Here is a 56,728-nt window from a genome sequence, read left to right as displayed (position 1 = left end):
GTGACAAAGTCGAAATGCGCAATATCACTGCTACGCAGGCGATTGGCGATAAATGGCTGGTGACGGACGGTCTGAAAGATGGCGATCGCGTGATTGTTACTGGTTTGCAAAAAGTTCGTCCTGGCGCGCAGGTTAAAGCACAGGAAGTGAAGTCTGACGATAAACAACAAGCTTCGGCCGCTGGCCAGTCAGAACAAACCAAGTCTTAACTTAAACAGGAGCCGTTAAGACATGCCTAATTTCTTTATCGATCGCCCCATATTCGCATGGGTGATCGCCATTATTATCATGCTGGCCGGGGGACTTGCGATCCTGAAGCTGCCTGTTGCGCAATATCCGACCATTGCGCCACCGGCGGTGACGATCTCCGCAACCTACCCGGGGGCGGATGCGAAAACGGTGCAGGATACCGTTACGCAGGTTATCGAACAGAACATGAACGGTATCGATAACCTGATGTACATGTCCTCAAACAGTGACTCCACCGGTACGGTTCAGATCACCCTGACCTTCGAGTCTGGTACTGATGCTGACATCGCGCAGGTTCAGGTGCAGAACAAACTGCAGCTGGCGATGCCGCTGCTGCCGCAGGAAGTACAACAGCAGGGTGTGAGCGTCGAGAAATCGTCCAGTAGCTTCCTGATGGTTGTTGGCGTTATCAACACCAACGGCACCATGACGCAGGAGGATATTTCCGACTACGTGGGCGCCAACATGAAGGACGCTATTAGCCGTACTTCAGGTGTGGGTGACGTTCAGCTGTTTGGTTCCCAGTACGCGATGCGTATCTGGATGGACCCGAACAAACTGAACAACTTCCAGCTGACGCCGGTTGACGTCATCAACGCCATTAAAGCACAGAACGCCCAGGTTGCAGCCGGTCAGTTAGGCGGTACGCCGCCGGTGAAAGGCCAGCAGCTTAACGCGTCCATCATCGCGCAAACCCGTCTGACCTCCGCCGATGAATTCAGCAAAATTCTGCTGAAAGTGAATCAGGACGGTTCGCAGGTTCGCCTGCGTGACGTGGCAAAAGTGGAGCTGGGTGGCGAAAACTACGACATCATTGCGAAGTTTAACGGTAAACCGGCTTCCGGTCTGGGTATCAAACTGGCGACCGGTGCTAACGCCCTGGACACCGCAACGGCTATCCGTGCAGAACTGAAGAAGATGGAACCGTTCTTCCCGTCAGGTCTGAAGATCGTTTATCCGTATGACACCACGCCATTCGTTAAAATTTCGATTCACGAAGTGGTTAAAACCTTGGTAGAAGCGATCATCCTGGTCTTCCTGGTGATGTATCTGTTCCTGCAGAACTTCCGCGCGACGCTGATTCCAACCATCGCCGTACCGGTCGTCTTGCTCGGAACCTTCGCCATACTGGCAATATTTGGCTACTCGATAAACACCCTGACGATGTTCGGGATGGTGCTCGCCATCGGCTTGCTGGTGGATGACGCCATCGTGGTGGTAGAAAACGTCGAGCGCGTCATGGCGGAAGAAGGTCTGCCGCCGAAGGAAGCAACCCGTAAATCCATGGGCCAGATCCAGGGCGCGCTGGTCGGTATCGCGATGGTGCTGTCCGCCGTATTTATTCCGATGGCCTTCTTCGGGGGCTCTACCGGTGCGATTTACCGTCAGTTCTCCATCACTATCGTTTCTGCGATGGCGCTGTCGGTGCTGGTGGCGTTGATCCTGACGCCTGCGCTGTGTGCAACCATGCTGAAACCGATTCAGAAAGGCGGTCACGGCGAGCACAAAGGGTTCTTCGGCTGGTTTAACCGCATGTTTGATAAGAGTACGCACCACTATACCGACAGCGTAGGGAACATTCTGCGCAGCACCGGTCGTTATCTGCTGCTCTATATCATCATCGTGGTGGGCATGGCCTATCTGTTCGTTCGTCTGCCAAGCTCGTTCCTGCCAGATGAAGACCAGGGCGTATTCCTGACGATGGCGCAGCTTCCGGCGGGTGCATCGCAAGAACGTACCCAGAAAGTGCTGGATGAAGTGACGGACTACTACCTCACCAAAGAAAAAGCGAACGTTGAATCCGTGTTTGCGGTTAACGGCTTTGGCTTTGCGGGTCGTGGCCAGAACACCGGTATCGCCTTCGTTTCACTGAAAGACTGGTCTGAACGTCCGGGCGAAGAGAACAAGGTTGAAGCGATCACCGGCCGTGCAATGGGCACCTTCTCGCAGATTAAAGATGCGATGGTCTTCGCCTTTAACCTGCCAGCGATCGTTGAACTGGGTACGGCGACCGGTTTCGACTTCCAGCTGATTGACCAGGGCGGTCTGGGCCACGAGAAACTGACTCAGGCGCGTAACCAGCTGTTTGGCGAAGTGGCTAAACACCCTGACCTGCTGGTCGGCGTGCGTCCTAACGGCCTGGAAGATACGCCGCAGTACAAGATCGACATCGACCAGGAGAAAGCGCAGGCGCTGGGTGTATCCATCAGCGACATCAATACCACACTGGGCGCAGCCTGGGGCGGTAGCTACGTTAACGACTTCATCGACCGCGGTCGTGTGAAGAAAGTGTACGTGATGTCTGAAGCGCAATACCGTATGTTGCCGAACGATATCAACAACTGGTACGTTCGCGGCAGCGATGGCCAGATGGTGCCGTTCTCAGCCTTCTCGACGTCGCGCTGGGAATACGGTTCACCGCGTCTGGAACGTTATAACGGGCTGCCATCCATGGAAATTCTGGGTCAGGCCGCGCCGGGTCGAAGCACCGGTGAAGCCATGAACCTGATGGAAGAGTTAGCCAGCAAGCTGCCTGCGGGTATTGGCTATGACTGGACCGGTATGTCCTATCAGGAACGTCTGTCCGGTAACCAGGCCCCTGCCCTGTACGCCATTTCACTGATTGTGGTGTTCCTGTGTCTGGCGGCACTGTATGAGAGCTGGTCAATTCCGTTCTCCGTTATGCTGGTGGTGCCATTGGGGGTTATCGGTGCGCTGCTGGCTGCAACGTTCCGTGGGCTGACCAACGACGTGTACTTCCAGGTAGGCCTGCTGACAACCATTGGCTTGTCGGCGAAGAACGCGATACTTATCGTCGAATTCGCCAAAGATCTGATGGAGAAAGAAGGTAAAGGCCTGATCGAAGCCACGCTTGAAGCTGTTCGTATGCGTCTGCGCCCTATTCTGATGACCTCACTGGCATTTATCCTCGGGGTACTGCCGCTGGTTATCAGCTCTGGTGCGGGTTCCGGCGCACAGAACGCGGTAGGTACCGGGGTAATGGGCGGTATGATCACCGCGACCGTACTGGCTATCTTCTTCGTACCGGTGTTCTTTGTGGTGGTTCGCCGCCGCTTCAGCCGGAAGAATGAAGATATTGAACACAGTCATTCGGTAGAACCTCACTGATACCGGTTTCACATGATAAAAAGGCCGCATTAGCGGCCTTTTTCATTTCTGAAAAAAATCATAAAATACGCTTATTGTCGTTTTATTTATTTTATGCCATGTTTAAAAGGCATATCATAATTAGCAGAAAACTTAATGGGCGAACTCAGGATTGTTTTAATTCCATTTCGCCGCTTAACTTATTAGGAATATTCCTAATAACAAGTCCATACAAAGAAAATTCTGAATCCGGACTTTTTCCGCGTGTTTACGCTAAATCAATGAAACGTAAGGAAGCGAAAAAAAACCAGCGTTAATTTGGATAAAAGTGTTCATCTTAGGATGGACTATTGCGTAAACGCTCGCAGACTCTGATTTTAATTGTAATTTTTCGTAATAGCGCGGTGAAATCCTGATCAGAGTGGCTTATAGTTAGAGTGAACAGGAGCACAGCACCCGTAGAGCTAAGTAGGTTGTATCCATCCCGACAATGATGTTCGGTGAGTAAGAAATCACTCAGAAGGGGATGCGCTATGGACGAGTACTCGCCAAAAAGGCATGATATCGCGCAGTTGAAATTTCTCTGCGAATCCTTGTACCATGACTGCCTTGCCAATCTTGATGAAAGTAATCATGGCTGGGTGAACGATCCAACATCAGCCATCAATTTGCAATTGAATGAGTTGATAGAGCATATCGCGACCTTCGCACTTAATTATAAAATTAAGTACAATGAAGATAATAAACTGATTGAGCAAATTGACGAATACCTGGATGACACCTTTATGTTGTTCAGCAGCTACGGCATTAACGCGCAGGATTTGCAGAAATGGCGTAAATCTGGAAACCGGCTATTCCGCTGTTTCGTCAACGTGAGCAGAGCTAACCCGGTTAGCCTTTCCTGTTAAAATTATTACAATGACTAAGGTGAATTTATGTCTGATAAACCACTCACAAAAACCGATTATTTGATGCGCTTACGACGTTGTCAGTCAATTGACACACTCGAACGCGTGATTGAAAAAAATAAATACGAGCTTTCTGATAATGAACTGACCGTATTTTATTCAGCCGCTGACCATCGCCTTGCCGAGCTGACCATGAATAAACTGTATGACAAAATCCCGCCTTCCGTGTGGAAATTTGTCCGTTAGTTGTTGAAGTGTGTCTGTAGAGGTTCTACGCCACTCTCTTAGTTGTTTATACCTTTCGAATTACGATCCCGGTGTTAAAGCCAGGTCTCCGTGTAAAACGTGATCATTAGCAACAATGTTGTGACTTTAGTCACACGCGCTTTTCGGGAACGTTCCCTTCCTGGCTTATCCCGATTACCCTGCGGTAATCGAACCCAGAGAGGCATCCTATGAGCGTAGAAAAACAGAAAATGATTGCGGGTGAACATTACCGTCCTGGTGATGAAACATTACGGGCCGACCGACTGCGCGCCCGCCATCTGGTTCACCGCTATAACCACTCCGCCCCCGATGAGAAAACAGAACGCCAGAAGATTCTGGCGGAACTGCTGGGGCAAAGTGAAGGGGCTTATATTGAGCCAGCTTTCCGTTGTGACTATGGCTATAACATTTTCCTGGGCAAAGAATTTTACGCTAACTTCGACTGCGTGATGCTCGATGTCTGCCCTATTCATATTGGTGATAACTGTATGCTCGCGCCTGGCGTGCATATTTATACGGCCACCCACCCGCTGGATGCCGAAGAACGCAACAGCGGAGTGGAATACGGTAAACCCGTGCGCATTGGCAATAATGTCTGGATCGGCGGACGAGCGGTGATTAACCCGGGCGTCACGGTGGGGGATAATGTGGTGATTGCCTCCGGCGCTGTGGTGACAAAAGATGTCCCGGCCAATGCCGTCGTCGGGGGTAATCCGGCGAAAATTATCAAAATGCTGTGAAGGTGTGGGGAGTCAACTGTTATGGTCTTTCAGCACATAACTGTTACTTTTTTCAGTCAAATGGCTCCCCTAAAATAGGCAGATCCCCTGTATTCAACAATCATGAAGGCAAAAAATGACCGAAATACAGCGCCTGCTTACCGCCACCATCGACGATCTCAACATCCGCGAAAAGCGCGATAATCGCCCGCGCTTTAGCATTAGCTTTATTCGCAAACATCCAGGCCTGTTTGTCGCAATGTATGCCGCCTGGCTGGCAACGCTGATTGTCATGCTGAAATCCGAAACGCTGGTGGACTCCGTCTGGCTGCTTGTGGTGCTGTTTGTGGTATTTAACGCGTTTTTCTTTTTTGACGTGCATCCGCGCTATCGTTATGAAGATATCGACGTGCTCGATTTCCGGGTCTGCTACAACGGCGAGTGGTACAACACCCGTTTTGTCCCGCCGGAACTGATCGACAGCATTCTGCACTCCCCTGCGGTAGAAACCGAACAAAAAGAGAAACTGCAAAAAATGGTCTCAACCAAAGGCCAGCTCTCTTTTTATGATGTCTTTACCCTTTCCCGCCCTGCTGTTGCGTGATCAGTATCTGTATGCGTCGGATAGCCGACGCATACAGTGAAGCGGATGTGTTCCCGTAGCCTAATACCAGACCGCTCTGCCCCTGTTTTGTATCAAGGTAATACCCGCTCAATGCCGCTGGAGCCAGCTGATACGCCCTGGCCTGTTCCACCAGTTGCCTGTCGTCGATTCCGTCAATCGCCACCGTCAGATGCATGCCCCCTTCCCCCGCCAGAATCCGGTGTGGTACATGAAGCTCCGCATTCAGAGCCTCACGCAGCTGCCGGTAGCGTTTACGATAGAGACGACGCATGGCTGCCAAATGGCGGGCATAGTGACCCTCTTCAATGAACAGCGCCAGGGTACGCTGCTCGGCGCGATGCCCGCCGCGCAATAACGAACCGATGGCCGGGCGTGCCGCTTTCGCCAGCGCCGGGGGGAAAACCATAAACCCCATTCTGAGCGACGGGAATAACGTTTTGCTGAATGTTCCCAGATAAACAACGGGCGCATGGTTAATCATTCCCAGCATCGCCGGTACCGGCTCACCGCTATAACGAAACTCACTGTCGTAATCATCCTCGATAATCCAGGCGTTATGTTGTCGCGCCACATCCAGTAACGCCAGACGCCGCCGCGCGCTGAGGACACTTCCGTAGGGAAACTGATGTGAAGGTGAAGTAAAAATAAGCGAAGGGGACGGCGCCTCTGTTCCTTCCCAGCACATGCCCTCTCCATCAACCGGTATTCCCGTTATGGCTAAACCCGCTTTCACAAAGGCGCTTTTTGCGCCGGCATAGCCGGGATCTTCCACCCAGGCAACATCGCCCGGCTCACTCAATAGCAGGGTGCAGAGGTTCACACCTTCCAGTGCGCCTTCGGTGATCACAATCTGGCTGGCGTCGCAGTCAATCCCGCGGGAAAGCGCAAGGTGGCGGGCAATGGCCGCCCGCAAAGCAGGTTCCCCGGCGGGATCGCCGTAGCCCAACAGGGCACTTCCCTCCTCCCGCAACACGCGATCGTACAGGCGCCGCCAGAGCGGCAAGGGAAAATAGTTGATGGCCGGTGTCCCCGGCGTAAAGGCCAGAACCGGCGTGCTACGCGGTACAGGGGCAGGCAGTGCGCTAACCCGCCCGGCAAGCGCAACCGCAGGTGCCGGTAAATCCTGCGCGAGCTGACGGGCCGCCAGCGGTGCCACCCGCGTTCCCTGGCGGCTACGCAACAGATACCCTTCGAGGGTGAGCTGTTCCAGTGCCCCATTAACGGTGTTTCGGGAAAGGGAGAGATGCCCGGCCAGCGTTCTGGAACCAGACAGGCGACTACCGGACTGTAACCTGCCGGACAATATGTACTCCCGCAATGAAAGATAAAGCGTGCGCTGCAGCGTCTCTTGTCCGCGGTTTTTCAGCGCCGTATTCAGCAAGGTATACAGTTCATCGCCTGGAATATTCATCGCCCCTCCTCGTGGTACCACCAAAACATAGCCTGTTGGTACTTTTTAAGGAACCACTACTTCACTAGTCTGGAACTCTTTACAACGTCACGGAGATGAAGATGAATACTTTCAATCAGTTTGGGCAGCCGGTGGGCGAACCGCTAATCGACTGGCAGCCCCGTCAGCACCCTTCCCGGGTGGTCCTTCAGGGCCGCGACTGCTGGCTTGAGCCGCTGCAGGTGGAGCATGCCGGTGCGCTGTTTGCCGCTTATTCGCTCGCCGGGGATACCCGAAGCTGGACATGGCTTCTGCGTGAACCCGATGCCACGGCAGGTGAATTTGCCGCATGGGTGGCAAGCGTGAGTGAATTATCAGACCCGATACACTTTACCGTCTTCGATAATCAGACCCGCTCCCCGGTGGGAACCCTGGCCCTGATGCGTATCGACCCCAAAAATGGCGTTGTGGAGGTGGGACACGTTCATTTTTCCCCGCTGTTGAGCCGCACGCCGATGTCTACCGAAGCGCAGTTTCTGCTGATGCAATACGTGTTCGATACCCTGGGCTACCGGCGTTATGAGTGGAAGTGCAACAGCCTGAATGAGCCTTCCCGCAAGGCTGCGCTGCGTCTGGGCTTTTTGTTTGAGGGGCGTTTTCGCCAGGCGCTGGTCACTAAAGGCCATAACCGGGATACGGACTGGTTTTCGATTATCGACAAAGAGTGGCCAGCGCTGGCGAGCGCCTTTGAAAGCTGGCTTGCCACCGACAATTTTACTGCCGATGGCAAACAGAAAAGATCCCTGGAAAGCTGGCGTGAAACGGGCGTCTAGCGTCTTTTTTTACGTCCCTGCACCGCTTTAAAGCGCGGGTTTGATTTGCAAATCACATACAGGCGTCCCTTACGTTTGACTATCTGGCAATCCGGGTGACGCTGTTTCGCACTCCGCAACGAGTTAAGTACCTGCATGATCACCCCCGCTTCGCATTAAGAAAGCCGCCAAAACGTTTACGGAAGCGCGCCGCGCTGCCATCCGTCGAGAAGGTTTTCTGTTTGCCGGTATAAAACGGATGCGATTTTGAAGAGACCTCGATGGTGATGTAAGGATAGGTTTCACCGTCGAGTTCAATTTCGCGGTCAGTCTTGATGGTTGAACCAACTTTAAAGTATTCATTGGCGCTGGTGTCGTGAAACACCACGGTGCGATAGGCTGGATGGATATTGGGTTTCATCGTGAATCACTCATGTTTTGTTATAACATAACAAAATAATATCCAGGCTCTGCGGTAAAAACAACCCCCGAGAGTGCATCACATTTCCGACGATATTTTTTGATTTCGCTGCTGCGGAACGAAAACCATGACGCTCACGTGCTATAACTATATCATTTCGCGGTAAAAACTTTCTCCTCAGGCAAGCGTCTCAGTGCCCTGGAGTGGGCATATGAGGAAGGACACGGCAGCATGAAAACCCGACATCTGGTCAGCCTGGTGACTGGCATACTGATCTTTTCTGTGCTGATACCGATTTGCCTCAGTATCTGGCTGGCGCATCGCCAGGCGGAAGAAAAATTTGTCGATGCGCTGGACAGCTATGCCTCACGCGTGCTGTTGCGTACGGACAGGGTTGTTGGGCAGGCCAAGGAAGCGCTCACGCAACTGCAGACCTTTAAAGGCCCTCCGTGTAGCCATTTGCATTTACGGGAAATGCGCCGGATCGCCTTCTCGTGGCTCTATGTTCAGGAAGTGATCTACACCGATAACCTTAAACCACTGTGCTCGTCGCTGGAGCAGGTCAGCAAAGCGACCGCGTTCCCGCCGCCCATGCGCATTACGGAAGATGGCTATAGCGCGTGGCTTACGAGGCCAAATGAACTCGGTTTCAACCGCAACATGGCCGTGCTGGGGCAAGGACATTATCTTGTACTGGTCGATCCCGCCTCGCTGGTGGATGTGATCCCCTTCGCCGATATTTCTATCGATGCCGCCCTGGTAGCGAACGCAACACATCTCGTGTTCTCCAGCAGCAGCAAACTGGATCCGCACATCCGCGACATGATTAAAGATCAGGAGATGGTCAGTGTTGAGTACAACGGTGCAATGTACGTCATGAAGCCCGTACCGGAGCTGGGAATAAACGTTGTTGCATGGGCTGCGCTGAAACCGCTGGCGGAAACCTGGCACCGGCAACTCCTTTTCTGGCTGCCGTTTGGCATGCTGATAAGCCTGCTTGCCGCCCTGTTTGTTCTGCGGATATTGCGTCGCATCCAGTCACCGCGTAACCGCCTGCTTGATGCCATCAATAACCGCGAATTCGAGGTTTACTACCAGCCTATTGTGGCGCTCTGTAGCGGGAAAATAGTGGGCGCAGAGGCGCTAACGCGCTGGCCTCAGCCTGACGGGAGTAGCCTGTCGCCTGACAGTTTCGTCCCGCTGGCGGAACAAACGGGGCTTATCTCGCGCCTCACGCATCTGGTGATCGAAAAAGTGTTCGAGGATATGGGCAACTGGCTGCATCTCCATGCCGATCAGCATATCTCCGTCAACCTCGCGCCTGCAGATTTAACCTCCGGCAAGCTGCCGCCGCTTCTGAGCCAGCTACTCAATAAATGGCAAGTCCGCCCGGAACAGATAGCGCTTGAATTAACCGAACGCGGCTTTGCCGATCCCAAAATCAGCGCACCGGCCATCGCCGCTTTTCGCCGTTCAGGCCACGCCATTTACATCGATGATTTTGGCACGGGCTATTCCAGCCTGAGCTATTTGCAGGATCTGGACGTCGACACGCTGAAAATTGATAAGTCGTTCGTGGATGCGCTGGAGTACAAAAACGTAACGCCACACATTATAGAAATGGCGAAATCACTGAAGCTGGCGATGGTTGCTGAGGGAGTGGAAACCGCAGGGCAGCTCGCCTGGCTGCACCGTCACGGCGTGCAATACGGGCAAGGCTGGTACTACAGTAAGGCGCTGCCAAAAGCGGAATTTATGGCATGGGCAGAAAATAACCTTAACGCCCCTTCTACTTCAGATAAGATTTGATCACCTGTAAAACCACGCCAAGATCGGCCTCACGCTGATCTTCCTCAGGCTCTTTGACGACGTGATCGGTTAAATGGCCTTCGATCACCTGCAGCATCATGCCATTCACCGCACCGCGGATCGCGGCCAGCTGCTGTAATACCTCAGCACACTCATGCTCGTCGTTACTGAGCATTTTTTCCAGCGCGGTGCTCTGCCCCTGAATTTTCTTCAGGCGAGTCAATAACATCTTCTTGTGACGAACCGTATGTGACATCTCTGCATCCTTCTTCTTCTGGCGGATAAAGCATAACACGCCCTACTCCCCCTGAGTATTTTTCTACTGGGGGGTAGTATTCAACTACTGGGGGGGAGTACTATCTGCGCACCTTTTCCAGAGCGGATTTTGTAATGAACGATTTTGCTTCTCTTCTGCAACAGGGCAACGCATGGCTATTCATTCCCAGCGCGATCCTGCTCGGTGCCCTGCATGGTCTTGAGCCGGGCCACTCTAAAACAATGATGGCAGCCTTTATTGTGGCGATCCGCGGCACGCTGAAACAGGCGGTATTATTGGGGCTGGCGGCCACGCTTTCCCATACCGCGGTAGTCTGGATCATTGCCATGGCGGGATTATGGTTTGGTCGCGGCTGGGATGCGCAAACCTCTGAACCCTGGTTCCAGCTTATCTCTGGGGTATTGATCGTTTTGATCGCGCTGTGGATGGCGTGGCGTACCTGGAAGGAGAATCAGCCGCACGATCATCATCACCACCATGACCATGACCATGACCATGACCATGACCACCATCATGATCATCACCACCATGAACATCAACTGGTTGCAGAGGAGTGGCAAGACGCCCACCAGCGCGCCCATGCGCAGGATATCAATCGTCGTTTTAACGGACAAAACGTCACCACCGGGCAAATTGCGATTTTTGGGCTGACCGGCGGGTTGATCCCCTGCCCGGCGTCAATCACCGTCCTGCTGATCTGCCTGCAGCTCAAGTACTTTGCCCTGGGCGCCACGCTGGTATTTAGCTTCAGTATTGGTCTGGCGTTAACGCTGGTGGCATCGGGCGCGATTGCCGCGTTAAGCCTTAAACATGCGACACAACGCTGGCCGGGGTTCAGCGAGTTTTCACGCAAAGCACCGTGGTTCTCTGCGGCACTGATTATCCTGGTGGGGGGTTACATGATCCTGCACGGGTTAGGCGGTATCCTGGCCTGAACCAGGCGGCCAACGCGTGGCCGCCACCGAAGGTCAGTTGAGGTTCTGACGCCAGCTAAAGCGATAGCGAAGCTGGCGATTTTGCAGGATAAATTCCGGCGAGACGCTGGGGCTCCAGGAGTCATCTCCACCCACGCCCATATGGAACGCATCAAGATTGAGCCAATACCCCGGCTCGTCACGCAGCAGATGGTGATGGGTTGTCTCACGCAGCTGTTGCTGGCTGTAGCGGCTCACAGAGAAATGGAACTGCCCGTTCAACTGATGCCTCCCCAGCACCAGTTCACGGGTATCGCACCGCAAGCCGTTTTCCGTCGGGAAGATGTACGGCGTATGCATTGCCTGCAGCGGCAACGTCCAGCGCCCCTGCTGTGCTGCCAGCTTTCTGTCCGGGTAGTTTTCATGCGGCCCCAGCCCCAGCCAGTGAACGGCTTCCGGCGGCCGGGCAAGATGCATGCTCAGGCCAATACGCGCAGGCTCCGGAATATCAGACGCAACCTCTACCTCAACCTCACCGTGCAGCACACCCTGATCGTCCACCCGCCAGACTTTACGGCTCAGGAACAGCGCTTTGCCGAGATGTTCCCAGGCATGCAACGTCGTGACTACCGCCTCGCGGGCATGCTGCTCTCCTTCACAACGCAGCAACCGCGGGGTGATGTCGTACATCCCCGCCGCCTTCCAGCGCTCCACCCATGCATTTGGATCGATACGCGTGGCCTCGCTGACCCCGATATCATTGTCCAGCGGCGCGCGGGTAAAGTTATCCGTCAGCGGCGAGAGCAGCGTTTCAACGCCATTGTTCAGCCACTGCGTCAGGTGTCCTGAGGTACGGTCAACTATCCATCGCTGCTGCTGGTGCGTCAGGGTCAGCATCTCATCGGTTTGCGTCAGTACCGGCGGCACACCCACCGGTGCGGGCGGGGCGATAAACAACGGTGCCGGGAGTGGCCATTGATCCCACGCGCAGCGATGGTTTTCCGGTGACCACGGCGTCGCCTTCAGCTGGTACACCTCTACATTCAGCCAGACCTCGCCCGGCTCCGCCGTCAGCGCGGGCAGCGAGATGTCCAGACGCTGAGTCTCCTGAGGCGCGATGGAGAGCGTAACCTCCCCCTTAGCCAGCACCGTTCCGTCACGGGTCACCGACCATCTGAGCAGCTCGTTATCCGTATGACGGAACAGGTAATCGCTTTGCACGTCCACCACCAGCGGAGAAGTGCTTACCCGCGTAAAGGTAAAGAACTGCTGCGCGCGCTGAGCCTCATACAGTGCCGGGTGCGGCGTGCGATCGGGGAACACCAGCCCGTTAAGGCAGAACTGTCGGTCATTGGGTGTATCACCAAAATCGCCGCCGTAGGCCCAGAACGGGGTGCCATTTTCATCTTTCTTCGTCAGCGCCTGGTCGACCCAGTCCCAGACAAATCCTCCCTGCAGACGTGGATGGCTACGAAACGCCTGCCAGTATCTGGCGAAGCCGCCAAAGCTGTTGCCCATTGCGTGGGCGTATTCGCAGAGGATCAGCGGTCGGGTTTCATCCGGCAACCCGATCCATTTTTTAATGGACCATTTCGGCACCGCCGGGAACGGCTGATCCTGATCAACACGGGCATACATCGGACAAATGATATCGGTCGCCGCCGTGTTCGCCCCACCGCCTTCATATTGAACCGGGCGCGTCGGATCGGTGGTTTTTAGCCAGCGATACAGCGCGTCGTGATTTGCACCGTGGCCAGACTCATTGCCCAGCGACCAGATGATAATGGACGGATGATTACGATCGCGTTGCACCATGCGGGTCACGCGCTCGCTCATGGCGGGCAGCCAGCGGGGATCGTCAGCGAGACGGCTCATAGGCACCATGCCGTGGGTTTCGATATTGGCCTCGTCAACCACATACAGGCCATAGCGATCGCAAAGCCGGTACCACAGAGGATGGTTTGGGTAGTGCGAGCAGCGCACGGCGTTGAAGTTGTGCTGCTTCATGATTTCGATATCGCGACGCATCGTCGCTTCGTCCATCACCTGGCCGTTTTCCGGGTGATGTTCATGCCGGTTGACCCCGCGGATCAGCAGTGGCTTGCCGTTGAGCTTCAGCAGGCCATTGCTGACTTCAACGCGGCGGAAACCCACATCACAGGCTTCAATCTCCAGCACCTCACCCTGCGGGTCCAGCAGCGCGATCGTCAGCCGATAAAGCGCTGGGGTCTCAGCACTCCATAAGGCGGGTGACGCAACCGGGATCGCCACCGTCAACCGCTCGGCCCAGTTGCCGCGTTCATCCACAATGGCCGAGCCTGGCCGCCGGGTGGCGCTGGCACAGCGTTCACCGTTGCGCCAGAGCGTTATTGCCACCTCGCACTCCGTAAAGTGAGCGCCCGCCAGGGCGACATCCACCTTCAGCACGGCGCGATCCAGTTCCGCATTGAGGTCGGTGACCACCTGATAATCCGCGATGTACGTCTCCGGCTTATGCAGCAGCGACACATCGCGGAAAATCCCGCTCATGCGCCACATGTCCTGATCTTCCAGATAGCTTCCGTCGCACCAGCGCAAAACCATCACGGCCAGGCGGTTCTGGCCAGCACGCAATACGCCCGAGAGATCGAATTCGGCCGGCAGACGGCTGTCCTGGGAATACCCCACCCACTGACCGTTGCACCAGAGATGAAACGCCGAGTTCACGCCATCAAAGATAATGCGGGTTTGCCCGCTCTCGAGCCACGCGTCCTCCACCTCAAATGTGAGCGAGTAACAACCGACCGGATTCTCTGCCGGAACAAAGGGCGGATTGACGGGAATGGGATAGGTAACGTTGGTGTAAACAGGTGTATCAAACCCCTGCATCTGCCAGTTTGACGGCACCGGCATCGCAACGGCATCCGGGCAATCTTCGCCTGTCCATGCCTGCGGAACCTGCTCAGGTGCAGAAAAGAAGCTAAATCGCCACTCCCCATTCAGGGAACGTCGGCTGATGGATGCCGCGTCCTCTCTGGCGGCGTGTTCATTACGCCAGCTGTGAAATGGCGCATGCGCCGCCAGCCGGTTCCACTGGGTGACGCCGGGATTTTCCCAGTCCCGACGGGCCAGAAGTGCGCTGAGAGTCAGCGAGACAGTATTGGACATGTTTCCCTCTTTGCGAAGCGCTCACAATTTTACTCAACATGCCCTGGCAAACTGCCGCGGTAAAGCGCGGGATCGCCGTGTAGCGAGTCAGATCACAAAAGTGTTACTGGCGGGCAAGTTGCTCTGCCAGCAGGGCCAGGCTTCTGAGCTGCTGCGCAAGATCCTCACGATCGGCCTGCTGCGGGGTGCGACGGGCACTGGAGTGTCGGCTAATCAATGTGACGGGCAACTGAACCTGCCAGCAGGCTTCATGGCGGGCGGGAGCCAGCAGCCACTCCACACTTTGTTCACCTGCCTCGCGAAATGCCTGACGGATGGTGGTAAGCGGAGGTGAAAACCAGGCGCTGTCGGCGGTATCGTCAAATCCCACAATCGATATCTGACCCGGGATCGTCACCCCTTTTTCCGCGCAAGCCCGCATCACCCCCAGCGCCATTTGATCGTTAGCCACCAGAATGGCATCCGGTAACGTTGCAGCAGACAACAGCGCATGCCCCTTCTCATAACCGCAGGCTGCGCTCCAGTCGCCGTAAGCCACCGCCGCCGCCTCAAGGCCAGCTTCCGCCAGCGCGGCTTTCCATGCCGCCAGACGGGCACGAGCGGAAACAGAGCTTTCCGGCCCGCTCAGCAATGCAATACGCTGATGCCCGAGCGACAGCAAATGTTCAACGCCCAGACGAGCGCCCTGTTCCGCATTAAAAACCAGACTGTTGACCGCTGCCGACGGAGAGACATCCAGAAACAGCACCGGCACGGGCGACGCCAGTGCCTTGAGTTGTTCGGCATGGGGATCGTCAAGCGGCACGTTCACCAGCAGGGCTTCCACGCGCTGCGCCAGCAGCTCCTGAAGCGCGGCCTGGCACTGTTGCGGATGTTCCACCATTGAGATCAGTACGCTCGCCCCCTTTTCTACCGCCCGGGATTTGACCGCAGAGACAATTTGCGAAGGCGCATGCAGCGCCAGATCGGTAGTGATCAGTCCCAGCGTACGGGTGCGCTTGCCCGCCAGCTGCTGCGCGCCACGGTTAGGAACATAGTGCAGCTCCGCCATGGCCTGCTGCACCTTTTCCCGTGTCCGGGCAGAAACATGCTCCGCGTCGTTAATCACACGGGAAACGGTTTGATAAGACACCCCCGCAAGGAGGGCAACATCATAGAGGGTAATGGCTTTCATGCGTTCCGGCCTGGTGTTAACAGAGCCGTCTATTGTGGCACAGCACGGCCATTAATACCTGTGAGCGCTTCGCATAATTAAACAACCCGCTCTGGCTGAGGAACGTTATCCGTACGCGGCTTCTGACGGAACCACGGCAAACAGAGCTGGATAAGCGGGCCGATGGTCAGGGCATACAGTACCGTCCCGACGCCAAACGTTCCGCCAAGGACGCAGCCAATCAGCAGAACACTCACTTCAATTGAGGTCCGAACGCTGCGGATTGACCACCCCAGCCGGGCGTGAATGCCGGTCATCAGTCCATCGCGTGGGCCCGCCCCGAACCCGGCACCGATATACATACCGGTTGCTATCGCGTTCAGCACAATGCCCCCAACCAGCAGAGCAATCCGAATGGGGAGAAGATCCAGCTCGGGGATAAGGGCCATCGAGGCATCCGCCGCCAGGCCAATACAGACTACGTTACTGAGCGTTCCCAGCCCAGGCATCTGACGCAGCGGGATCCACAGCAGCAGCACCGCGGCACCGGTCAAAATAATCACCGTACCGATGGTCATCCCCAGCTGTAATCCCACCCCAAGGTGAAACACATCCCACGGGTCAACCCCCAGATCCGAACGAATAAACATCGCGGTTGAAAGCCCGTACAGGCCTAAACCAACGTACAGTTGCAGCAGACGACGTACCATTTTAGCTTCTCCAGTGAACCAGGCTTTCATCTTGTTCGAAAATGGCACTATGATTAATGTCCAGTTTTCAAATAGTGGACTGCATATGTCATCACGCCGTTTCGGAAGTCAGTCGCTGGTTCGCCTTTTGGGCCACTGGCAACAAACCCCGTCCCGAACCCCGCTCTGGCGACAGCTGGCCGACGCGTTGCGCCTGCTGATCCTCGACGGCAGGCTGGCTTTGAGCACGCGCCTGCCCGGTGAACGTGAACTGGCCACGGCGTTAGATGTAAGCCGGACGACCATCAGCAGCGCGCTGGCCCATCTGCGAGAGGAAGGGTATCTGGAGAGCCGCCACGGCAGCGGTTCACGCGTGATCCTGCCCGATACCCGTGCCGTACCGACGCTTTCAGCGGCAAGCGCAGCGCTGGATCTCTCCACTGCCGCCCTGAATGCCGGGCCAGAGATCCACCAGGCTTACACCTGGGCGCTCACCGCGATCACCCAGCACCTTGCGCTGACCGGTTACGATCAGCTCGGCCTGGCAGCTCTTCGCGACGCCATTGCCGCTCGCTATACCGCACGCGGGCTGCCAACTCGCGCAGACGAAGTGATGGTGGTCAATGGTGCCGTCAGCGGTTTTGCGCTGGTACTGCGGATGATGGCCGGCCCGGGCGATCGCGTCGTGGTCGATCATCCCACCTATCCGCTGGCGATTGCAGCCATCCAGGGGGCATCGTGTCGGCCGGTGGGCGTGTCGCTGCCGGAAAGCGGCTGGGATACGGATGGCTTTGCCGCCACGCTGGCACAGACGGCACCGCGCCTGGCGTACCTGATGCCGGATTTTCACAATCCAACAGGGCGATGCATGGATATCGCCACCCGTCAGGCAATAACCGACATTGCCGCTCGCACCCGTACCACGCTGGTGGTCGATGAAACGATGGTCGATCTCTGGTTTGAAGCACCGCCCCCGCCGCCGCTGGCGTCGTTTAATTCGCAGGCTACGGTGATCACCCTGGGTTCGGCGGGAAAAAGTTTCTGGGGTGGGCTGCGCCTCGGCTGGATCCGCGCCTCGTCGCGCACCATTGCCACACTTGCCCAGACGCGGGATACGCTGGATTTAGGCTCGCCGCTGCTGGAACAGCTGGCCACGCTGTGGCTTATTAACAATAGCGAGACATTTCTGCCTGCGCGCCGGAAAATACTGAAGGAGCGACGCGACCGCTGCGGTGAACTGCTGCGCGAACATTTTCCCCAGTGGCGGTTTCAGGAGGCGGAAGGCGGGCTATCCTACTGGATCGAGCTGCCGGGCATGCTGGCGACACAGCTCGCCGCACGTGCAGAAATGCTGGGGATTAATCTGGGAACCGGCACACGCTTTGGTTTATCGGGTGCGTTTGACCGCTACTTACGCATGCCCTTCTCGCTTGAGTCGGCAGAGCTTGAGCAGGCGTTGCTACGAATCAAACCGGTTTGGCTCGCATTAAATAAAACCGCGCCGTCGGTAAAACGCAGTCTTGTTTAATATAAAAGCTTGAAGTGGATCATAAAATAAAAACTGCTGACTGTCATACGGCAGTCAGCAGTTTTCACCAGTCAGGAATCAGTGCTGAGGAGGAATAGGAAAACCCTTCAGTGAAATAACAAAACTTTCACCGTCTTTCTTTATTTTTGCGCCGGTATCACACCAGTCAGACGCAATACGAAAGAACTCATCACTTCCTACATTCCAGCCAAGACGGACATGCTTCACGTAGCCTGAACGCAACAGATCGCAGGCTTCTTTGTAGTCACTGGCGGTCGATAGTTGTTGTTTCATTTTCTCTTCTTCAGAAGTTTACGTAGAGCTTTGATTTCTTTAGGAGTAAAAGGCGTTACACTCTCTTCTTCCGTATGCTGATTATCAATATCCTCTTCCGATACTCCCACCTCGTCTGCGGCTTCAAATGCCAGCAGCAGCAACTTCTCTGTGGTCACGCTTAAGTTTTCGTTATTCACTTCCGCATAGTGGCGAAGTCTTTCTTTTAGCGCTTCGTCAATCTTAACGTTTAATACCGCAGTAGCCATGATTGTCACTTCCCTTCGGAATAAGTGCTTTATTTAATACACGATGTTAACAATGTAATCCAGATATATATTTTTAACTTATGACAGAAAAAAGACGCCCAGAAATAAAATGACAGTCTATTATTACAGGTTTATGACAGTAATATTTCAGCGCGATGAAATATATATTACACCACGAATTAAACCCTGTTAATTCTGTGGAATAGCCATGCTGGAAGGAGGTAAAAAACGGGAAGATGTTGCCAGAAGCACAAATGGGTGGGGGCCCTGCCAGCTACATCCCGGCACACACGTCGTCTGCCCTGGCTGCTTCCTTCCGGACCTGACCTGGTGAACAGAGTAGCGTTGCGGGAGAACCAACAGAGCCCCCATTGTGAGCGTTGTTACCCAACGCGCTGGCGCATTATCCCTGTGCTAACGGTCAATTGCAAGCTGCCAGCAACCGGATGGTGGTTTCTTGCGCAAACAGGCACAGCAATCGGCGCAATCTTCGTTTAACATGACACTTCACTCATCCCCACAGGTGTACTGATGGACGAACACGACTCCTTTCCACAGCGAGTGTGGCAAATTGTGGCCTCCATTCCCGAGGGCTACGTGACAACCTATGGTGACGTCGCACGTCTTGCTGGCTCCCCCCGCGCGGCGCGTCAGGTGGGTGGCGTGCTAAAACGGCTTCCTGAAGGCAGTACATTGCCCTGGCATCGGGTTGTGAATCGTCATGGTGCCATCTCGCTCACCGGGCCGGATTTGCAGCGCCAGAGGCAGGCATTACTTTCAGAAGGGATACAGGTGTCCGGGTCAGGGCAGATTGATTTGCAGAAGTATCGCTGGGTGTATTGACCCCCTCCCCCGAAGGAGAGGGGAACACATTACAGCTGAGTCGGTGGGGTAGGTACAGACGGTTGGTTCGTCTGTGGTGCAATCGGCACTTCGGTTTGCTGCACCGGCACCAGGTTCAGGTCGATTTTCGTCCCACCGTTGTTGATGGCTTCCTGAACCGTATCGGTAATAAACACCAGCTTACCGTTGATGGTTACCGCAGCGCTCAGAAGGATACGGGCGTTCGGCTGTACGTCTGCCGGGTTATACGGCAGCACGAAGCTAAACGGTGCCTGCTTACCTTCGGTACGTACAGCACGCTGGGCCACCACTTTCGACGGCGCGTCGGCCAGAGAAGCATCAGACAGCGTGACCGTTAATACCGCATCCGGTGGTAAAGCGACTCGCTGTTTGATCCAGATAGTACCGGAAACATTAGGTTGCTGAATGGATTGCTGTGAGAGTGTATTAATCCCATTTGGATCTGCTGCTGGCACCGGCACCTGGGCGCTCTTACCTGCACAGGCGGACAACGCCACCGCAATAGCTACACCACTTAGCATGGGCACGAGTTTCATTGAAGTCTCCTTATCATCAATGCACCAGCGGGATCGATCCCATCCGATGTCGTTTCAAACACATATCGTATTCAAGTGTGGCACAGATCACTGATTAATGCCTAAATTCTCCCTGATATTCAGATAATTCTACCCGTCGGACCACTTTCATTTCTGCGTTATACTCTGCCTATCTTTCGCCACGGCGTTTATTGAGGACAACTATGAGTCAGGCACTGAACAATCTGCTGACATTACTGAATCTGGAAAAAATTGAGGAAGGACTCTTTCGCGGACAGAGCGAAGATTTGGGCTTGCGTCAGGTCTTCGGCGGGCAGGTCGTCGGACAGGCACTGTACGCTGCCAAGGAGACCGTCCCGGCAGACCGTCTGGTGCACTCCTTTCACAGCTATTTTCTGCGTCCTGGCGATAGCGCAAAACCCATTGTGTACGACGTGGAAGTGCTGCGTGACGGCAACAGCTTTAGCGCGCGCCGCGTGGCAGCCATTCAGAATGGCAAGCCCATCTTTTACATGACCGCCTCTTTCCAGGCACCGGAACCGGGTTATGAGCACCAGAAAACGATGCCAGCGGCACCGTCGCCGGACGATCTCAAATCGGAGACCGATATCGCCCGCGCGCTGGCCCACTTGCTGCCACCGCAGGTCAAAGAGAAATTCCTTTGTGATAAACCTCTGGAGATCCGTCCGGTCGAATTCCATAACCCGATGAAAGGCCATACGGCCGAGCCGAAACGCCAGGTCTGGATCCGCGCCAACGGCACCGTACCAGAGGATTTCCGCGTGCATCAGTATCTGCTGGGCTATGCGTCAGATTTTAACTTCCTGCCGGTTGCACTGCAGCCGCACGGCGTGGGGTTCCTTGAAAAAGGGATGCAGGTTGCGACGATCGATCACTCGATGTGGTTCCATCGTCCATTTAACATGAATGACTGGCTACTCTACAGCGTGGAAAGCACGTCGGCGTCCAGCGCTCGCGGGTTTGTACGTGGAGAGTTTTATACGCAGGACGGCGTGCTGGTCGCCTCGACGGTGCAGGAAGGGGTGATGCGTAATCGCGGGTGATGTTGCCCTCACCCACAGGGCTGAGGGATACCCATAAATAATGCCTGCACAGACGGCCCCCTCTCCCTTTGGGAGAGGGCTGGGGTGAGGGGGAACATACGGCTGTGGAGGTCATTCCGTTCACTTTATGTTCCCTGCTACTCTGTAACGGCATGACCCGTGAACGTGCCAGGGCGGCTCAATCGCCACCGCCCTGGCGACCCGGGCTCCCGGCGGTAAGCCATTCATTTTCCTGAAACAACATTCTTCGCTTTCGGTAAAAAATTACTGGGCTCCCTCAGCCCACAGGGAGAGGGAATAAATACTAAAAACGGCAATCAGGGATTGCCGTTTTGCTTTTACCTTGTGCGGCCTGATGCCCTCACCCTGGCCCTCTCCCACGGGGAGAGGGAATAAACACTAAAAACGGCAATCGGAGATTGCCGTTTTGCTGTTTATTATGCGTTATACGCATTCTCGCCGTGGCTGTTGACGTCGAGACCTTCGCGCTCCTGCTCTTCCGGTACGCGCAGACCCACAGTCATGTCCGCCAGTTTGTAACCAATGAAGGCCACCACAGCAGACCACACAACGGTAATGGCGATACTTTCCAGCTGTACCAGCACCTGGTGAACCATGTCAACGCCCTCAGCGTAACCCACTCCGCCCAGCGATTTCGCGGCGAAGATACCGGTCATGATACAACCGACGATACCGCACACACCGTGCACGCCAAAGACATCGCAAGGGTCATCCACGCGCAGAAGACGTTTCAGCGCCGTCACACCCCACAGACCCGCCAGACCTGACACCAGGCCGACAAGCAGCGCACCACCGACACCGACGTAACCACATGCTGGGGTGATCCCCACCAGACCGGCAATAGCACCCGAGCACGCGCCCAGCAAAGAAGGTTTACCGCGTACCGCCCACTCACCAAACACCCAGGAGAGGATTGCACCCGCCGTGGCCACCACGGTATTCACGAAGGCCAGCGCAGCGATTTCGTTAGCGGCGCTCGCAGAGCCGGCGTTGAAGCCGAACCAGCCAAAATAGAGGATTGCTGTACCGGTAAAGACCATCGGCAGATTGTGTGGTTTGAACGCTTCTTTGCCAAAGCCCACGCGTTTGCCAATCAGGTATGCACCCACCAGACCCGCTACCGCGGCGTTGATGTGAACAACGGTACCGCCTGCGAAATCCAGTGCGCCGTGTGACGCCAGCAGACCGCCACCCCAGACCATGTGTGCAATCGGCACATAGGAAAGCGTCAGCCAGACCACCACAAAGATCAGAACGGCAGAGAAGCGAATACGCTCAGCCAGCGCACCCACAATCAGCCCCACGGTGATACAGGCGAACGATCCCTGGAACGCAACGTGGATGTACTGATAGAAACTACCCATCACCGCGGTCAGTTCAATATTTTTCAACATGGCCCAGTTGAAGTTGCCGAAGAAAGCGTTACCTTCACCGAAGGCCAGAGAGTAGCCGTAAACCACCCACAGCACGCAAACCAGCGCGAACGTCACGGCAACCTGCGTCAGCATGGAGAGAACGTTTTTGCCACGGATCAGGCCGCCGTAAAACAGCGCGATACCCGGAATAGACATGAACAGCACCAGCGCGGTGCTGATCATCATAAAGGCGTTGTCGGCTTTGTCTGCCACCGCAGGAGCAGCCATTGCCAGGCCCGGCAGCAGTGCCAGCGAACCCAGACCCGTTTTGATTGTTGCTATCTTCATTTTCTCGATCCCTATCACTGTGTGCCAGGAGTTACTTACAGTGCCGCTTCGTCAGATTCGCCGGTACGGATGCGAATGACACGCTGCAGTTCGGCAACGAAAATTTTGCCGTCGCCAATTTTGCCGGTATAGGCCGCTTTGCTGATCACATCGATGACTTCATCAAGCTGGTCATCAGCAATCGCGACATCAATTTTTACTTTTGGCAGGAAGTTAACGCTGTATTCCGCCCCGCGATAAAGCTCGGCATGACCCTTCTGACGACCGAAGCCTTTCACTTCGGTGACAGTCAGTCCCTGAATACCCATTGAAGACAACGCTTCACGCACGTCTTCGAGTTTGAATGGTTTGATTACCACCGTAACCAGCTTCATAGATCCCCTCCAGTCAGAATTCGGTAATGGCCGCAGCTAACACGCAGGAGACATTGCAAGGGGTGTGCCAGAAATGAAAACGGAAGGGAAAAGCGGCGCAATGCGCGTTAAAAGACCATTCATGATCAACAGGTGAAAAAAAACGCACCATGGCAGTGCATGGCGCGTTTCGGTTTTGCACCAACAGCGGTGACTGTTAGCACGTTGCCTGTTTTTGGTGCATCAGGCGCTAAGCGACTCTTCCTCCCGGACGCTGGCCGCCAGCTCTTCACCCGCCAGTTGCAGCTGATACATCTGCCAGTAGCGGCCTTTCGCCTCCAGGAGCGCCCGGTGCGTACCGCGTTCAACGGCCTGTCCGCGATGCAGCACCAGAATGGTATCTGCATCGACAATCGTTGAAAGACGGTGCGCGATAACCACCAGCGTCGTGTGATCGCGCACGGCGGCCAGTGCCTGCTGGATAGCCTGTTCAGTACCGGAGTCGATGCTGGCCGTCGCTTCATCCAGAATCAGCACCTGTGGCGTTTCAATCAGCACACGCGCCAGCGCAAGAAGCTGTTTTTGCCCGACAGAAAGATTATTCCCCTGCTCGCCCAGCCGGGTGTTGATTCCGTCGCTGAATCCGCGTGCCAGCTCTGCGAGCTGCACTTTTTCCAGCACGGCCCAGACCTGCTCCTCGGTATAATCACGCCCCAGGGTCACGTTGGCGTAAAAGGTATCGGCCAGCACAACCGGATCTTGCTGCACCATCGCTACGCCTTTACGCAATACGCTGTGGCTGAGCGACGCCAGCGGACGTCCATCCAGACGAATTTCGCCTTTCGTTAACGGGTAGTAGCCCATCAACAGGCTTGCAAGCGTACTCTTGCCGCTGCCGGTATGCCCCACCAGCGCCACAAAGCCGCGCGACGGCACATCAAGATTGATGTCCTGCAACACTAGCCTGTCTTCACGGTAGGCAAACGAGACATGGTCAAACGTAATCGCCCCGCTTTGCAGCGGTGCTGTATCCTCACCATAGGTCTGACGCGGTCTGTCCATCAGTTCAAAGACGCGCTCGCCAGCAACCACCGCCTGCTGCAACATGGATTGTTGGGTTGTGAGTTCAATCAGCGGCTCGTTCAGGCGTCCCAGATAGCTGATAAAAGCATACAGAACCCCCACTTCAATCGTTCCGCCCGGACTCAGGCCAAAGAGCATCAGCAGGCCGCAAAGCACCAGTGCCGAGAAGAGGCTCAGCAGCGGACGCAGCAGGAAACCATCAAGGCGCAGCGTCTGCATACGCGCCATATAGTGCGAACGGCTGGCTTCGCCCATGCGCTCGCCAAAGCGAGCCTGCTGGCGGAACTGCTGGATGACGCTCATGCCGTTGATCACTTCGTTGAAGCCATCGTTAATATCGGCCAGGTAGGTCCGCACCCGACGTACAATAGGCGTGCTGTAGCGCTGATAGATCACCATCACAATCAGCACCGCCGGGAAAATCGCGATCGCCACCAGCGCCATGCGCCAGTCAAGGCTGAACATCGCCACCAGCATGGCGCCAATCAACGCGGCACTGCGCAGCACGGTCGCCACGACCGTCACGTACAGATCGCGGATCACCTCGGTATCGTTGGTCACCCGCGAAATCACCTGCCCGACCGGCTGGATATCAAACTCGCTCAGCGGCTGGCGCAGTGCAGCATCCATAACGTCGGTACGCAGCTTCTGAACCACACCCACCGCCGCCCGGTTAAAGAGTAGCGACTGCGCATAGTGCAGGCCAGCCGCTGCCAGCTGTAGCCCCACATAGGCCACGCCTAACCCCGCCACCAGCCCCAGCGGCAAATAGCTTTTCGCAACCATATTGTCGATGAAATAACTGATGAGCAGCGGACCACTCACTTCTGCAATCGCCGCAATCCACAGCAGCACGACGGCAAGAGCAAGGGGTTTTCGCCATGGCGAACCGTAGGCCAGCAGGCGTTTTAGCGTCGGCCACTGCGTTTTTGATTTACGCATTAGCGTCCTCCTCTTCCTGTTCCGGGGCATCGTCGAGTGCCGCTTCAAGCTGCTGATAGCGATACATGTCGCGATACCACCCCGGTTGCTCCGCAAGCTGGTCATGCTGCCCGCGCTGGGCAATGTGCCCGTGCTGCAACACCAGAATTTCACTGGCTTCCGTCAGCGCCGACAAACGGTGGGCACTGATGATCACCGTCCGTCCGTCGCTCCACTGGCGAAGGTTATGCAGGATCTGGTGCTCGGTTCGACCATCCACGGCAGAAAGCGAATCATCCAGGATCAGGATTTCAGCATTGAGCAGCAGCGCACGGGCAATGGAAATTCGCTGTTTTTGCCCACCAGAGAGCATAACGCCACGTTCACCCACCTCCGTTTCATACCCCTGCGGCAGACGCAAAATATCGTCATGTACGCTGGCTAAGCGCGCCACATGCTCAATCTCTTCCTGCGTGGCCGACGGACAGCCAAGGGCTATGTTGTTCGCCACGGTGTCAGAAAAGAGAAACGGCGTCTGGCTGACCACGGCCAGTCGGCGACGCCAGTCGTCAAGTTGCAGTGTCGTGAGAGGAAGATTGTGGAAACGAATATCACCCTGCGTGACATCAAAGTGACGCTGGAGCAGCGAAAGAACGGTACTTTTACCGGATCCCGTCGGGCCACAGATCCCGAGCATTTGCCCCGGTTGCAGCGTAAAGCTGACGTTTTCCAGCACCGGATGTTCCGTCTGCGGATAAACAAACGTACGGATGTCGACGTTCATCACCCCACGCCCTTCCGGTACCGGTTCGGTACCGTCGTTGACCACTGGCGCTTCAGACAACATGGCGCGAATGCGGCTATAGGCGGCACTGCCGCGCTCCACGATATTAAACATCCAGGCCAGCGCCAGCATCGGCCAAATCATCAGCCCCAGGTACATGGCAAAACTGGTTAACTGCCCCAGGGTCAAGGTGCCCTGCACCACCATCCAGCTCCCGCCACCGACGGCCAACAGGTTGGCCATGCCAATAGCGATATAGATGGTCGGATCAAAGCGCGCATCAATACGCGCAACGCGCATGTTTTTTGCGCCGGTGTCTGCGGCATCGGCCGCAAACAGGGCAGATTGCCGATCCTCCAGACCAAAGGCTTTGATCATGCGGATACTGGTCATACTCTCCTGCGTGCGATCGTTTAGCGACGAAAACGCCGCCTGCGCCAGCTTGAAACGCTCGTGCAGTTGTTCGCCATAACGGTTGATCGCCAGCGCCATCAGCGGCATCGGCAGCAATGCCAGCAGGGTAAGTTGCCAGCTGATCTGAGTGGACATCACAATCAGAACCGCGCAGCCCATCACCAGCGAATCCACCAGCGTTAATACGCCTTCCCCGGCCGCGAACACCACGCGATCGACGTCGTTGGTGGCGCGGGCGATGAGATCCCCGGTGCGATGGCGCAGGTAAAACTCGGGGTGCTGGCGACTCAGCTGACGGTAAAAATCCTCGCGCAGCTCAACGGCCAGCTGATAGGACGCGCCAAATAGCAGCACGCGCCAGACGTAACGCAGCAAATAGACGATGACGGCCGTCAGCACCAGCGTGCCAACCCACATCAACACCCGTGCGGTGGTGTAATGCTGTTCCGTAACGCCATCCACGACGTAGCCCACCACCTTCGGCGGGATCAGCTGCAAAATGGCAATGATGATAAGCAGGAGAACTGCGCCGAGGTAGCGCTGCCACTCCCGACGAAAGTACCAGCTTAGTTGGGCAAATAATCGCACGCGGTTTGTTCCTGAAGGTATTTTATGGAGTTATTCAATGGGTAACGCTGTGGTGTATTTAATCTGTTCCATGGCGAAGCTTGAGGTGACGTCCGACAAACCCGGTACGCTATTCACCAGCCGCTTGTAGAAATCATCATAGCGCTTCATGTCTGCCACCTGGACACGCATCAGATAATCGTACTCCCCGGCCATACGCCAGAAGCCGAGAACCTCCGGCATGTCAGAGACCTGGTTTACGAAGCGGCAATACCATTCGCTACTGTGGTGCTGCGTTTTTATCAGGACAAAGGCCGTCAGGCCCAGCCCCAGTTTTTCGGGATCTAATAACGCGACACGCCCCAGCAGAATGCCGTCATCTTCCAGCTTCTTGAGGCGCTTCCAGCACGGTGTGGTGGTCAGATTAACGGCATCTGCCAGCGCCTGCAAAGAGAGGGTGCAGTCACTTTGCAGCAATGAAAGCAGCTTGCGGTCAATTTTATCTAGCATACCCACCTCACAGAGAAAATTTTTCTCCCTTCATTCTATTTTAAAGGCCAGATAGCAACAATTTTTTCTGTGCTTTTCGCTATGCTGGGCACAAAATGACAAACGGATAATTACGATGAATAGCAACTGGGTTAAACATGCCATCAGCGAAATCAATGCCGACTACCAGCGCTCGGCCGACACCCATTTAATCCGCCTCGCCCTGCCGGGGTTTGCGGGGATTCAGCTGTATCTGAAAGATGAAAGCACCCATCCTACGGGGAGCCTGAAGCATCGTCTGGCGCGTTCGCTGTTCCTGTATGGCTTGTGTAACGGCTGGATTAAAGAAGGCACGACAATTATTGAATCGTCATCCGGTTCAACCGCCGTCTCCGAAGCCTATTTCGCCCGTCTGCTGGGCCTGCCGTTTATCGCCGTCATGCCCTCCTGCACCGCGAAACGCAAAATCGAACAGATCGAATTTTATGGCGGACGCTGCCACTTTGTAGAAAGCGCCTGCGAAATTTACGCCGCCTCGGAAATGCTGGCCCGTGAGCTGAACGGCCACTATATGGACCAGTTCACCTTCGCCGAGCGTGCAACCGACTGGCGTGGCAATAACAATATAGCGGACAGTATTTTCCGCCAGATGACTCATGAGCCTCATCCGGTTCCGTCATATATCGTCATGAGCGCCGGTACGGGCGGAACCTCGGCCACCATTGGCCGCTATATCCGCTGTCAGGGCTACGATACGCAACTGATGGTGGTGGATCCGCAAAACTCGGTCTTCCTCGACTACTGGCAAAGCCGCAATGCCGACCTGCGCAGTCCGGTGGGCAGTAAAATTGAAGGGATTGGCCGCCCGCGCGTTGAGCCGTCGTTCATTCCTGATGTGGTGGATGAAATGCTCCGCGTACCGGATGCCGCCAGCGTCGCGACGGCCCACTGGCTGGAGACGCAATTGGGCCGCAAGGTGGGTGCCTCTACCGGTACCAATATGTGGGGTGCGCTGCAGCTGGCAGCACGCATGCGTGAAGAGGGCCGCACGGGCTCTATCGTCACGCTGCTGTGCGACTGCGGGGAGCGCTACCTGGAAACCTATTACAACGCGGAGTGGGTGCAGGCAAACATCGGTGATATTGCGCCGTGGCAAGCGCAAATCGCACAGCTGGTGAAATAAAAAAAAGCCAGACCGAAGTCTGGCTTGCTGGAAGGGTCTCACTATTCGGGGGAATATGGGAGGGTGTTGTTGTCCAGCCAATGTGTTAAAAAATGGGACACCGCTTCATTACGGCAGTGTCCGATAACCGGCAGATGAGGAAGCGCAGAGATCAGCTGCGGCATAGCATTCCCCATAATCAAACCGCGCCCGACGCTGCCCAGCATCTCGCGGTCGTTCATGGCGTCACCAAACGCCATACACTCCTGCAGCGTCAAGCCCAGGTGGTCGCTCAGGACCGCCAGGGCAGAACCTTTGTTACACCCCACCGGCAACACTTCCAGACAATCCACCGCCGAAAAGGTCAGATGGGCCCGGTCGCCTAACGCCTCATTCAACTGAATACGTAAGCGGCAGAGATCGTCGTGATCGCCACAAAAACAGATCTTGGTCACCGCGTGGGCAGGTATGCGGCGCAGATCCATCAGCTGATAGCGAAAACCGCTGTAGACATGCGCATGGAGAAGTTGAGGGATTTCACGACCGGTAAACCAGCCGTTATCGTTAAAGACATGAACGCTGGCCTGGGTATCCCAGGTACTGTGCAGCACGATATCCGCCACTTCCGGGTTGAGATCCTGACGGTGCAGCACCTCCCCTTCGACCGAATGAATTCGTGTTCCGTTGCCGGTAATCAGAAATGCATCCAGGGAAAATGCGCCCAGCAGATGGCGCATCTCCAGCACATGACGGCCAGTGGCAAACGTCAGGGTTACATCACGCTCACGCAGGCGCTTAAGGGTGTTCAGGGTTTTCTCCCCTAAACGGTGATCCGGCATTAACAACGTGCCGTCCATATCAAATGCAGCGAGCCGAGCCATCATAACTCCCGAAATGTGATGCGATTAACTTGTGCATCAGTATTGCGTGAGATATACGGAAGTAATAGTGAATAGATGAGAATTATTGTTCCGGGTTTATTATGCGCCAGCTCAACCGCCTCAAACAGTATCAACGCCTGTGGCAGCCCTCCGAAGGGGCACCGCAGCAGGTCACCATTGCGGAGCTCGCCAGCCGCTGTTTTTGCAGCGAGCGGCATGTGCGCACCCTGCTGCGTCAGGCGCAGGAGGCTGGCTGGCTGAACTGGCATGCACAGTCTGGTCGCGGCAAGCGCGGCGAGCTCAGGTTTTATGTCAGCCCGGAATCACTGCGCAATACGATGATGGAAGAAGCGCTGAAGCATGGGCAGCAGCATCACGCCCTGGAGCTGGCCCAGCTTGCGCCGGAAGAGTTGCGGGAGTTGCTGCATCCCTTTTTGGGCGGACAGTGGCAAAACGATACGCCGACGCTGCGCATTCCCTATTACCGCTCGCTGGATGCGCTGCAGCCTGGCTTTTTACCCGGTCGGGCGGAGCAGCACCTGGCAGGCCAGATTTTCTCCGGGCTGACGCGCTTTAACGGCAACAGCAGCGAACCAACAGGCGATCTTGCCCATCACTGGGAAGTCACGGATGGCGGCCTGCGCTGGCATTTTTATATCCGCTCGACCCTGCACTGGCATAATGGCGACAAAATCGAGACAGCGCAGTTGCAGCGGAGCCTGAAGGCCCTGCTTATGCTGCCAGCCCTGCGCAAACTGTTCCAGAGCGTATTAGATATCGAGGTCACTCACCCGCAGTGCCTGACGTTTACCCTGCATCAACCGGACTACTGGTTGCCCCATCGTCTGGCGACCTACTGTAGCCGTCTGGCCCACCCTGACCAGCCCATGACGGGCAGCGGCCCTTTCAGGCTGAGCGTGTTTGATTCCGAGCTGGTGCGTCTGGAAAGCCACGAGCAGTACCATCTTAGCCACCCGCTGATCAAGGCGATTGAATACTGGATCACGCCGACGCTATTTGATTACGGACTGGGGACCAGCTGTCGTCATCCGGTCCAGATTGCCATTGGCGAGCCTGATGAACTGGAGAGCCTGCGGCTGGTAAGTAACAGCACCAGCCTGGGCTTCTGTTATCTCACCCTGAAACAGAGCGACCGGATGAGTCAACTGCAGGCTCGACGGCTAATCAATATCATCCATCTCTCAACGCTGCTGCATACGCTCCCGCTGAACGAAGGGTTGATTACACCAACAGAAGAGCTGCTTCCAGGCCTGCCTATTCCCCGGTGGCCGGACTTAACGCACGTTCCTTTACCGGCAGCGTTAACCCTCGTTTACCATTTGCCCGTAGAGTTACACACCATGGCAAACCAGCTAAAACAGTATCTTGCGCAGCAGGGCTGCGAACTGACCGTTATCTTTCACGATGCTAAGACGTGGGACGGGTGTCCGCAGCTTGCCGATGCGGACATGATGATGGGGGACAGGCTGATTGGCGAAGCGCCGGAGTATACACTTGAACAGTGGCTTCGGTGCGATACCCTCTGGCCGCATCTGCTAAGCGCGCCGCAAGTTGCGCATCTGCAGGCAACGCTGGATGCTGTACAGACTCAGGCCGATGAGCAGGCAAGACACGCTGGCCTGAGGGCCATCTTTACCCGGCTGATGGATAATGCGGTGCTGACGCCGCTGTTTAACTACCAGTATCAAATCAGCGCACCACCGGGGGTAAACGGAATACGACTGAATACCCGTGGCTGGTTTGATTTCACTGAAGCCTGGCTTCCAGCCCCCCGGTCGTGAAGAAGCTGGTCGTCGCCGAAGTCAGACGGTAACATAATGTTTTTACCGTAACTGTCGAGATGATTTATGAAACGTGCCGTCGTCGTGTTCAGCGGAGGACAAGATTCCACTACCTGCCTGGTTCAGGCGCTTCACCAGTACGATGAAGTGCATTGTGTCACTTTCGATTATGGCCAGCGCCATCGCGCTGAAATCGACGTTGCCCGCGAACTGGCGCTGAAACTGGGCGCACGCGCGCATAAGGTGCTGGACGTCACGCTGTTAAACGAACTGGCCGTCAGCAGCCTCACCCGCGACAGTATTCCTGTTCCTGATTACAAACCTGACGCCAGCGGTATTCCCAATACCTTTGTGCCGGGCCGTAATATTCTTTTTCTGACCCTGACGGCCATCTACGCCTACCAGGTGCAAGCCGAAGCGGTGATCACCGGCGTTTGCGAAACCGACTTCTCCGGTTACCCGGACTGCCGCGACGAGTTTGTAAAAGCGCTTAATCATGCGGTAAATCTGGGGATGGCCAAGGAGACGCGCTTTGAAACGCCGCTAATGTGGCTTGATAAAGCGGAAACCTGGGCACTGGCGGACTACTGGGGCAAGTTGGATCTGGTTCGCAGCGAAACCCTGACCTGCTACAACGGCATTAAGGGCGACGGATGCGGCCAGTGCGCCGCCTGTAACCTGCGTGCCAATGGCTTGAATCACTACCTGGCAGATAAAGCCGGTGTGATGGCCGCAATGCAGAAAAAAACCGGGCTGAAATAGGGTTATTTGACCGTGCTGTCGAACAGTTTTACACCGGCAGCACGCGTGACTTTCATTAGCGTCGTCAGTGTTGGATTGCCATTATCAGACAAGGTTCGGTATAGCTGCTGGCGGGAAAGACCTGCTTTGGCAGCAATTTCACCTATGCCGCCGCGGGATTCGATGACCTGGCGGAGTGCAATGAGATAAGCAGGGATCCCCTGATCCTCATAAATTTCTTCCAGTGCTATTTGCAGGTAAAGTTGAGCATAGGAAGGGTTTTCACGAAGCATTTTTACAACCGCATCGTGATGGTTAACAGAACTTGAATAGTGTCGTTTAGAAGTGCTCATCTGTTTTTCCTTTAGATAGATGATCTTTCAAGAAATCTACCGCCTGTTTAACATCTTGTTTTTGACTCTTCTTGTCACCACCGATGAGTAACAACAAGACCCTCTGATGCTCTACGGCAAAATAGATCCTGTAACCGGGACCACTATCAATTCGCATCTCCCAAACACCTTCTCTAAGGTATTTGTAATCACCAAAATTATGCTTTATTGCACGGTTAATACGCATAAGGATCCGTAAAACAGTCTCCGGATCCTTTCTACGCATCCTGGTTATCCACTCCTCAAACGGCACTTTGCCATCACGGGTCCGATAACGCTCAACAACATAGTCCCTGTCCATTATTCTATCCCTGGAAAAACACTTTGTCTTTTATAAAAGACAAAAAATCACACGATCATCAGCTCCAGCTTTTCCCGCAACTCCCCTTCCAGCGGCAGTGCTTTCTGCGTTTTCAGATCGATACAAACGAAGGTGATCAGCGCATCGGCTACCACCTGCCCTTCCGGATCCAGCGTCACGACCTGACTGAGCACGCCGCTCTTCCCGTTTAGCTGTTGCACCTGGCTGGTCACTGTAAGCACATCCCCCAGCACGGCCGGGCGACGGTAGTTGATATTGATGTTGACGACCACGAACGCGATGTTGTGCGCGGTCAGCCATTGGAAGCTTTCGCTGTTTTCCAGCCCATCCCAGCGCGCCTCTTCAAGAAATTCGAGATAGCGGGCGTTATTCACGTGCTGGTAAACATCAAGATGAAAACCGCGTACTTTGATTTTTGTCTGCATAGCGCAATAGCCTTTACTGTTGTTATAGGATAAGAGGTCAAGACTGGTATGACCTCTTTATCCTGGCAAACTTTTGCTGCTGTGCAAGTAAAACTGAGATTACAACGTCAGGTGTGAGAGGTTGCGCTCAACCAGTGAACTGCCCATCCCCGGAACCTGCCTGAGGTCGTCAACCGTTTTAAACGGGCCGTACTCTTCACGGTAGCTGACGATAGCCTGCGCTTTTTTGAGCCCTACGCCGTTCATCACGCGGGCGAGATCTTCAGCCGAGGCCGTATTGATGCTGACGCGTGTACCGTCGTCCTCTGTGCTTTTGCCAGGTTCAGCGGCTTTAGTTTGGGCAGATGCTTGTGCAGCGGGGTCAGTTTTGCTCTGTACAGACTGCGTTTTGGCTGCGGGGGACGCCGCCAGTGCGCCTGCACTCATTCCGGTAGTGGCAATAGCCAGTGTGATTAGCAGTGCTTTGATTCCACATTTCATGCTGTTATCTCCTTGTTTGTTGACAGCCATGTCACCATAGCCGTCAGCCAAAAGAGGCTCAAACATGCGTTTGCAGAAATGGAAAAGGCCGCGAAAGCGGCCTTCAGGGTTTGCAGAGCGTTACGAAAATCTGCGAGCAGATACGTAATTATTGCTGCTGAGTGATGGCATCGCCCAGCTTGATTTTGGCTTCTTTACGCAGGTTGCTCATCATCGCTTCGAAAGCAATCTGGGCATTGTTCTGGGTGATACCCTGAACCATTGCTTTCTTTTGCGCTTCTGGCATGGTGCCGGCTTTCACTTCATCCAGCGCCAGCAGAACGACGTTCCCCTGCATGTCGGTTGTTGTCCCGAAGCTCGGTTTGTCTTTCGCTGGCAGGCTCAGACCAAACACAGCCTGGCTGATTGGGTCCTGACCGGTACGGCTCAGCGTTTTCGCGTCACCGAAGCTCAGACCCGCCGCTTTCAGGGCGTCTTCTTTACCGGCTTTCAGGTCAGCCAGGATCTTCTCAGCATCCAGTTTTGCCTGCTGTTCCGCTTTGCTATGTTTAACCTGCGCCACAACCTGATCTTTCACTTCCGCCAGCGGTTTTACCGCTTCAGGCTTGTGCTCGCTCACGCGCAGAACAAACGCACGGTCACCGTCAACGGTAATGATATCGGAGTTGCTGCCCGGCGTACCGTTCTCGCCCACCAGACCACCGTTGAAGATGGCATCCGAAACCGGTTTGAAGTTCAGCTCCTCCGGCAGGTTGTCACGGCCAAACCAGCCGGTCTCAACCGCTTTCACGCCAGCGGCCTGCTCTGCACCGGCCAGAGATTCGTTGTCGTTGCTCGCCGCATCGCTCACTTTCTGCTGCAGGGCATAGTACGCATCAAGCGCTTTTTCCTGCTTCACTTTGGCGGCGATATCATCACGCACCTCAGCCAGAGGTTTGGTTTTAGCGGCTTCGATATCATCCAGACGCGCAACCAGGAAACCAACGGACGATTTAATCACACCCGACAGCTGACCCTTGTCTTTCAGACCGGCATTTTTCAGCTCATCCGGCGTAGTCGCCGCTTCCAGCCAGCCCATATCGCCGCCATTTTTGGCAGAGATGATGTCGGTGGATTTTGCTTTCGCAACGGTGGCGAAATCTGCGCCTTTGTTCAGCTCATCCAGCACCGCTTTGGCATCGGCTTCGGTTTTGGTCTGAATCACGCTGTAGCGGTTACGCTGCGGCTGAGTGAACTGATCCTGATGCTGATCGTAGTAAGACTGGATTTCTGCATCAGTCGCGGTTTCCTGCAACGCAGCAGCATCCAGCTTGATATAGCTCACGCGGAACTGCTCAGGTGCAACAAAGCTGTTTTTATTCTGCTCGTACCAGGCGTTAACCTCTGCGTCGCTCACCTGCTGCTTCGCCGCGAGCGCATTCACATCGATGGTCGCCTGACGCACAACACGCTGCTGTGCCACCAGGGCTGCCAGTTCGTCAGTTTCACCTTTGAGCATGAAATCAGTACCAACCACCGCATTGATGAGCTGTTGCGTCGTCAGCTGGTTACGCAGCGCCTGCGCGTATTGATCGGCCGTCATGCCCATCTGATTCACAATGCTGTTATAGCGAGCGTTGTCGAACTTGCCGTTAGACTGGAAAGCCTGAGTCGAGAAGATGGCTTTTTTAACCTGCTCATCGCTGATACCCAGACCCAGTTTTTTGGCATATTGATCGAGGAGCGCTTCGTCAATCAGGCGGTTCAGCGTCTGCTGGCGCAGGGTTTTCATGTATCCTTCGTTCGCAGCCAGCTCAGAGAATTGGTCGCCCAGCTGTTGCTGCATACGGTTACGTTCACCGGCAAACGCGTTCTCGAACTGACCGCGGCTGATTTCCTGGCCGTTCACTTTTGCGGCATAGTTTGCGCCACCGCCGATAAGGTAACTGCTCACGCCGGTCAATATGAACGACACGATAATGATACCGAAAATAATCTTGAGCACGAGACTGTTAGCAGCCGTGCGTAAGCTGTCCATCATGGTGTAACAACACTCCGCTGTAGGTGACTGGTTACCTGACGCTAACGGAAAATCCTGACCGTCGCGCGTAAAGGCGTATTGTGACAAGAAAACGGGGCGATTGTCAGCCCACAACTCGCATAAACTCGCACAAATCAGGTCTGGACAAATAAAAAAGGCACATCAAATGATGCGCCCTTGTACTTTTCGGCTTCCCTGAAACGGGAAAGCAATCAGTTTACTGCGTCTTTCAGCGCTTTACCTGCACGGAAACCCGGCACTTTAGCGGCAGCAATGGTGATCTCTTTACCGGTCTGAGGGTTGCGGCCAGTACGGGCAGCACGCTCTTTAACAGCAAAAGTACCGAAGCCTACCAGTGCAACGTCGTCCCCAGCCTGCAGAGATTCAGTAACAGAAGCAATTAATGCATCTAACGCACGTCCAGCTGCAGCTTTAGAAATATCAGCACCAGCAGCAATTTTGTCAATCAGTTGAGATTTATTCACTGTTCTCTTCCTCTCTTTATAATTTATATCGCGCCTGAATCCTTCACAACGCGACCGCGCAGCAGTTATATCAGGCCTGCCATGACCTTACAACACCCGTTGTTGATGGCTGACCTAATCAGCAATCTAAATTAGCTATACAAAAAAAGGCTGGCAAGTGCGAAATGACTTACCAGCCTTGTTTTTATTGACGCTCTTTGCGCGAGGTCACTATTTTGCAGTCACAACCTGCATTCCGGAGGGTTCATTCTGCAATGCGAGAGTAAGAACCTCCTCAATTCGCTTAACAGGATGAATCTGCAGATCGGCAATCACGTTGTCAGGAATCTCTTCCAGATCGCGTTTATTTTCGTAAGGAATCAATACGGTTTTGATCCCACCACGATGTGCCGCCAGCAGTTTTTCTTTTAACCCACCAATTGGCAGAACCTGACCACGCAGGGTAATTTCACCGGTCATTGCGACATCAGCGCGCACCGGGTTACCTGTGAGACAGGAGACCAGCGCGGTACACATCGCGATACCGGCGCTTGGGCCATCTTTCGGCGTTGCCCCTTCCGGGACGTGAACGTGAATGTCGCGTTTTTCGTAGAAATCCGGGTTGATCCCCAGTTTCTCCGCACGTGCGCGAACCACGGTCAAGGCCGCCTGGATGGACTCCTGCATGACTTCACCCAAAGAACCGGTGTAGGTCAGCTTACCTTTACCTGGCACACAGGCGGTTTCGATGGTCAGCAGATCGCCGCCCACTTCCGTCCATGCCAGACCGGTGACCTGACCCACGCGGTTTTCGTTGTCCGCACGACCATAGTCGAAACGCTGAACGCCCAGATAGGCATGCAGATTGTCGCCGTTAATGGTGATGTGCTTCAGGCTCTTATCCAGCAGCAGCTGTTTCACCGCTTTACGGCACAGTTTCGAGATTTCACGCTCAAGGCTACGCACGCCCGCTTCGCGAGTGTAGTAGCGAATGATGCCGATAATCGCGCTGTCCTCGACGGTCAGTTCGTTGGCTTTCAGTGCGTTACGCTCAATCTGTTTCGGCAGCAGATGCTGCTTCGCAATATTCAGCTTCTCGTCTTCGGTATAACCAGACAGACGGATCACTTCCATCCGATCCAGCAGCGGAGCCGGAATGTTCATGGAGTTGGAGGTCGCCACGAACATCACATCGCTCAGATCGTAGTCCACTTCCAGGTAGTGATCGCTGAACGCCACGTTCTGTTCTGGATCAAGTACTTCCAGCAGAGCCGAGGCCGGATCGCCACGCATATCCGACGACATTTTGTCGATCTCATCGAGCAGGAACAGCGGGTTTTTAACCCCAACTTTCGCCATCTTCTGGATCAATTTACCCGGCATAGAACCGATGTAGGTACGACGGTGACCGCGGATTTCCGCTTCGTCGCGTACGCCACCCAGCGCCATACGGATATATTTACGTCCGGTCGCTTTCGCAATGGACTGGCCCAGAGAGGTTTTACCTACCCCTGGCGGTCCAACCAGACAGAGGATTGGGCCTTTCAGTTTGTTTACACGGCTTTGTACCGCGAGGTACTCAAGGATGCGGTCTTTAACACGCTCCAGGCCGTAGTGGTCGGTATCCAGGATCTCCTGCGCCTGACGCAGGTCTTTTTTGACCTTGCTGCGGGCATTCCACGGCACCTGAACCATCCACTCGATGTAGCCACGCACCACCGTCGCTTCAGCCGACATCGGAGACATCATTTTCAGCTTCTGCAGTTCAGCTTCCGCTTTCTCTTTGGCCTCTTTCGGCATTTTTGCCGCGTCGATCTTACGCTTCAGCGCTTCGTTTTCGTCCGGCGCGTCGTCCATCTCGCCGAGTTCTTTCTGAATGGCTTTCATTTGCTCATTCAGATAGTACTCACGCTGCGATTTTTCCATCTGCTTTTTCACGCGGTTGCGAATACGCTTCTCAACCTGCAGCAGATCGATTTCAGACTCCATCATCGCCATCAGATATTCCAGACGTTCGTTAACGTCGGACATCTCCAGCACGGACTGTTTGTCCGCCAGCTTCAGCGGCATATGCGCTGCGATGGTGTCCGCCAGACGTGCGGGATCGTCGATGCTGTTCAGCGACGTCAGCACTTCTGGTGGGATTTTCTTGTTCAGCTTGATATAGCCTTCAAACTGGCTAATCGCGGTGCGCACCAGCACTTCCTGCTCGCGCTCATCAAGCTGAGGCGAATCAAGGTACTCTGCCTTGGCAGAGAAATGTTCGCCATTGTCAGACAGGGTGGTAATACGCGCACGCTGCAGGCCTTCTACCAGCACCTTAACGGTGCCGTCAGGCAGCTTCAGCATCTGCAAAATAGAGGCCACGGTCCCGACGGTGAAAAGATCGTTTACACCCGGCTCATCCGTCGAAGCTTCCTTCTGCGCAACCAACATGATTTTTTTATCATGATCCATGGCGGCTTCGAGGCAACGGATAGATTTTTCCCGCCCTACAAATAAGGGTATGACCATGTGCGGATAAACCACCACATCGCGCAACGGCAATACGGGGATTTCAATGCGTTCAGAACGCTCAGGATTCATAGAGCTCTCTCTTAGTTTAGTGTCCGCCAGGTAAACTGGTCATGTAACTGTGCTTCACACAACCATTAACATGTAATCCAGTATATGGGGATGTTTCCCACACATTCAACGCCATGAATACGGAAAAAGTAAAGGGGAGATAAAATCCCCCCTTTTTGATTAACTGCTTGTATGATTTGGTGAATTATTCGCCAGATGCCTGCTGCGCTTCCGGTTTCCCGTAAATCAGCAGCGGCTTGCTTTGACCACCGATAACGGACTCGTCGATAACCACTTTTTCGACATCTTCCATGGAAGGCAGGTCGTACATGGTATCAAGCAGCGCCGCTTCAACGATGGAACGCAGACCACGGGCACCGGTTTTACGGATCATCGCTTTCTTCGCAATCGCATCCAGCGCTTCATCACGGAATTCCAGCTCAACGCCTTCCAGGTTAAACAGCGCCTGATACTGCTTGGTCAGCGCGTTTTTCGGCTCTTTCAGGATCTGGATCAGCGCTTCTTCACTCAGTTCATTCAGCGTGGCCACAACCGGCAGACGCCCAATGAATTCTGGGATCAGACCAAACTTGATCAGATCTTCTGGTTCAACCTGAGACAGCAGTTCGCCTTCGTTCGCTTTCTCGGATTTGGCCTTCACCGTTGCGCCAAAACCAATGCCGGAGCCGGTTTCAACACGGTGGGAGATAACTTTATCCAGACCGGCGAAAGCACCGCCACAGATGAACAGGATCTTGGAGGTATCAACCTGCAGGAACTCCTGCTGCGGATGTTTACGGCCACCCTGCGGGGGCACTGCGGCAACGGTCCCTTCGATCAGCTTCAGCAATGCCTGCTGTACACCTTCCCCTGATACGTCACGGGTGATAGACGGGTTGTCTGATTTACGGGAGATCTTGTCGATCTCATCGATATAGACGATACCGCGCTGGGCTTTTTGTACGTCGTAATCGCACTTCTGCAGCAGTTTCTGGATGATGTTTTCCACATCTTCACCCACGTAACCGGCTTCGGTCAGGGTGGTGGCATCCGCCATGGTGAACGGCACATCCAGCAGGCGTGCGAGCGTTTCAGCCAACAGCGTTTTACCGGAACCGGTTGGGCCGATCAGCAGAATGTTACTTTTACCCAGCTCTACGCCATTGCTGGTATCACCGTTACGCAGGCGTTTGTAGTGGTTATATACCGCTACCGCCAGCACTTTCTTAGCCTGCTCCTGACCGATGACATAGTCGTCCAGATGATGACGAATTTCATGCGGTGTCGGCAGCGCGCTACGCTCGCGGTGAGGCGCTACTTCTTTAATCTCTTCGCGAATGATGTCATTACATAAATCAACACATTCGTCGCAGATATACACGGACGGCCCGGCAATCAGTTTACGCACTTCATGCTGGCTTTTGCCGCAAAAAGAGCAGTACAGCAGTTTGCCCGAACCATCTTTGCGTTTATCTGTCATGAGTCCAAACCTCTTTTTAAGTTCTTTGTGCCGCACATGACGACGCAAATGCCATTTTCAGACGCAAGCTGCTCTCAAGCAGAGTGCCGCTTTACCTTAGTATAGCGGCACACTCGAGTCGCGGGCATCAATTACGATGGGTCAAAATGGAGTCGACTAAGCCGTACTCAACTGCCTCTGAAGCAGAGAGGAAGCGATCGCGCTCGGTATCGCGCTCGATCTGCTCAAGAGATTGACCCGTATGCTGCGCCATAAGTTCATTCATGCGCGCTTTTACTTTCAGAATTTCGCGGGCGTGGATTTCGATATCCGTCGCCTGCCCCTGGTAACCACCCAGCGGCTGGTGAATCATCACGCGGGAATTCGGCAGGCAGAAACGTTTGCCTTTTGCCCCTGCGGTTAACAGGAAGGCCCCCATAGATGCTGCCTGACCCATACAGATAGTGCTCACATCAGGCTTGATGAATTGCATGGTGTCATAAATGGACATACCTGCCGTAATCACGCCGCCTGGGGAGTTAATGTACAGGTAAATGTCTTTTTCCGGGTTTTCCGCTTCCAGAAACAGCATCTGCGCCACGATCAGGTTCGCCATGTGGTCTTCCACCTGGCCGGTCAGAAAGATAACGCGTTCCTTGAGCAGACGGGAATAGATATCAAAAGAACGCTCACCACGTGAGGTCTGTTCAATAACCATTGGCACCAGAGCCATATGGGGTGCAAAGTTATCTCGTTCGCCACTGTATGACATTTCCGTCTCCTGGATCAAAATTGAAAACACCTGCTGTACTGATTGTAACCTTACGGACGGATTATCAGCCAGTCTCATTCATCTGATTACACACTTATGGGGTTTACATTGCCCTATTTCAAGCATAACAACCTTTTGTTGTTACGCTAACACCGAAAGGGCGTTTTAGCACCCTTCCTGGGCTATTGGTGCGATAAAAAAAACCCGTTGCCGGAAGGCAACGGGTTTTTGTTCAAACTTTAAACCTTCGGGGCGAAATTACGCCTGCTGGTTCATCAGTTCGTTGAAAGAGGTCGCTTTTTCGGTCACTTTCGCTTTCGCCAGTACCGCTTCAACAGCCTGCTCTTCCAGGGCAACATTACGCATGTTGTCCATCAGCTCTTTGTTCTTACCGTAGAACTCGATAACTTCTGATGGATCTTCGTATGCAGAAGCCATCTCTTCGATCAGGCCTTTCACACGCTCTTCGTCAGCTTTCAGCTCGTGAGTACGAATCACTTCGCCCAGCAGCAGACCAACAACAACGCGGCGTTTTGCCTGCTCTTCGAACAGCTCGCGTGGCAGTTCCATCGCTTGCTGCTGGTTGCCACCGAAACGCTGTGCAGCCTGACGACGCAGTACGTCGATTTCGCTGTCGATCAGCGCAGCTGGAACGTCGATTTCGTTCGCCTTCACCAGGCCTTCAATAGCCTGAGATTTCACACGGTTACGCACAGCGCCGTTCAGCTCGCGTTCCATGTTTTTACGTACTTCAGTACGCAGACCGGCAACAGAACCATCTTCCACGCCGAAACGCTTGATGAATTCTTCAGTCAGTTCTGGCAGTTCGCGCTCTTCCACTTTCTTCAGGTTGATGACGAACTTCGCTGCTTTACCTTTCAGGTTTTCAGCGTGGTACTCTTCAGGGAAGGTCACGTCGATGGTGAACTCTTCGCCCGCTTTGTGGCCTTTGATACCGTCTTCGAAGCCCGGGATCATACGACCCTGACCCATTGCCAGTACGAAGTCAGTCGCTTTGCCGCCTTCGAACTCTTCGCCGTCTACAGAACCGGTGAAGTCGATGGTGACGCGGTCTTCAGCGTCAACAGCGCCTTCTTTCTCTTTCCAGTTAGCCTGCTGCTTACGCAGGGTATCCAGCATGCCGTCAACATCTTCGTCGGTCACGGAAACAATCGGTTTTTCAACTTCGATAGATTCCAGACCTTTCAGTTCTACTTCCGGATACACTTCGAACTCTACAGAGTAGGTGAAGTCTTCGCCCAGTTTGTATTCGCCTGGAACGTAGTTCGGCGCACCGGCCGGATTGATCTTTTCTTTGATGATCGCATCGATAAAGTTGCGGCTCATCAGTTCACCCAGCACATCCTGACGCACGGAAGCGCCATAACGCTGAGCAACAACATTCATTGGTACTTTGCCCTTACGGAAGCCGTCAATACGTACTTTTTTTGCTACGTTGACCAGCTCGCTTTTCACAGCAGTTTCGATGCTGTCAGCAGCGATAGTAATCGTTACACGGCGGCCAAGGCCTTGAGTGGTTTCAACTGAAACTTGCATCTTGTTACCTCAAAAAAATCACAGTGCTCGGTCAACTCTGAATCTGTCTGTTTTACCGGGATGCTCTCTTAGTGCAGATTCACATTCCCTGTCGCCAGAATCATCCCGAAGACATTCAATAAGACGCGGCATTATAGCGGCATCACTTAGGTGAGTCGAGAACGGTTGGGGCATGTTGCTGCGGCTTTTTTCACACTTTAAGGCTATTTTTAGCCTTAAAATCACACCATCCGCTCAAAACTCAGACAAAACAAAACGGCCCGAAGGCCGTTTTGAGGAAATCTGTAAGCAACATACTGGAAAAACTCCAGCGGTTGCAAATCCGATTTATCAGGCGATGGTGCCTGCACCGCGACAAGGCGGGGATGCAAAAACCGTATCCTGCAAGCCTTCCCACTCCTTAATGGTGTAGGTATGCAATGCCAGCGCATGTACGGTTGTGGAGAGTTCTTCCGTCAAGGTGCTGTAGATCAAGCGGTGTCGGTTCAGGAAGCGTTCTCCCGTGAAGCGATCGCTAACCAGAACCACTTTGAAGTGGCTTTCAGAACCTGCCGGCACGTTATGACGATAGCTTTCGTCGACGACTTCGAGGAACACAGGGTTGAACGCTGCCCTTAATTTATCTTCTATCTGCTCACGTATCATCATGAAATTACTCCTCCGACAACGCCAGGATGTCACCCATCCCTTTAAATGTTAGCCGCTTTTACCGGTTCCATTACAACAAGACAACAAATATTTAGCTTTCGTCTTATTTTCTCATTCAAACGAATGAAGTTCACTGTGAGGCTCATACGTTTTGTCACACACAGGTTGAGAAAAAGGGCGAACTGGTCAGTTTTCAGACAAGGCGATGAATTTACATGCGTTGACCACTTCCCCTGGCCGTTAGCGATGTTATGATGGCGGCAATTTTTCTCTCTTTATGCTTACGATTCGTTGAGAACCCGAAAATGTTAAAAAAACTCTTCTTTCCGTTGGTAGCCCTCTTTATGCTGGCAGGCTGCGCTACCCCGCCAACAACCATTGATGTCTCACCAAAAATCACGCTGCCCCAGCAGGATCCAAGCCTGATGGGCGTGACCGTGAGCATTAACGGTGCCGATCAACGTCAGGATCAGGCCCTGGCGAAAGTGACCCGCGACAACCAGCTGGTAACGTTGACCGCTTCCCGTGACCTGCGCTTCCTGCTGCAGGAAGTGCTGGAGAAACAGATGACCTCTCGTGGTTACATGATTGGCCCAAGCGGCGCGGTTGATCTGCAGATCATCGTTAACAACCTGTACGCTGACGTTTCCCAGGGTAACGTGCGCTACAACATCTCCACCAAAGCGGACATCGCCATCATCGCTACCGCGAAGAACGGCAACAAGATGACCAAAAACTATCGCGCCAGCTACTCCGTAGAAGGTGCTTTCCAGGCTTCTAACCAGAACATTGCTAACGCCGTAAACAGCGTGCTGACCGATACCATCGCCGATATGGCGCAGGACACCAGCATTCACGACTTTATCAAGCAAAACGCGCGTTAATCCTGCTGACTGACCCGGTATTTTACCGGGTCAGTTTTTAAGAACATGTCCAGTCATTACTTACGCATTTTCCAGCAACCCAAATCAGCCATTCTGCTGATCCTTGGCTTTGCCTCCGGTTTACCCCTCGCGCTCACTTCCGGCACATTGCAGGCCTGGATGACGGTTGAGAATATCGATCTCAAAACCATTGGCTTCTTCTCGCTCGTCGGCCAGGCGTATGTCTTTAAGTTCCTGTGGTCGCCGGTGATGGATCGCTACACCCCGCCGTTCCTGGGCCGTCGTCGTGGCTGGCTGGTGATGACGCAGGTCCTGCTGTTGCTGGCCATTGCCGCCATGGGATTCCTTGAGCCGTCGACACAGCTTCGCTGGATGGCGGCGCTTGCGGTGGTGATCGCCTTCTGTTCCGCGTCACAGGATATCGTGTTTGATGCCTGGAAAACGGACGTGTTACCCGCAGAAGAGCGTGGAGCCGGTGCAGCCATCAGCGTGCTGGGCTATCGCCTCGGCATGTTGGTATCTGGTGGGCTGGCGCTGTGGCTGGCTGACCGTTATCTGGGCTGGCAGGGCATGTACTGGCTGATGGCCGCCCTGCTGATCCCGTGCATTATTGCCACCCTCCTCGCCCCTGAACCGAGCGACGTGATCCCGGTCCCCCGTTCTCTGGAGCAGGCCGTTGCCGAACCGCTGCGTGATTTCTTTGGCCGCAACAATGCCTGGCTGATCCTGCTGCTCATCGTCCTTTATAAGCTGGGTGATGCCTTCGCGATGAGCCTGACCACCACGTTCCTGATCCGCGGCGTCGGGTTTGATGCCGGTGAAGTGGGAGTGGTTAACAAAACCCTCGGGCTCTTTGCCACTATCGTCGGCGCACTTTACGGCGGCGTGTTGATGCAGCGCCTGACCTTGTTCCGGGCGTTGCTGATCTTCGGCATTCTGCAGGGGGCGTCTAACGCGGGTTACTGGCTGCTGTCGATTACCGATAAACATATGATTAGCATGGCGGCAGCAGTGTTCTTTGAGAACCTGTGTGGCGGAATGGGTACTGCGGCGTTTGTGGCCCTGCTGATGACGCTCTGCAACAAGTCGTTTTCTGCAACGCAGTTCGCCCTGCTCTCGGCGCTTTCTGCCGTGGGCCGCGTATATGTGGGGCCGATTGCCGGTTGGTTTGTTGAAGCGCACGGTTGGCCAACGTTTTATCTCTTCTCCGTGGTTGCAGCCGTGCCAGGCATTTTATTGTTGCTGGTCTGCCGCCAGACGCTGGAATATACCCAGCGAACAGAACACTTTATGCCGCGAACGGAATATCAGCGCGCCTACCGTTTTGCGCTACGCCTGTTAATGGTGGGATGTCTGGCGCTGGGGTTATGGCTCGTGGTGCTTATCATCAATGCCACTACCCCCCTGGTGCTTCCTCTTGAAGCCCTTCTCCTTGATGTCGGCGCCCTGCTGGCGGTCGTCGGGATCCTGCTCGGTGGGCTGCTCGATTTTCTGGCTCTGCGTAAAACGCAGACAACCTGAAGATAAAAGCGAAAGGTTATTTCCCGTTGTAATCACCGGCCGAAATTATAACGGTGAAATAACCGACAAACGCTAAAAAAAATATTTGTTGTTTTGTGCGGGATAGGATTCGGAAATTATTGGAGCCATTTCTTTCAGGCTATTTTTCATTAAACGATTCAGCTTAGGAAAGATTGAATTTTCGTTTTTTAATTGTCTTTTTATTGATAATTAATTGTTAATTTTTTGTTTATTTTTAACAATGGTTATACCAATTGCCCCTTTTAGGGTATGCTTGGGGGTCCTTTCGTTATAAAGCCCATGCCATGCGGCTTCGGTCATAAAAACCGACATAATTTGCAACACTTGTGACACGTGCGGCAGAACCCGGTAACACCTTCCTGACACAGGCCTAATGATGTTTACAGTAATGTAACCTTCCCGTAAAATGCCCCCACACTTTAAACGCCACCAGACTCCCGTGGAATTGAGGTCGTTAAATGAGACTCAGGAAATACAATAAAAGTTTGGGATGGTTGTCATTATTCGCAGGCACTGTATTACTCAGTGGCTGCGATTCTGCACTACTTGACCCCAAAGGACAGATTGGACTGGAACAACGTTCACTGATACTGACGGCATTTGGCCTGATGTTGATTGTGGTTATTCCAGCCATTTTGATGGCTGTTGGTTTCGCCTGGAAGTATCGTGCGAGCAATAAAGATGCGAAGTATAGCCCTAACTGGTCACATTCCAATAAAGTGGAAGCTGTGGTCTGGACGGTTCCTATTCTAATCATCCTGTTCCTCGCTGTGCTGACCTGGAAAACCACTCACGCACTTGAGCCAAGCAAACCGCTGGTTCACGATGAAAAACCAATTACCATCGAAGTGGTCTCCATGGACTGGAAATGGTTCTTCATCTATCCAGAGCAGGGCATTGCTACCGTGAATGAAATCGCCTTCCCGGCGAACACTCCGGTTCAGTTCAAAGTGACCTCCAACTCCGTAATGAACTCCTTCTTCATCCCACGTCTGGGTAGCCAGATTTACGCGATGGCCGGTATGCAGACCAACCTGCACCTGATCGCGAATGAAGCAGGCACCTATGATGGTATCTCCGCCAGCTATAGCGGCCCGGGCTTCTCAGGTATGAAGTTCAAAGCTATTGCGACGCCGGACCGTGCCGCTTTCGACCAGTGGGTTGCAAAAGCGAAGCAGTCTCCAAACACCATGTCTGACATGGCGGCGTTCGAAAAAGTGGCTGCACCTAGCGAATACAACAAGGTGGAGTACTTCTCTAACGTGAAACCTGATTTGTTCAAAGACGTTATTGGCAAATTTATGGATCACGGCAAGAGCATGGACATGACCCAGCCTGAAGGCGAGCATAGCGCGCATGAAGGTATGGAAGGCATGGACATGAGCCACGCGGAAACCGCTCACTAAGGGGCCGAGGAAGAAAATGTTCGGAAAATTGACACTGGATGCAGTGCCCTACCATGAACCGATTATCATGGTTACGGTGGCTGCCATTATCATCGGTGGCGCGGCCTTACTGGCCTTGATCACTTACTTCGGTAAGTGGAGCTACCTGTGGAACGAGTGGCTGACTTCGGTTGACCACAAAAAACTCGGTATCATGTACTGCATCGTCGGTATCGTCATGTTAATTCGTGGCTTTGCGGATGCGATCATGATGCGTAGCCAGCAGGCACTCGCGTCTGCGGGTGAAGCCGGCTTCCTGCCACCGCACCACTACGACCAGATCTTTACCGCTCACGGCGTTATCATGATCTTCTTCGTGGCGATGCCGCTGGTTATCGGTCTGATGAACGTTGTCGTTCCGCTGCAAATTGGCGCGCGCGACGTTGCGTTCCCGTTCCTGAACAACCTGAGCTTCTGGTTTACGGTTGTCGGCGTTATCCTGGTTAACCTGTCACTGGGCGTGGGCGAATTCGCTCAGACCGGCTGGCTGGCTTACCCACCGCTGTCAGGAATTGAGTACAGCCCGGGCGTTGGCGTTGACTACTGGATTTGGGCGCTTCAGCTCTCCGGTGTCGGTACCACCCTGACCGGTATCAACTTCTTCGTGACCATCCTGAAGATGCGTGCACCTGGTATGACCATGTTCAAGATGCCGGTATTTACCTGGGCATCTCTGTGCGCCAACGTACTGATTATCGCATCCTTCCCAATTCTGACCGTCACCATCGCGCTGCTGACCCTGGACCGCTACCTGGGCACCCATTTCTTCACGAATGACATGGGTGGCAACATGATGATGTACATCAACCTGATTTGGGCCTGGGGTCACCCGGAAGTGTACATTCTGGTTCTGCCTGTCTTCGGTGTGTTCTCCGAAATCGCAGCAACCTTCTCGCGTAAACGTCTGTTTGGTTACACCTCTCTGGTGTGGGCAACCGTCTGTATTACCGTTCTGTCGTTCATCGTTTGGCTGCACCACTTCTTTACTATGGGTGCGGGCGCGAACGTAAACGCCTTCTTCGGTATTACCACCATGATTATCGCCATCCCTACCGGGGTGAAGATCTTCAACTGGCTGTTCACCATGTACCAAGGCCGTATCGTGTTCCACTCAGCGATGCTGTGGACCATCGGCTTCATCGTCACCTTCTCCGTAGGTGGGATGACCGGCGTACTGCTGGCGGTACCGGGAGCTGACTTCGTTCTGCACAACAGTCTGTTCCTGATTGCGCACTTCCATAACGTTATCATCGGTGGCGTGGTCTTCGGCTGCTTCGCTGGCGTGACTTACTGGTGGCCAAAAGCGTTCGGCTTCACGCTGAACGAGAAATGGGGTAAACGCGCGTTCTGGTTCTGGATCATTGGCTTCTTCGTAGCATTTATGCCGCTGTACGTGCTGGGCTTCATGGGTATGACCCGTCGTCTGAGCCAGCAGATCGATCCGCAGTTCCACCCAATGCTGATGGTTGCAGCGGGCGGTGCCGCGCTGATTGCCTGCGGTATCCTGTGCCAGCTGATTCAGTACTACGTGTCCATCCGTGACCGTAACCTGAACCGCGACCTGACCGGTGACCCATGGGGTGGCCGTACGCTGGAGTGGGCGACCTCTTCTCCACCTCCGTTCTATAACTTTGCCGTAGTGCCGCACATTCACGAACGTGATGCATTCTGGGAAATGAAAGAAAAAGGTGAAGCGTACAAGCAACCTGACCATTACGAAGAGATCCATATGCCGAAAAACAGCGCAGCGGGCATCGTGATTGCCGCTTTCGCAACGGTATTTGGTTTCGCAATGATCTGGCACATCTGGTGGATGGCGATTGTTGGCTTCGCTGGCATCGTAATCAGCTGGATTGTGAAGAGCTTTGACGAGGACGTGGACTACTACGTACCAGTCCGTGAAGTTGAAAAGCTGGAAAATCAGCATTTCGACGAGATTTCTAAAGCGGGGCTGAAAAATGGCAACTGATACTCTGGCGCACTCGACTGCCCACGCGCATGAACATGCGCACCACGATACAGGACCGACGAAAGTCTTCGGTTTCTGGATCTACCTGATGAGCGACTGCATTTTGTTCTGCTGTCTGTTCGCAACCTATGCCGTTCTGGTGAACGGCACAGCGGGCGGCCCGACCGGCAAGGACATTTTTGAACTGCCGTTCGTTCTGGTTGAAACCGCACTGCTGTTATTCAGCTCCATCACCTACGGCATGGCGGCTATCGCCATGTACAAAAACAACAAGAGCCAGGTTGTCTCCTGGCTGGCGTTGACCTGGTTGTTTGGTGCTGGATTCATTGGGATGGAAATCTATGAATTCCATCACCTGATTATGGAAGGCTTCGGGCCGGATCGCAGTGGCTTCCTGTCTGCGTTCTTCGCGCTGGTCGGTACCCACGGTCTGCACGTGACCTCCGGTCTGATCTGGATGGCGGTTCTGATGTTCCAGATCTCCCGTCGCGGCCTGACCAGCACTAACCGTACCCGTATCATGTGCCTGAGCCTGTTCTGGCACTTCCTGGACGTGGTGTGGATCTGTGTGTTCTCTGTTGTCTATCTGATGGGGGCGATGTAATGAGTCATTCAAACGATCATGGCGCTTCCCACGGTAGCGTAAAAACCTACATGACAGGTTTTATCCTGTCGATCATCCTGACGGTGATCCCGTTCTGGATGGTGATGAGCGGTTCTGCGTCTAAGCCGGTTATTCTGGGTGCAATCCTGGTGACCGCGGTGATTCAGATTCTGGTGCATCTGGTTTGCTTCCTGCACATGAACACCAAGTCCGATGAAGGCTGGAACATGACGGCTTTCATCTTTACCGTGATTATCATCGCTATCCTGGTAGTCGGTTCCATCTGGATTATGTGGAACCTTAACTACAACATGATGGTTCACTAAGAGCGGCGAGTATGTTTAAGCAATACCTGCAAGTAACGAAACCAGGCATCATCTTTGGCAACCTGATCTCCGTGATCGGAGGGTTCCTGCTGGCCTCCAAAGGCAGCATTGATTACACCCTCTTTATCTACACGCTGGTCGGTGTGTCACTGGTTGTTGCGTCCGGTTGTGTATTTAACAACTACATCGACATGGATATCGACAAGAAGATGGAAAGGACCAAAAATCGGGTGCTGGTGAAAGGCCTGATCGCCCCTTCCGTCTCGCTGGTGTACGCCACCTTGCTGGGTATTGCTGGCTTTATGCTCCTGTGGTTTGGTGCTAACCCGCTGGCCTGCTGGCTGGGGGTGATGGGGTTCGTGGTGTATGTGGGCGTCTATAGCCTGTATATGAAGCGTCACTCCGTCTACGGCACGCTGATTGGTTCTCTCTCCGGCGCTGCGCCGCCGGTGATTGGCTACTGCGCCGTCACGAACGAGTTCGACAGCGGTGCGCTGATCCTGCTGGCTATCTTTAGCCTGTGGCAGATGCCGCACTCCTATGCCATCGCGATTTTCCGCTTTAAGGATTATCAGGCAGCGAACATTCCGGTTCTGCCGGTCGTGAAAGGTATTTCCGTTGCCAAGAACCACATCACGCTGTACATCATCGCCTTTGCCGTGGCAACGCTGATGCTCTCGCTGGGGGGTTACGCCGGGTATAAATATCTGGCGGTGGCCGCAGCGGTAAGCGTCTGGTGGCTCGGTATGGCCCTGCGCGGTTACAAAGTGGAAGATGACAAAGTCTGGGCGCGCAAACTGTTTGTGTTCTCGATTGTTGCCATCACCTCGCTGTCCGTGATGATGTCTGTGGACTTTATGGTGCCGGATTCGCATAACCTGCTGACTTACGTCTGGTAAGCCACAACAGGTGAATAAAGGGGTGCTTCGGCACCCTTTTTTATTCACTGAATCTATCAATAACGCATGTAATATTTGTTAAATAACCCTTTATTTACCCCGCCCCTTCCCCGCACTACACTATGGCCTGCTTTTGAATTGAGGTGGCAATGAACGATTATAAAATGACACCGGGCGAGCTGCGTGCGACCTGGGGTTTAGGGACTGTTTTCTCGCTACGGATGCTTGGCATGTTTATGGTCCTGCCTGTTCTGACCACGTACGGCATGGCATTGCAGGGCGCCAGCGAAGCGCTGATTGGCCTGGCGATTGGTATTTATGGTCTGGCTCAGGCGGTATTCCAGATCCCGTTTGGTCTGCTCTCTGACCGCGTCGGCCGCAAGCCGCTCATTGTCGGTGGTTTGCTGGTTTTTGTGCTCGGTAGCATCATCGCCGCCCTCTCCCACTCCATCTGGGGAATTATTCTTGGCCGCGCCCTGCAGGGCTCCGGCGCGATTGCCGCCGCCGTGATGGCGCTGCTGTCGGATTTAACCCGTGAACAGAACCGTACCAAAGCGATGGCATTTATCGGCGTGAGCTTTGGCGTCACGTTTGCGATTGCGATGGTGCTCGGCCCCATTATTACCCACACGCTTGGCCTGCACGCCCTGTTCTGGATGATTGCCGTGCTGGCGACCATCGGTATTGCCTTAACGCTGTGGGTGGTACCGGACAGCAAAAACCACGTCCTCAACCGTGAATCCGGGATGGTCAAAGGCTGCTTTAGCAAGGTACTGGTTGAGCCGCGCCTGTTGAAGCTTAACTTCGGCATTATGTGTCTGCACATTCTGCTGATGTCGACCTTTGTCGCCCTGCCCGGTCAACTGGCTGCCGCAGGTTTCCCGGCGGCAGAACACTGGAAAATCTATCTGGTGACGATGGTGATTTCGTTCGTCTCGGTGGTACCGTTTATTATCTATGCCGAAGTGAAGCGCAAAATGAAGCGCGTTTTCATTGGCTGTGTGGCGGTATTGCTGATTGCCGAGATCGTGCTCTGGGGCGCTGGCCCCCACTTCTGGGAACTGGTTGCCGGTGTGCAGCTCTTCTTCCTGGCGTTTAACCTGATGGAAGCCCTGCTGCCGTCGCTGATCAGCAAAGAATCCCCTGCCGGTTATAAAGGCACGGCGATGGGGATTTACTCCACCAGCCAGTTCATCGGCGTGGCCATTGGCGGTGCCCTCGGCGGCTGGGTCGACGGCCTGTTTGATTCCCAAACCGTCTTCCTCGCAGGCGCACTGCTGGCGACGGTCTGGCTGCTGGTTGCCGGTACCATGAAAGAGCCGCGCTACGTCAGTAGCCTGCGGGTAGAAATTCCTGACGGCGTTGAGATCAACGATGCGCTGAAACAGCGTCTTGCATCGACAGAGGGCGTGAGTGAAGTGCTTCTCGCGGCAGAAGAGCGCAGCGCGTATGTCAAAATAGACAGTAAGGTGACAAACCGCTTTGAAGTTGAACAGGCGCTGAAAGCCTGAAAAAAAGCCCGGTTAAACCGGGCTTTTTCGTTTTAATCGCGGAAGTTTTTAAACTGGAACGGTTGTCCCAGATCGCCGCCGCGCACCAGCGCCATGACGGACTGCAGATCATCACGGGATTTTCCGGTAACACGAATTTCTTCGCCCTGGATCTGCGCCTGAACCTTCAGCTTGCTGTCTTTGATGAGCTTAACGATTTTCTTCTGAACCGCGCTCTCAATGCCCTGCTTCAGTTTGGCTTCAACAAACCAGGTTTTACCGCTGTGCACGAACTCTTCCGGTACATCCAGCGAGGTCCCTTCAATGCCGCGTTTTAACAGCTTGGCACGCAGAATATCGAGCAGCTGGTTGACCTGGAAATCAGATTCGCTCAGCACCTTAATGGTCTTATTGGCATCGTTCAGCTCAAACGAGGCTTCAACGCCACGAAAATCGAAACGTGACTCAACTTCGCGGGTTGCGTTTTCTACGCCGTTGCGAACTTCCTGGATATCAACTTCGGAAACAATATCGAAAGATGGCATCTTTTCTTCTCCCTTCATTTTTGTTGCGTTGCATAATACCCGCTACGAGGCATAACTCAACAGAAGCTTAGCTGACGGCGCTATACTTAGGCCGTAACACCTGGCGCAGTTGCAGGTGAGGAGGAACAATGAAAATTACAGTGCTCGGATGCGGAGCCCTTGGTCAACTCTGGCTGACCGCCCTATGCAAGCACGGACACGAAGTTCAGGGCTGGCTGCGCGTACCTCAGCCCTATTGCAGTGTAAACCTGATTGGTGAAGACGGAAGTATCTTTAACGAATCCCTCACCGCGAACGATCCTGATTTCCTGGCGCATAGCGACCTGCTGCTGGTGACGCTCAAAGCGTGGCAAGTTTCAGATGCGGTAAAAGCGCTGGCCGCCCAGCTTCCCCCCACGTCGCCCGTTTTATTGCTGCATAACGGCATGGGGACGATTGATGAACTGAAAAGCATTGTGCAGCCGCTGCTGATGGCCACCACCACGCACGCCGCACGCCGTGACGGCAATATCATTGTGCATGTCGCCAGCGGCGTCACGCATATTGGACCTGCCCGGGACCAGGATGGCGACTACAGTTATCTGGCAGACACCCTGCAAACGGTGCTTCCGGACGTGGCCTGGCACAACAACATTCGCCCTCAGCTGTGGCGTAAGCTGGCCGTTAACTGTGTGATCAATCCGCTGACGGCGCTGTGGGACTGCCCGAACGGGGAACTGAAGCACCATCCGCAGGAGGTTGCCCCCCTCTGTGCCGAGGTCGCCTCGGTGATCGAGCGTGAAGGCTTACACACATCGGCGGATGATTTACGCTATTATGTCGAGCAGGTTATTGATAGTACGGCAGAAAATATCTCATCCATGTTGCAGGATGTTCGGGCGCTACGCCACACGGAAATCGACTACATCACCGGCTATCTGTTAAAACGCGCCCGCGCACACGGTATCACTGTGCCGGAAAACGCCCGCCTGTATGACCTGGTAAAACGTAAGGAGAGTGAATATGAGCGCGTCGGCACTGGTTTGCCTCGCCCCTGGTAGCGAAGAGACTGAAGCGGTCACCACCATCGATATCATGGTGCGTGGCGGTATTCAGGTCACCACCGCCAGCGTCGCCAGCGATGGCAACCTGGCTATTACCTGCTCCCGAGGAGTGAAACTCCTCGCGGATGCGCCACTGGTACAGGTGGCCGACGGGGACTATGACATCATCGTGCTGCCCGGCGGCCTGAAAGGGGCGGAGTATTTTCGCGACAGCACTCTGTTAGTCGAAACCGTCAGACAGTTTCATCTGTCGGGACGTATCGTTGCTGCCATTTGTGCCGCCGCCGGTACCGTGCTGGTTCCGCATAATATCTTTCCCATCGGAAACATGACCGGTTTCCCGGGGCTGAAAGAGACCATCCCGGAAGAGCAGTGGGTGGATAAACGCGTCGTCTGGGATCCGCGCGTCAACCTGCTCACCAGCCAAGGGCCAGGTACCGCGATAGACTTTGGCTTAAAGATTATTGACCTGCTGGTCGGGCGTGAGAAAGCCTACGAAGTCGCCTCAACGCTGGTGATGGCGGCGGGGATTTATAATTACTATGAAGAGTAGTGCAAAGAAAAGCCGGGTGGCGGTAGGTAAAAGCAAAACGGCAACCTCAGGTTGCCGTTTTTAATGTTTGCGCCCTCTCCCCGTGGGAGAGGGTCGGGGTGAGGGCATCAAGCCACACACACACCCGCAAAAAACTACGGGCGATACACCTTCACATTCGCAAAGCCCTGCTCACGCAGATACAGCGCCTGCAGGCGGCTCATCACCCCACGCTCACACCACAGCAGGTATGTTTTGCTCTGGTCGAGGTCGCCAAATTTGGTGCTCAGCTTATAGAACGGCAGAGAAACCACTTCCACCCCTTCCACCTGTAGTGGCTTGTCGTCCTGCTCATCAACGGAGCGGATATCCAGAATCGCGTCGTTGGCACCGAAACCGCTCACAGTTTCAACCTCAACCACTTCCTGCTCGGTCTGCTGGGCAATCTCACGGATGTCGATGTTGGACGCTTCTTCCACCACTTTATCCAGAATGCTGAAATCAAAGTTCTCTTCTTCCGCTTCGATCTTCGCCTTCACCGCTTTGACCGTCGGGCTCTTCGAAATCACGCCGCAGTACTCTGGCATGGTACGGGCAAAATCTTCAGTGCCGATTTCGCGCGCCAGATCGATGATGTGCTCTTTGTCATGTGAGATCAGCGGACGCAGGATCAGGGTGTCAGAGACATTGTCGATGAGACGCAGGTTGGTCAGCGTCTGGCTGGAAACCTGACCCAGCGCTTCACCGGTGACCAGCGCCTGCACACCATAGCGTTCCGCTACTTTAGAGGCCGCACGCACCATCATACGCTTGAGGACCACGCCCATCTGGCCGTCATCCACTTTCTCCAGGATTTCGCCAACCACTGGCTCGAAGTTGATCGCCACAAAGCGCACGCGGTGCGAGCTGCCAAAGCGATTCCACAGATAGTGTGCCACCTGACGCACGCCGATTTCATGCGCCGCGCCGCCCAGATTAAAGAAGCAGTAATGCACACGGCAGCCGCGACGCATCAGCATGTAGCTGGAGACGCCAGAGTCGAAACCACCGGAGATCAGAGACAGGACATCTTCCTGGGTACCGATTGGGAAGCCGCCGATACCTTCGTAACGCCCTTTCACCAGCAGCAGGCGATCGTTTTCGATCTCCAGGTTCACGGTGACATCCGGGTTGGTCAGACGCACGCGCGCCGTTTCAACATGCTGGTTCAGACCGCCGCCAACGTAACGTTCCACCTCGATAGAGCTGAATTCGTGCTTGCCGCGACGCTTCACGCGCACGCAGAAGGTTTTGCCTTCGATCTGGTCGCGATACTGCACCAGCGCTTTTTCGAAGATGTCATGCAGGGAAGTGAACGGAACATCTTCCACTTCCAGAATATGGTGAATACCCGGAATACGGGTCAGCGCGTCGCGAATGTCCTGACGTTTGTTTTCATCTTTCGCGCGAACTTCAACGTGATCCCAGTGGCGCACCACGGCGAGGGTTTCGTCGTGGTGTTTTAAGACGTTACGAATGTTCCCGGTGAGAATTTTAATAAAGCGCAAACGCACAGATTGGCTTTTGATGGTGATTTCAGGGAACAATTTAATGATAAACTTCATGGCGGCAATGTTTCTTAGGCAAGCGTATTAAGGCTTGTAATGGAAAATAATATTACAGCCCACACCCGTGGCTGCATCCAGGCGCGCAAGTATACCACCATCGCGCCGTTCCTGTGCACATTGCGCGTTATTTGATAATTGCCCCGAGTCCGTTACCATGTCGGGGCTGAGAATATAAGAGTCAATTCACTATGCCGAAAAAGAACGACGCACCGGCCAGTTTTGAAACTGCGCTGAGTGAACTGGAGCAGATCGTCACCCGCCTTGAGAGCGGTGATTTACCGCTGGAAGAGGCGCTCAATGAATTCGAGCGTGGCGTGCAGCTGGCGCGCCAGGGGCAGGTTAAACTGCAGCAGGCCGAGCAGCGTGTGCAGATCCTGCTTTCCGATAGCGAAGACGCTAAGACAACGCCTTTCACACCGGACGCCGAGTAAATGGATTTTGCTAACGAGCTTCAGGCGCGAGTCATACGCGCCAACGACGCCCTGCGCCGTTTTATTGCGCCACAACCTTTTCAGAACACTCCACTGGTTGAGGCCATGCACTATGGCGCACTCTTGGGTGGAAAGCGCCTGCGCCCGTTCCTCGTCTACGCCACAGGCAATATGTTTGGTATCAGCGATACTACGCTGGACGCCCCGGCTGCCGCCGTTGAGTGCATCCATGCCTACTCGCTTATCCACGATGATTTACCGGCGATGGATGATGACGATCTGCGTCGCGGTCAGCCAACCTGCCATATTAAGTTTGGCGAAGCGAATGCCATCCTGGCGGGGGATGCCCTGCAAACGCTGGCAT

Annotated in this window: 56 protein-coding genes and 1 other RNA gene (2 of these 57 only partly in view); 27 read left to right on the top strand and 30 right to left on the bottom strand. The window is 54.4% G+C overall.

What is annotated here, in order from left to right; all coding sequences use genetic code 11:
- The 6 genes from acrA to VF709_RS13825 all read left to right on the top strand — a co-directional run.
- Window positions 1–209: the final stretch of a multidrug efflux RND transporter periplasmic adaptor subunit AcrA gene (gene acrA, locus VF709_RS13850; RefSeq protein WP_023620093.1), read on the top strand. It extends 985 nt beyond the left edge of the window; only the last 209 of its 1,194 coding nucleotides appear in the window; the start codon falls outside the window, past its left edge; its stop codon occupies window positions 207–209.
- Between the two features lie 22 nt (window positions 210–231).
- Window positions 232–3,378, top strand: a complete 3,147-nt coding sequence (gene acrB / locus VF709_RS13845; RefSeq protein ID WP_013095890.1) for a multidrug efflux RND transporter permease subunit AcrB — start codon at window positions 232–234, stop codon at window positions 3,376–3,378.
- A 512-nt stretch (window positions 3,379–3,890) separates the two neighbouring features.
- Window positions 3,891–4,265, top strand: coding sequence for an Hha toxicity modulator TomB (gene tomB, locus VF709_RS13840; RefSeq protein WP_008499288.1), 375 nt, complete (start codon window positions 3,891–3,893; stop codon window positions 4,263–4,265).
- Window positions 4,266–4,292: 27 nt separating this feature from the next.
- Complete coding sequence (locus tag VF709_RS13835) at window positions 4,293–4,511, top strand: HHA domain-containing protein (RefSeq protein WP_013095889.1); 219 nt, start codon at window positions 4,293–4,295, stop codon at window positions 4,509–4,511.
- A gap of 209 nt (window positions 4,512–4,720) precedes the next feature.
- Window positions 4,721–5,272 carry a maltose O-acetyltransferase gene (gene maa, locus VF709_RS13830; protein ID WP_013095888.1) on the top strand — a complete coding sequence of 184 codons (552 nt, stop codon included), beginning with the start codon at window positions 4,721–4,723 and terminating at the stop codon, window positions 5,270–5,272.
- Between the two features lie 115 nt (window positions 5,273–5,387).
- Window positions 5,388–5,855: a YlaC family protein gene (locus tag VF709_RS13825; protein WP_013095887.1), complete on the top strand. Its 468-nt coding sequence runs from the start codon at window positions 5,388–5,390 to the stop codon at window positions 5,853–5,855.
- On the opposite strand, the gene pdxR is transcribed toward VF709_RS13825, so the two are convergent.
- Window positions 5,827–7,287, bottom strand: a complete 1,461-nt coding sequence (gene pdxR / locus VF709_RS13820; RefSeq protein ID WP_048970693.1) for a MocR-like pyridoxine biosynthesis transcription factor PdxR — start codon at window positions 7,285–7,287, stop codon at window positions 5,827–5,829. The two genes, VF709_RS13825 and pdxR, sit on opposite strands and share 29 nt — an antisense overlap.
- A gap of 101 nt (window positions 7,288–7,388) precedes the next feature.
- On the opposite strand from pdxR, the gene VF709_RS13815 reads away from it, so the two are divergent.
- Entirely contained in the window at window positions 7,389–8,099 is a 711-nt protein-coding gene (locus VF709_RS13815) for a GNAT family N-acetyltransferase (RefSeq protein ID WP_038418814.1), read from the top strand.
- Here VF709_RS13815 and ykgO read toward each other — a convergent pair.
- Window positions 8,096–8,236, bottom strand: a complete 141-nt coding sequence (gene ykgO, locus VF709_RS13810) for a type B 50S ribosomal protein L36 (protein WP_003859006.1) — start codon at window positions 8,234–8,236, stop codon at window positions 8,096–8,098. The genes VF709_RS13815 and ykgO overlap by 4 nt on opposite strands.
- 2 nt (window positions 8,237–8,238) lie before the next feature.
- Window positions 8,239–8,499 carry a type B 50S ribosomal protein L31 gene (locus tag VF709_RS13805; protein ID WP_006176933.1) on the bottom strand — a complete coding sequence of 87 codons (261 nt, stop codon included), beginning with the start codon at window positions 8,497–8,499 and terminating at the stop codon, window positions 8,239–8,241.
- Window positions 8,500–8,730: 231 nt separating this feature from the next.
- Here VF709_RS13805 and VF709_RS13800 point away from each other — a divergent pair, with 231 nt between their 5' ends.
- Window positions 8,731–10,308: an EAL domain-containing protein gene (locus VF709_RS13800; RefSeq protein WP_023620097.1), complete on the top strand. Its 1,578-nt coding sequence runs from the start codon at window positions 8,731–8,733 to the stop codon at window positions 10,306–10,308.
- Here the strand turns inward: VF709_RS13800 and VF709_RS13795 are convergent.
- Window positions 10,289–10,564 carry a metal/formaldehyde-sensitive transcriptional repressor gene (locus VF709_RS13795; protein ID WP_014830896.1) on the bottom strand — a complete coding sequence of 92 codons (276 nt, stop codon included), beginning with the start codon at window positions 10,562–10,564 and terminating at the stop codon, window positions 10,289–10,291. The two genes, VF709_RS13800 and VF709_RS13795, sit on opposite strands and share 20 nt — an antisense overlap.
- 134 nt (window positions 10,565–10,698) lie before the next feature.
- Between VF709_RS13795 and VF709_RS13790 the strand changes: the two genes are divergently transcribed.
- Complete coding sequence (locus VF709_RS13790) at window positions 10,699–11,520, top strand: nickel/cobalt efflux protein RcnA (protein ID WP_086528187.1); 822 nt, start codon at window positions 10,699–10,701, stop codon at window positions 11,518–11,520.
- A gap of 33 nt (window positions 11,521–11,553) precedes the next feature.
- On the opposite strand, the gene VF709_RS13785 is transcribed toward VF709_RS13790, so the two are convergent.
- From VF709_RS13785 to yczE, 3 genes are all read right to left on the bottom strand, one after another.
- Complete coding sequence (locus VF709_RS13785) at window positions 11,554–14,646, bottom strand: beta-galactosidase (RefSeq protein WP_149896817.1); 3,093 nt, start codon at window positions 14,644–14,646, stop codon at window positions 11,554–11,556.
- Window positions 14,647–14,749: 103 nt separating this feature from the next.
- Window positions 14,750–15,820 carry a LacI family DNA-binding transcriptional regulator gene (locus tag VF709_RS13780; RefSeq protein ID WP_149896816.1) on the bottom strand — a complete coding sequence of 357 codons (1,071 nt, stop codon included), beginning with the start codon at window positions 15,818–15,820 and terminating at the stop codon, window positions 14,750–14,752.
- A gap of 77 nt (window positions 15,821–15,897) precedes the next feature.
- Window positions 15,898–16,509, bottom strand: a complete 612-nt coding sequence (gene yczE, locus VF709_RS13775; protein ID WP_013095879.1) for a membrane protein YczE — start codon at window positions 16,507–16,509, stop codon at window positions 15,898–15,900.
- 85 nt (window positions 16,510–16,594) lie between these two features.
- On the opposite strand from yczE, the gene yczR reads away from it, so the two are divergent.
- Window positions 16,595–18,016, top strand: a complete 1,422-nt coding sequence (yczR, locus tag VF709_RS13770; RefSeq protein ID WP_187170832.1) for a MocR-like transcription factor YczR — start codon at window positions 16,595–16,597, stop codon at window positions 18,014–18,016.
- A gap of 78 nt (window positions 18,017–18,094) precedes the next feature.
- Here yczR and VF709_RS13765 read toward each other — a convergent pair whose 3' ends face one another.
- The 3 genes from VF709_RS13765 to ffs all read right to left on the bottom strand — a co-directional run bounded on the left by VF709_RS13765 (window position 18,095) and on the right by ffs (window position 18,920).
- Window positions 18,095–18,310: a hypothetical protein gene (locus VF709_RS13765; protein WP_013095877.1), complete on the bottom strand. Its 216-nt coding sequence runs from the start codon at window positions 18,308–18,310 to the stop codon at window positions 18,095–18,097.
- Window positions 18,307–18,558 (bottom strand): hypothetical protein, encoded by a 252-nt coding sequence (locus VF709_RS13760; protein ID WP_020686138.1) that lies wholly within the window; start codon window positions 18,556–18,558, stop codon window positions 18,307–18,309. Before VF709_RS13760 ends, VF709_RS13765 begins: the two co-directional genes overlap by 4 nt.
- Window positions 18,559–18,823: 265 nt before the next feature.
- Window positions 18,824–18,920: signal recognition particle sRNA small type (ffs, locus tag VF709_RS13755), an RNA gene on the bottom strand.
- Between the two features lie 169 nt (window positions 18,921–19,089).
- Here ffs and VF709_RS13750 point away from each other — a divergent pair.
- The gene (locus VF709_RS13750) at window positions 19,090–19,401 is read left to right on the top strand and encodes an MGMT family protein (protein WP_023620099.1); all 312 of its coding nucleotides are present in this window, start codon (window positions 19,090–19,092) and stop codon (window positions 19,399–19,401) included.
- Between the two features lie 29 nt (window positions 19,402–19,430).
- Here the strand turns inward: VF709_RS13750 and VF709_RS13745 are convergent, their stop codons facing one another.
- The gene (locus tag VF709_RS13745) at window positions 19,431–19,958 is read right to left on the bottom strand and encodes a YbaY family lipoprotein (RefSeq protein ID WP_013095874.1); all 528 of its coding nucleotides are present in this window, start codon (window positions 19,956–19,958) and stop codon (window positions 19,431–19,433) included.
- A 203-nt stretch (window positions 19,959–20,161) separates the two neighbouring features.
- Here VF709_RS13745 and tesB point away from each other — a divergent pair, with 203 nt between their 5' ends.
- A complete protein-coding gene (gene tesB / locus VF709_RS13740) occupies window positions 20,162–21,022 on the top strand; it encodes an acyl-CoA thioesterase II (RefSeq protein WP_013095873.1) in 861 nt (286 codons plus the stop codon).
- A 437-nt stretch (window positions 21,023–21,459) separates the two neighbouring features.
- On the opposite strand, the gene amtB is transcribed toward tesB, so the two are convergent.
- The 5 genes from amtB to VF709_RS13715 all read right to left on the bottom strand — a co-directional run bounded on the left by amtB (window position 21,460) and on the right by VF709_RS13715 (window position 27,378).
- Window positions 21,460–22,746, bottom strand: coding sequence for an ammonium transporter AmtB (gene amtB / locus VF709_RS13735; RefSeq protein WP_013095872.1), 1,287 nt, complete (start codon window positions 22,744–22,746; stop codon window positions 21,460–21,462).
- 35 nt (window positions 22,747–22,781) lie between these two features.
- Window positions 22,782–23,120 carry a P-II family nitrogen regulator gene (gene glnK, locus VF709_RS13730; RefSeq protein WP_008503304.1) on the bottom strand — a complete coding sequence of 113 codons (339 nt, stop codon included), beginning with the start codon at window positions 23,118–23,120 and terminating at the stop codon, window positions 22,782–22,784.
- Between the two features lie 222 nt (window positions 23,121–23,342).
- Window positions 23,343–25,124, bottom strand: coding sequence for a SmdB family multidrug efflux ABC transporter permease/ATP-binding protein (locus VF709_RS13725; RefSeq protein ID WP_013095870.1), 1,782 nt, complete (start codon window positions 25,122–25,124; stop codon window positions 23,343–23,345).
- Entirely contained in the window at window positions 25,117–26,889 is a 1,773-nt protein-coding gene (locus VF709_RS13720) for a SmdA family multidrug ABC transporter permease/ATP-binding protein (RefSeq protein ID WP_149896813.1), read from the bottom strand. The genes VF709_RS13725 and VF709_RS13720 overlap by 8 nt, the downstream gene beginning before the upstream one ends.
- A 30-nt stretch (window positions 26,890–26,919) precedes the next feature.
- Complete coding sequence (locus tag VF709_RS13715) at window positions 26,920–27,378, bottom strand: Lrp/AsnC family transcriptional regulator (RefSeq protein ID WP_020686133.1); 459 nt, start codon at window positions 27,376–27,378, stop codon at window positions 26,920–26,922.
- A 115-nt stretch (window positions 27,379–27,493) separates the two neighbouring features.
- Between VF709_RS13715 and VF709_RS13710 the strand changes: the two genes are divergently transcribed.
- Complete coding sequence (locus VF709_RS13710; protein ID WP_062729894.1) at window positions 27,494–28,540, top strand: PLP-dependent cysteine synthase family protein; 1,047 nt, start codon at window positions 27,494–27,496, stop codon at window positions 28,538–28,540.
- 41 nt (window positions 28,541–28,581) lie between these two features.
- Here the strand turns inward: VF709_RS13710 and cof are convergent, their stop codons facing one another.
- Window positions 28,582–29,400, bottom strand: a complete 819-nt coding sequence (gene cof / locus VF709_RS13705) for an HMP-PP phosphatase (protein WP_038418803.1) — start codon at window positions 29,398–29,400, stop codon at window positions 28,582–28,584.
- 101 nt (window positions 29,401–29,501) lie between these two features.
- Here cof and VF709_RS13700 point away from each other — a divergent pair, with 101 nt between their 5' ends.
- Both VF709_RS13700 and queC read left to right on the top strand, forming a co-directional pair.
- Complete coding sequence (locus VF709_RS13700) at window positions 29,502–31,202, top strand: SgrR family transcriptional regulator (protein ID WP_149896812.1); 1,701 nt, start codon at window positions 29,502–29,504, stop codon at window positions 31,200–31,202.
- 66 nt (window positions 31,203–31,268) lie between these two features.
- On the top strand, window positions 31,269–31,964 hold the full coding sequence (queC, locus tag VF709_RS13695) for a 7-cyano-7-deazaguanine synthase QueC (protein ID WP_013095864.1): 696 nt from the start codon (window positions 31,269–31,271) through the stop codon (window positions 31,962–31,964).
- 2 nt (window positions 31,965–31,966) lie between these two features.
- On the opposite strand, the gene VF709_RS13690 is transcribed toward queC, so the two are convergent.
- From VF709_RS13690 to bolA, 11 genes are all read right to left on the bottom strand, one after another.
- Entirely contained in the window at window positions 31,967–32,296 is a 330-nt protein-coding gene (locus VF709_RS13690) for an addiction module antidote protein (RefSeq protein WP_013095863.1), read from the bottom strand.
- On the bottom strand, window positions 32,283–32,636 hold the full coding sequence (locus VF709_RS13685; protein WP_020686128.1) for a type II toxin-antitoxin system RelE/ParE family toxin: 354 nt from the start codon (window positions 32,634–32,636) through the stop codon (window positions 32,283–32,285). Before VF709_RS13685 ends, VF709_RS13690 begins: the two co-directional genes overlap by 14 nt.
- Window positions 32,637–32,683: 47 nt before the next feature.
- Complete coding sequence (locus VF709_RS13680; RefSeq protein ID WP_014830880.1) at window positions 32,684–33,082, bottom strand: YbgC/FadM family acyl-CoA thioesterase; 399 nt, start codon at window positions 33,080–33,082, stop codon at window positions 32,684–32,686.
- A 99-nt stretch (window positions 33,083–33,181) separates the two neighbouring features.
- On the bottom strand, window positions 33,182–33,562 hold the full coding sequence (locus tag VF709_RS13675; RefSeq protein WP_028028047.1) for a helix-hairpin-helix domain-containing protein: 381 nt from the start codon (window positions 33,560–33,562) through the stop codon (window positions 33,182–33,184).
- Between the two features lie 148 nt (window positions 33,563–33,710).
- Window positions 33,711–35,582, bottom strand: coding sequence for a peptidylprolyl isomerase (ppiD, locus tag VF709_RS13670; RefSeq protein ID WP_038418799.1), 1,872 nt, complete (start codon window positions 35,580–35,582; stop codon window positions 33,711–33,713).
- Window positions 35,583–35,794: 212 nt separating this feature from the next.
- Complete coding sequence (hupB, locus tag VF709_RS13665) at window positions 35,795–36,067, bottom strand: nucleoid-associated protein HU-beta (RefSeq protein WP_002444653.1); 273 nt, start codon at window positions 36,065–36,067, stop codon at window positions 35,795–35,797.
- Window positions 36,068–36,277: 210 nt separating this feature from the next.
- Window positions 36,278–38,632 (bottom strand): endopeptidase La, encoded by a 2,355-nt coding sequence (gene lon / locus VF709_RS13660; protein WP_013095859.1) that lies wholly within the window; start codon window positions 38,630–38,632, stop codon window positions 36,278–36,280.
- Window positions 38,633–38,816: 184 nt separating this feature from the next.
- On the bottom strand, window positions 38,817–40,091 hold the full coding sequence (gene clpX / locus VF709_RS13655; RefSeq protein WP_013095858.1) for an ATP-dependent protease ATP-binding subunit ClpX: 1,275 nt from the start codon (window positions 40,089–40,091) through the stop codon (window positions 38,817–38,819).
- A gap of 127 nt (window positions 40,092–40,218) precedes the next feature.
- Window positions 40,219–40,842 (bottom strand): ATP-dependent Clp endopeptidase proteolytic subunit ClpP, encoded by a 624-nt coding sequence (clpP, locus tag VF709_RS13650; RefSeq protein WP_013095857.1) that lies wholly within the window; start codon window positions 40,840–40,842, stop codon window positions 40,219–40,221.
- Between the two features lie 258 nt (window positions 40,843–41,100).
- Entirely contained in the window at window positions 41,101–42,399 is a 1,299-nt protein-coding gene (tig, locus tag VF709_RS13645) for a trigger factor (RefSeq protein ID WP_013095856.1), read from the bottom strand.
- Window positions 42,400–42,729: 330 nt separating this feature from the next.
- On the bottom strand, window positions 42,730–43,047 hold the full coding sequence (gene bolA, locus VF709_RS13640; RefSeq protein WP_013095855.1) for a transcriptional regulator BolA: 318 nt from the start codon (window positions 43,045–43,047) through the stop codon (window positions 42,730–42,732).
- Between the two features lie 305 nt (window positions 43,048–43,352).
- Here bolA and VF709_RS13635 point away from each other — a divergent pair, with 305 nt between their 5' ends.
- The 8 genes from VF709_RS13635 to VF709_RS13600 all read left to right on the top strand — a co-directional run bounded on the left by VF709_RS13635 (window position 43,353) and on the right by VF709_RS13600 (window position 52,227).
- Entirely contained in the window at window positions 43,353–43,931 is a 579-nt protein-coding gene (locus tag VF709_RS13635) for a lipoprotein (protein WP_013095854.1), read from the top strand.
- A gap of 45 nt (window positions 43,932–43,976) precedes the next feature.
- A complete protein-coding gene (gene ampG / locus VF709_RS13630) occupies window positions 43,977–45,452 on the top strand; it encodes a muropeptide MFS transporter AmpG (RefSeq protein ID WP_038985373.1) in 1,476 nt (491 codons plus the stop codon).
- Window positions 45,453–45,931: 479 nt separating this feature from the next.
- Window positions 45,932–46,879: a cytochrome o ubiquinol oxidase subunit II gene (gene cyoA, locus VF709_RS13625; RefSeq protein ID WP_013095851.1), complete on the top strand. Its 948-nt coding sequence runs from the start codon at window positions 45,932–45,934 to the stop codon at window positions 46,877–46,879.
- Window positions 46,880–46,895: 16 nt separating this feature from the next.
- Window positions 46,896–48,887 (top strand): cytochrome o ubiquinol oxidase subunit I, encoded by a 1,992-nt coding sequence (gene cyoB, locus VF709_RS13620; RefSeq protein ID WP_013095850.1) that lies wholly within the window; start codon window positions 46,896–46,898, stop codon window positions 48,885–48,887.
- Window positions 48,877–49,491 (top strand): cytochrome o ubiquinol oxidase subunit III, encoded by a 615-nt coding sequence (locus VF709_RS13615; protein ID WP_003859057.1) that lies wholly within the window; start codon window positions 48,877–48,879, stop codon window positions 49,489–49,491. The genes cyoB and VF709_RS13615 overlap by 11 nt, the downstream gene beginning before the upstream one ends.
- The gene (locus VF709_RS13610; RefSeq protein WP_006176899.1) at window positions 49,491–49,817 is read left to right on the top strand and encodes a cytochrome o ubiquinol oxidase subunit IV; all 327 of its coding nucleotides are present in this window, start codon (window positions 49,491–49,493) and stop codon (window positions 49,815–49,817) included. The genes VF709_RS13615 and VF709_RS13610 overlap by 1 nt, the downstream gene beginning before the upstream one ends.
- Window positions 49,818–49,828: 11 nt before the next feature.
- Window positions 49,829–50,716, top strand: coding sequence for a heme o synthase (gene cyoE / locus VF709_RS13605; RefSeq protein ID WP_013095848.1), 888 nt, complete (start codon window positions 49,829–49,831; stop codon window positions 50,714–50,716).
- Between the two features lie 149 nt (window positions 50,717–50,865).
- Window positions 50,866–52,227, top strand: a complete 1,362-nt coding sequence (locus VF709_RS13600; RefSeq protein WP_097534047.1) for an MFS transporter — start codon at window positions 50,866–50,868, stop codon at window positions 52,225–52,227.
- 32 nt (window positions 52,228–52,259) lie between these two features.
- Here the strand turns inward: VF709_RS13600 and VF709_RS13595 are convergent, their stop codons facing one another.
- Window positions 52,260–52,751, bottom strand: a complete 492-nt coding sequence (locus tag VF709_RS13595) for a YajQ family cyclic di-GMP-binding protein (RefSeq protein ID WP_008503327.1) — start codon at window positions 52,749–52,751, stop codon at window positions 52,260–52,262.
- 128 nt (window positions 52,752–52,879) lie between these two features.
- Between VF709_RS13595 and panE the strand changes: the two genes are divergently transcribed.
- Both panE and yajL read left to right on the top strand, forming a co-directional pair.
- Window positions 52,880–53,791, top strand: coding sequence for a 2-dehydropantoate 2-reductase (panE, locus tag VF709_RS13590; protein WP_095427863.1), 912 nt, complete (start codon window positions 52,880–52,882; stop codon window positions 53,789–53,791).
- Entirely contained in the window at window positions 53,754–54,347 is a 594-nt protein-coding gene (yajL, locus tag VF709_RS13585; RefSeq protein ID WP_023622463.1) for a protein deglycase YajL, read from the top strand. The genes panE and yajL overlap by 38 nt, the downstream gene beginning before the upstream one ends.
- 134 nt (window positions 54,348–54,481) lie before the next feature.
- Here yajL and thiI read toward each other — a convergent pair whose 3' ends face one another.
- A complete protein-coding gene (gene thiI / locus VF709_RS13580; protein WP_187170829.1) occupies window positions 54,482–55,930 on the bottom strand; it encodes a tRNA uracil 4-sulfurtransferase ThiI in 1,449 nt (482 codons plus the stop codon).
- A gap of 191 nt (window positions 55,931–56,121) precedes the next feature.
- On the opposite strand from thiI, the gene xseB reads away from it, so the two are divergent.
- Both xseB and ispA read left to right on the top strand, forming a co-directional pair.
- Window positions 56,122–56,364 (top strand): exodeoxyribonuclease VII small subunit, encoded by a 243-nt coding sequence (xseB, locus tag VF709_RS13575; protein ID WP_008503331.1) that lies wholly within the window; start codon window positions 56,122–56,124, stop codon window positions 56,362–56,364.
- Window positions 56,365–56,728: the start of a (2E,6E)-farnesyl diphosphate synthase gene (gene ispA, locus VF709_RS13570; RefSeq protein WP_014830869.1), read on the top strand. Its footprint extends 536 nt past the window's final position; the window shows 364 of its 900 coding nt (coding positions 1–364); the start codon lies at window positions 56,365–56,367; the stop codon falls past the right edge of the window.

The organism is Enterobacter sp. Lyrl_3, from assembly GCF_051948675.1.
Classification (GTDB): Bacteria; Pseudomonadota; Gammaproteobacteria; order Enterobacterales; family Enterobacteriaceae; genus Enterobacter; species Enterobacter cloacae.
Note: the sequence above shows the minus strand (reverse complement) of the source record. Positions and strands in the feature narration are given on the sequence as shown.

Excerpts from the sequence above, each read along its gene's own strand:
- VF709_RS13700 (WP_149896812.1), top strand. The coding sequence starts at position 29,502 with ATGCGCCAGCTCAACCGCCTCAAACAGTATCAACGCCTGTGGCAGCCC.
- VF709_RS13725 (WP_013095870.1), bottom strand. The coding sequence starts at position 25,124 with ATGCGTAAATCAAAAACGCAGTGGCCGACGCTAAAACGCCTGCTGGCC.
- VF709_RS13800 (WP_023620097.1), top strand. The coding sequence starts at position 8,731 with ATGAAAACCCGACATCTGGTCAGCCTGGTGACTGGCATACTGATCTTT.
- VF709_RS13610 (WP_006176899.1), top strand. The coding sequence starts at position 49,491 with ATGAGTCATTCAAACGATCATGGCGCTTCCCACGGTAGCGTAAAAACC.
- VF709_RS13600 (WP_097534047.1), top strand. The coding sequence starts at position 50,866 with ATGAACGATTATAAAATGACACCGGGCGAGCTGCGTGCGACCTGGGGT.
- VF709_RS13750 (WP_023620099.1), top strand. The coding sequence starts at position 19,090 with ATGGACGAACACGACTCCTTTCCACAGCGAGTGTGGCAAATTGTGGCC.
- acrB (WP_013095890.1), top strand. The coding sequence starts at position 232 with ATGCCTAATTTCTTTATCGATCGCCCCATATTCGCATGGGTGATCGCC.
- ppiD (WP_038418799.1), bottom strand. The coding sequence starts at position 35,582 with ATGATGGACAGCTTACGCACGGCTGCTAACAGTCTCGTGCTCAAGATT.
- VF709_RS13785 (WP_149896817.1), bottom strand. The coding sequence starts at position 14,646 with ATGTCCAATACTGTCTCGCTGACTCTCAGCGCACTTCTGGCCCGTCGG.
- ampG (WP_038985373.1), top strand. The coding sequence starts at position 43,977 with ATGTCCAGTCATTACTTACGCATTTTCCAGCAACCCAAATCAGCCATT.
- pdxR (WP_048970693.1), bottom strand. The coding sequence starts at position 7,287 with ATGAATATTCCAGGCGATGAACTGTATACCTTGCTGAATACGGCGCTG.
- VF709_RS13635 (WP_013095854.1), top strand. The coding sequence starts at position 43,353 with ATGTTAAAAAAACTCTTCTTTCCGTTGGTAGCCCTCTTTATGCTGGCA.
- VF709_RS13815 (WP_038418814.1), top strand. The coding sequence starts at position 7,389 with ATGAATACTTTCAATCAGTTTGGGCAGCCGGTGGGCGAACCGCTAATC.
- clpX (WP_013095858.1), bottom strand. The coding sequence starts at position 40,091 with ATGACAGATAAACGCAAAGATGGTTCGGGCAAACTGCTGTACTGCTCT.
- cyoA (WP_013095851.1), top strand. The coding sequence starts at position 45,932 with ATGAGACTCAGGAAATACAATAAAAGTTTGGGATGGTTGTCATTATTC.
- VF709_RS13765 (WP_013095877.1), bottom strand. The coding sequence starts at position 18,310 with ATGAAACAACAACTATCGACCGCCAGTGACTACAAAGAAGCCTGCGAT.
- tesB (WP_013095873.1), top strand. The coding sequence starts at position 20,162 with ATGAGTCAGGCACTGAACAATCTGCTGACATTACTGAATCTGGAAAAA.
- cyoE (WP_013095848.1), top strand. The coding sequence starts at position 49,829 with ATGTTTAAGCAATACCTGCAAGTAACGAAACCAGGCATCATCTTTGGC.
- amtB (WP_013095872.1), bottom strand. The coding sequence starts at position 22,746 with ATGAAGATAGCAACAATCAAAACGGGTCTGGGTTCGCTGGCACTGCTG.
- VF709_RS13680 (WP_014830880.1), bottom strand. The coding sequence starts at position 33,082 with ATGCAGACAAAAATCAAAGTACGCGGTTTTCATCTTGATGTTTACCAG.
- VF709_RS13780 (WP_149896816.1), bottom strand. The coding sequence starts at position 15,820 with ATGAAAGCCATTACCCTCTATGATGTTGCCCTCCTTGCGGGGGTGTCT.
- clpP (WP_013095857.1), bottom strand. The coding sequence starts at position 40,842 with ATGTCATACAGTGGCGAACGAGATAACTTTGCACCCCATATGGCTCTG.
- glnK (WP_008503304.1), bottom strand. The coding sequence starts at position 23,120 with ATGAAGCTGGTTACGGTGGTAATCAAACCATTCAAACTCGAAGACGTG.
- xseB (WP_008503331.1), top strand. The coding sequence starts at position 56,122 with ATGCCGAAAAAGAACGACGCACCGGCCAGTTTTGAAACTGCGCTGAGT.
- lon (WP_013095859.1), bottom strand. The coding sequence starts at position 38,632 with ATGAATCCTGAGCGTTCTGAACGCATTGAAATCCCCGTATTGCCGTTG.
- VF709_RS13835 (WP_013095889.1), top strand. The coding sequence starts at position 4,293 with ATGTCTGATAAACCACTCACAAAAACCGATTATTTGATGCGCTTACGA.
- VF709_RS13615 (WP_003859057.1), top strand. The coding sequence starts at position 48,877 with ATGGCAACTGATACTCTGGCGCACTCGACTGCCCACGCGCATGAACAT.
- yajL (WP_023622463.1), top strand. The coding sequence starts at position 53,754 with ATGAGCGCGTCGGCACTGGTTTGCCTCGCCCCTGGTAGCGAAGAGACT.
- bolA (WP_013095855.1), bottom strand. The coding sequence starts at position 43,047 with ATGATGATACGTGAGCAGATAGAAGATAAATTAAGGGCAGCGTTCAAC.
- VF709_RS13795 (WP_014830896.1), bottom strand. The coding sequence starts at position 10,564 with ATGTCACATACGGTTCGTCACAAGAAGATGTTATTGACTCGCCTGAAG.
- thiI (WP_187170829.1), bottom strand. The coding sequence starts at position 55,930 with ATGAAGTTTATCATTAAATTGTTCCCTGAAATCACCATCAAAAGCCAA.
- queC (WP_013095864.1), top strand. The coding sequence starts at position 31,269 with ATGAAACGTGCCGTCGTCGTGTTCAGCGGAGGACAAGATTCCACTACC.
- VF709_RS13685 (WP_020686128.1), bottom strand. The coding sequence starts at position 32,636 with ATGGACAGGGACTATGTTGTTGAGCGTTATCGGACCCGTGATGGCAAA.
- maa (WP_013095888.1), top strand. The coding sequence starts at position 4,721 with ATGAGCGTAGAAAAACAGAAAATGATTGCGGGTGAACATTACCGTCCT.
- VF709_RS13760 (WP_020686138.1), bottom strand. The coding sequence starts at position 18,558 with ATGGCTACTGCGGTATTAAACGTTAAGATTGACGAAGCGCTAAAAGAA.
- tomB (WP_008499288.1), top strand. The coding sequence starts at position 3,891 with ATGGACGAGTACTCGCCAAAAAGGCATGATATCGCGCAGTTGAAATTT.
- VF709_RS13825 (WP_013095887.1), top strand. The coding sequence starts at position 5,388 with ATGACCGAAATACAGCGCCTGCTTACCGCCACCATCGACGATCTCAAC.
- VF709_RS13690 (WP_013095863.1), bottom strand. The coding sequence starts at position 32,296 with ATGAGCACTTCTAAACGACACTATTCAAGTTCTGTTAACCATCACGAT.
- tig (WP_013095856.1), bottom strand. The coding sequence starts at position 42,399 with ATGCAAGTTTCAGTTGAAACCACTCAAGGCCTTGGCCGCCGTGTAACG.
- panE (WP_095427863.1), top strand. The coding sequence starts at position 52,880 with ATGAAAATTACAGTGCTCGGATGCGGAGCCCTTGGTCAACTCTGGCTG.
- ykgO (WP_003859006.1), bottom strand. The coding sequence starts at position 8,236 with ATGCAGGTACTTAACTCGTTGCGGAGTGCGAAACAGCGTCACCCGGAT.
- VF709_RS13790 (WP_086528187.1), top strand. The coding sequence starts at position 10,699 with ATGAACGATTTTGCTTCTCTTCTGCAACAGGGCAACGCATGGCTATTC.
- VF709_RS13745 (WP_013095874.1), bottom strand. The coding sequence starts at position 19,958 with ATGAAACTCGTGCCCATGCTAAGTGGTGTAGCTATTGCGGTGGCGTTG.
- yczE (WP_013095879.1), bottom strand. The coding sequence starts at position 16,509 with ATGGTACGTCGTCTGCTGCAACTGTACGTTGGTTTAGGCCTGTACGGG.
- VF709_RS13595 (WP_008503327.1), bottom strand. The coding sequence starts at position 52,751 with ATGCCATCTTTCGATATTGTTTCCGAAGTTGATATCCAGGAAGTTCGC.
- VF709_RS13710 (WP_062729894.1), top strand. The coding sequence starts at position 27,494 with ATGAATAGCAACTGGGTTAAACATGCCATCAGCGAAATCAATGCCGAC.
- cof (WP_038418803.1), bottom strand. The coding sequence starts at position 29,400 with ATGGCTCGGCTCGCTGCATTTGATATGGACGGCACGTTGTTAATGCCG.
- VF709_RS13715 (WP_020686133.1), bottom strand. The coding sequence starts at position 27,378 with ATGCTAGATAAAATTGACCGCAAGCTGCTTTCATTGCTGCAAAGTGAC.
- VF709_RS13805 (WP_006176933.1), bottom strand. The coding sequence starts at position 8,499 with ATGAAACCCAATATCCATCCAGCCTATCGCACCGTGGTGTTTCACGAC.
- cyoB (WP_013095850.1), top strand. The coding sequence starts at position 46,896 with ATGTTCGGAAAATTGACACTGGATGCAGTGCCCTACCATGAACCGATT.
- yczR (WP_187170832.1), top strand. The coding sequence starts at position 16,595 with ATGTCATCACGCCGTTTCGGAAGTCAGTCGCTGGTTCGCCTTTTGGGC.
- VF709_RS13675 (WP_028028047.1), bottom strand. The coding sequence starts at position 33,562 with ATGAAATGTGGAATCAAAGCACTGCTAATCACACTGGCTATTGCCACT.